Annotated in this window: 37 protein-coding genes and 6 pseudogenes; 29 read left to right on the top strand and 14 right to left on the bottom strand. The window is 65.7% G+C overall.

What is annotated here, in order from left to right:
• Positions 1-195 precede the first annotated feature (195 nt).
• A pseudogene (locus tag QM682_RS16210) lies at positions 196-438 on the top strand (IS21 family transposase); the annotation flags it as partial.
• 36 nt (positions 439-474) lie between these two features.
• Here QM682_RS16210 and QM682_RS16205 read toward each other — a convergent pair.
• Positions 475-897: pseudogene (locus QM682_RS16205) on the bottom strand (FAD-dependent oxidoreductase); the annotation flags it as partial.
• A gap of 276 nt (positions 898-1173) precedes the next feature.
• Between QM682_RS16205 and QM682_RS16200 the strand changes: the two are divergent.
• Genes QM682_RS16200 through QM682_RS16190 form a run of 3 tightly spaced genes read left to right on the top strand, consistent with a single transcriptional unit; the run spans position 1174 to position 9433 of the window.
• Positions 1174-6618, top strand: coding sequence for a glutamate synthase-related protein (locus QM682_RS16200; RefSeq protein WP_415131574.1), 5445 nt, complete (start codon positions 1174-1176; stop codon positions 6616-6618).
• 4 nt (positions 6619-6622) lie between these two features.
• The gene (locus tag QM682_RS16195; RefSeq protein ID WP_415131572.1) at positions 6623-8374 is read left to right on the top strand and encodes a sulfite reductase flavoprotein subunit alpha; all 1752 of its coding nucleotides are present in this window, start codon (positions 6623-6625) and stop codon (positions 8372-8374) included.
• 30 nt (positions 8375-8404) lie between these two features.
• Positions 8405-9433: a hypothetical protein gene (locus tag QM682_RS16190; RefSeq protein ID WP_415131570.1), complete on the top strand. Its 1029-nt coding sequence runs from the start codon at positions 8405-8407 to the stop codon at positions 9431-9433.
• A gap of 158 nt (positions 9434-9591) precedes the next feature.
• Here the strand turns inward: QM682_RS16190 and QM682_RS16185 are convergent, their stop codons facing one another.
• From QM682_RS16185 to QM682_RS16160, 6 genes are all read right to left on the bottom strand, one after another.
• A complete protein-coding gene (locus QM682_RS16185; protein WP_415131568.1) occupies positions 9592-10356 on the bottom strand; it encodes an ABC transporter ATP-binding protein in 765 nt (254 codons plus the stop codon).
• Positions 10353-11354 (bottom strand): ABC transporter substrate-binding protein, encoded by a 1002-nt coding sequence (locus QM682_RS16180; protein ID WP_415131566.1) that lies wholly within the window; start codon positions 11352-11354, stop codon positions 10353-10355. Before QM682_RS16180 ends, QM682_RS16185 begins: the two co-directional genes overlap by 4 nt.
• A gap of 18 nt (positions 11355-11372) precedes the next feature.
• Positions 11373-12293, bottom strand: coding sequence for an ABC transporter permease (locus tag QM682_RS16175; protein WP_415131564.1), 921 nt, complete (start codon positions 12291-12293; stop codon positions 11373-11375).
• A 61-nt stretch (positions 12294-12354) separates the two neighbouring features.
• Positions 12355-14790, bottom strand: coding sequence for a membrane-bound PQQ-dependent dehydrogenase, glucose/quinate/shikimate family (locus tag QM682_RS16170; RefSeq protein ID WP_415131562.1), 2436 nt, complete (start codon positions 14788-14790; stop codon positions 12355-12357).
• 387 nt (positions 14791-15177) lie between these two features.
• Positions 15178-15333, bottom strand: coding sequence for a hypothetical protein (locus QM682_RS16165; RefSeq protein WP_415131560.1), 156 nt, complete (start codon positions 15331-15333; stop codon positions 15178-15180).
• A gap of 5 nt (positions 15334-15338) precedes the next feature.
• The gene (locus tag QM682_RS16160) at positions 15339-15437 is read right to left on the bottom strand and encodes a hypothetical protein (RefSeq protein ID WP_415131558.1); all 99 of its coding nucleotides are present in this window, start codon (positions 15435-15437) and stop codon (positions 15339-15341) included.
• A 14-nt stretch (positions 15438-15451) separates the two neighbouring features.
• Here QM682_RS16160 and QM682_RS16155 point away from each other — a divergent pair.
• A pseudogene (locus QM682_RS16155) lies at positions 15452-15592 on the top strand (IS3 family transposase); the annotation flags it as partial.
• A 100-nt stretch (positions 15593-15692) separates the two neighbouring features.
• The gene (locus QM682_RS16150) at positions 15693-15890 is read left to right on the top strand and encodes a hypothetical protein (protein ID WP_415131556.1); all 198 of its coding nucleotides are present in this window, start codon (positions 15693-15695) and stop codon (positions 15888-15890) included.
• Between the two features lie 8 nt (positions 15891-15898).
• Here QM682_RS16150 and QM682_RS16145 read toward each other — a convergent pair whose 3' ends face one another.
• Complete coding sequence (locus QM682_RS16145) at positions 15899-16486, bottom strand: hypothetical protein (protein ID WP_415131554.1); 588 nt, start codon at positions 16484-16486, stop codon at positions 15899-15901.
• A 66-nt stretch (positions 16487-16552) separates the two neighbouring features.
• Here QM682_RS16145 and QM682_RS16140 point away from each other — a divergent pair, with 66 nt between their 5' ends.
• The 4 genes from QM682_RS16140 to QM682_RS16125 all read left to right on the top strand — a co-directional run bounded on the left by QM682_RS16140 (position 16553) and on the right by QM682_RS16125 (position 18714).
• Positions 16553-16858 carry a hypothetical protein gene (locus tag QM682_RS16140; protein WP_415131552.1) on the top strand — a complete coding sequence of 102 codons (306 nt, stop codon included), beginning with the start codon at positions 16553-16555 and terminating at the stop codon, positions 16856-16858.
• The gene (locus tag QM682_RS16135) at positions 16855-17286 is read left to right on the top strand and encodes a PIN domain-containing protein (protein WP_415131550.1); all 432 of its coding nucleotides are present in this window, start codon (positions 16855-16857) and stop codon (positions 17284-17286) included. Before QM682_RS16140 ends, QM682_RS16135 begins: the two co-directional genes overlap by 4 nt.
• Before the next feature lie 75 nt (positions 17287-17361).
• Positions 17362-18339: a zinc-binding dehydrogenase gene (locus QM682_RS16130; protein ID WP_415131548.1), complete on the top strand. Its 978-nt coding sequence runs from the start codon at positions 17362-17364 to the stop codon at positions 18337-18339.
• Positions 18340-18357: 18 nt separating this feature from the next.
• Positions 18358-18714 carry a DUF1304 domain-containing protein gene (locus QM682_RS16125; protein ID WP_415131546.1) on the top strand — a complete coding sequence of 119 codons (357 nt, stop codon included), beginning with the start codon at positions 18358-18360 and terminating at the stop codon, positions 18712-18714.
• A 23-nt stretch (positions 18715-18737) separates the two neighbouring features.
• Here the strand turns inward: QM682_RS16125 and QM682_RS16120 are convergent.
• A pseudogene (locus QM682_RS16120) lies at positions 18738-18851 on the bottom strand (DUF2274 domain-containing protein); the annotation flags it as partial.
• 121 nt (positions 18852-18972) lie between these two features.
• Here QM682_RS16120 and QM682_RS16115 point away from each other — a divergent pair.
• The 11 genes from QM682_RS16115 to paaZ all read left to right on the top strand — a co-directional run bounded on the left by QM682_RS16115 (position 18973) and on the right by paaZ (position 28373).
• A complete protein-coding gene (locus tag QM682_RS16115) occupies positions 18973-19107 on the top strand; it encodes a helix-turn-helix domain-containing protein (protein WP_415131544.1) in 135 nt (44 codons plus the stop codon).
• A complete protein-coding gene (locus QM682_RS16110) occupies positions 19049-19390 on the top strand; it encodes a transposase (protein WP_415131542.1) in 342 nt (113 codons plus the stop codon). Before QM682_RS16115 ends, QM682_RS16110 begins: the two co-directional genes overlap by 59 nt.
• Positions 19391-19454: 64 nt before the next feature.
• Positions 19455-20372: a PaaX family transcriptional regulator C-terminal domain-containing protein gene (locus QM682_RS16105; RefSeq protein WP_415131540.1), complete on the top strand. Its 918-nt coding sequence runs from the start codon at positions 19455-19457 to the stop codon at positions 20370-20372.
• A gap of 68 nt (positions 20373-20440) precedes the next feature.
• Positions 20441-21646, top strand: coding sequence for a 3-oxoadipyl-CoA thiolase (gene pcaF / locus QM682_RS16100; RefSeq protein ID WP_415131538.1), 1206 nt, complete (start codon positions 20441-20443; stop codon positions 21644-21646).
• A 13-nt stretch (positions 21647-21659) separates the two neighbouring features.
• The gene (paaA, locus tag QM682_RS16095) at positions 21660-22652 is read left to right on the top strand and encodes a 1,2-phenylacetyl-CoA epoxidase subunit PaaA (protein ID WP_415131536.1); all 993 of its coding nucleotides are present in this window, start codon (positions 21660-21662) and stop codon (positions 22650-22652) included.
• A 60-nt stretch (positions 22653-22712) separates the two neighbouring features.
• Positions 22713-22997 (top strand): 1,2-phenylacetyl-CoA epoxidase subunit PaaB, encoded by a 285-nt coding sequence (gene paaB, locus QM682_RS16090; protein WP_415131534.1) that lies wholly within the window; start codon positions 22713-22715, stop codon positions 22995-22997.
• Entirely contained in the window at positions 22997-23851 is an 855-nt protein-coding gene (gene paaC, locus QM682_RS16085; protein ID WP_415131532.1) for a 1,2-phenylacetyl-CoA epoxidase subunit PaaC, read from the top strand. The genes paaB and paaC overlap by 1 nt, the downstream gene beginning before the upstream one ends.
• A 4-nt stretch (positions 23852-23855) precedes the next feature.
• The gene (paaD, locus tag QM682_RS16080; protein ID WP_415131530.1) at positions 23856-24377 is read left to right on the top strand and encodes a 1,2-phenylacetyl-CoA epoxidase subunit PaaD; all 522 of its coding nucleotides are present in this window, start codon (positions 23856-23858) and stop codon (positions 24375-24377) included.
• Positions 24378-24408: 31 nt separating this feature from the next.
• Positions 24409-25485, top strand: coding sequence for a 1,2-phenylacetyl-CoA epoxidase subunit PaaE (gene paaE, locus QM682_RS16075; RefSeq protein WP_415131528.1), 1077 nt, complete (start codon positions 24409-24411; stop codon positions 25483-25485).
• Positions 25486-25500: 15 nt separating this feature from the next.
• Positions 25501-26253 (top strand): Phenylacetic acid catabolic protein, encoded by a 753-nt coding sequence (locus QM682_RS16070; RefSeq protein WP_415131526.1) that lies wholly within the window; start codon positions 25501-25503, stop codon positions 26251-26253.
• A gap of 56 nt (positions 26254-26309) precedes the next feature.
• On the top strand, positions 26310-28373 hold the full coding sequence (gene paaZ, locus QM682_RS16065; protein ID WP_415131524.1) for a phenylacetic acid degradation bifunctional protein PaaZ: 2064 nt from the start codon (positions 26310-26312) through the stop codon (positions 28371-28373).
• 207 nt (positions 28374-28580) lie between these two features.
• On the opposite strand, the gene QM682_RS16060 is transcribed toward paaZ, so the two are convergent.
• Genes QM682_RS16060 through paaG form a run of 4 tightly spaced genes read right to left on the bottom strand, consistent with a single transcriptional unit; the run spans position 28581 to position 31877 of the window.
• Positions 28581-29300 carry a TetR/AcrR family transcriptional regulator gene (locus QM682_RS16060; protein WP_415131522.1) on the bottom strand — a complete coding sequence of 240 codons (720 nt, stop codon included), beginning with the start codon at positions 29298-29300 and terminating at the stop codon, positions 28581-28583.
• Entirely contained in the window at positions 29297-30607 is a 1311-nt protein-coding gene (paaK, locus tag QM682_RS16055) for a phenylacetate--CoA ligase PaaK (protein ID WP_415131520.1), read from the bottom strand. Before paaK ends, QM682_RS16060 begins: the two co-directional genes overlap by 4 nt.
• Before the next feature lie 32 nt (positions 30608-30639).
• Positions 30640-31065, bottom strand: coding sequence for a hydroxyphenylacetyl-CoA thioesterase PaaI (gene paaI / locus QM682_RS16050; RefSeq protein WP_415131576.1), 426 nt, complete (start codon positions 31063-31065; stop codon positions 30640-30642).
• A gap of 23 nt (positions 31066-31088) precedes the next feature.
• Positions 31089-31877 carry a 2-(1,2-epoxy-1,2-dihydrophenyl)acetyl-CoA isomerase PaaG gene (paaG, locus tag QM682_RS16045; protein WP_415131518.1) on the bottom strand — a complete coding sequence of 263 codons (789 nt, stop codon included), beginning with the start codon at positions 31875-31877 and terminating at the stop codon, positions 31089-31091.
• Between the two features lie 103 nt (positions 31878-31980).
• Between paaG and paaN the strand changes: the two genes are divergently transcribed.
• The 7 genes from paaN to QM682_RS16010 all read left to right on the top strand — a co-directional run bounded on the left by paaN (position 31981) and on the right by QM682_RS16010 (position 40132).
• The gene (gene paaN, locus QM682_RS16040) at positions 31981-33627 is read left to right on the top strand and encodes a phenylacetic acid degradation protein PaaN (protein WP_415131516.1); all 1647 of its coding nucleotides are present in this window, start codon (positions 31981-31983) and stop codon (positions 33625-33627) included.
• A gap of 30 nt (positions 33628-33657) precedes the next feature.
• Positions 33658-34803 carry an ABC transporter substrate-binding protein gene (locus QM682_RS16035; RefSeq protein WP_415131514.1) on the top strand — a complete coding sequence of 382 codons (1146 nt, stop codon included), beginning with the start codon at positions 33658-33660 and terminating at the stop codon, positions 34801-34803.
• Between the two features lie 69 nt (positions 34804-34872).
• Positions 34873-35745 carry a branched-chain amino acid ABC transporter permease gene (locus QM682_RS16030; protein ID WP_415131512.1) on the top strand — a complete coding sequence of 291 codons (873 nt, stop codon included), beginning with the start codon at positions 34873-34875 and terminating at the stop codon, positions 35743-35745.
• A gap of 2 nt (positions 35746-35747) precedes the next feature.
• A complete protein-coding gene (locus QM682_RS16025) occupies positions 35748-36704 on the top strand; it encodes a branched-chain amino acid ABC transporter permease (protein ID WP_415131510.1) in 957 nt (318 codons plus the stop codon).
• Entirely contained in the window at positions 36701-37492 is a 792-nt protein-coding gene (locus QM682_RS16020) for an ABC transporter ATP-binding protein (RefSeq protein ID WP_415131508.1), read from the top strand. Before QM682_RS16025 ends, QM682_RS16020 begins: the two co-directional genes overlap by 4 nt.
• A complete protein-coding gene (locus QM682_RS16015; RefSeq protein ID WP_415131506.1) occupies positions 37479-38180 on the top strand; it encodes an ABC transporter ATP-binding protein in 702 nt (233 codons plus the stop codon). Before QM682_RS16020 ends, QM682_RS16015 begins: the two co-directional genes overlap by 14 nt.
• A 2-nt stretch (positions 38181-38182) precedes the next feature.
• Complete coding sequence (locus tag QM682_RS16010) at positions 38183-40132, top strand: 3-hydroxyacyl-CoA dehydrogenase NAD-binding domain-containing protein (protein ID WP_415131504.1); 1950 nt, start codon at positions 38183-38185, stop codon at positions 40130-40132.
• A gap of 47 nt (positions 40133-40179) precedes the next feature.
• Here QM682_RS16010 and QM682_RS16005 read toward each other — a convergent pair.
• Positions 40180-40314, bottom strand: a pseudogene (locus QM682_RS16005) (transposase domain-containing protein); the annotation flags it as partial.
• Between the two features lie 4 nt (positions 40315-40318).
• Between QM682_RS16005 and QM682_RS16000 the strand changes: the two are divergent.
• A pseudogene (locus tag QM682_RS16000) lies at positions 40319-40800 on the top strand (IS5/IS1182 family transposase); the annotation flags it as partial.

The raw sequence follows: 40800 nt of genomic DNA, 5'->3' as shown, positions 1-40800 counted from the left end.
CTCAACACCGCAGGGACCGCCAGGCGATCTCTTCTGAGAGCGGCGGTGCGAAATTCGTCCACGATAGCGGCGGCATGATGTGGCTGCGGGCGGTTTAAAAGTCGTCCATTTTTTCCTTTCTGCGGTTGCAGGGAGGGCGCGGGGATCTACAGCGTGGAGCTATATCTGAGAGTTCGCCAGGCTTGTGCGGAGAGCATGAGCCAGCGGGAAGCGGCGTGTGTATTCAACGCCTCGCGGGACAGGGTTCGGAAGATGATGTCGTCTTCGGTTCCGCCAGGCTACCGGCGCACGGCCGAGGTCCGGCGCCCGAAGCTCGATCCTTTCATTCCGATTATCAAGGGCTGGCCAAAGGCGGACCGGACCATGCCGCGCAAGCAGCGGCATACGGCGAAGCGGGTGTTTGACCGGCTTCGCGAGGAATGCGGGTTTGTTGGCGGTTAGCGAGGGGCGGCGGCCGGTGTAATTCTCGCGGCCAAGCGAGATGAAGGCGTTGGGGCCGATGGTCATCTCACCGTCGATCCGTTTGATGAAATGCACCCCGAGGAAGGGGTGGCGCGGATCGGGCACCGGGTAGATCAGGCCCTTCACATGATCGCGGAAGGCAGGGTCGATGGTGTAATACTGGCTGAAGAAGGGCAGGATCCGCGGGTCATCCTCATCCCCGGAGGCCTGGGCGAGCCGGTCGGATTGCAGCCCGGCACAAGCAATCACCATCGGCCCGTCCGCGCCATGCACGGCCACACCTGCGGGCCCTCGGCAAGGTGGCTGACTGGTTGCGCGACGGCCGGATCTGAGACCCGGCCGAGGGCGGCCGCCCGTGGTCGAAGCACTGCCGGAAGCCCCCGGAGGCAGATCGGTGGAGGCAGAGAGAGGGTCCGATTGACGAGCGCGGGGCATAAATGTCCGATTCGGACCTTTACTTTGTTCAGCGACCCGCAGATCCCCGGAAAATTCCTCTTGCCGCCTGAATTTATGTCAGTATACACGACCCATATGCGATTCCAGAGATGGAAGCGCCTAGCATTCACGACCCGCAAGCAAGTCGCAGGTCATCCCCTCCAGCCGGATCGGCTCCCCGATCCTTGCCAGACACGTCCGGAGATGTCGCCCATCCGGAACGGTTTGACAGGGACTTCGGGGGATCTCGACCAGTCTGGCAGGGGGAAGACGCTCATGAACCGGAAAGCAGCGCCAAGCGGCCTTTACGACCGCGACGAGGACAAGAGCAGCTGTGGCGTCGGGTTCCTGACCCGCAAGGACGGCCTTCAGACCCATGAGATCCTGACCCTCGGCCATGAGGCGCTTTGCGCCGTGCCGCATCGGGGCGGCATGTCTGCCGAAGGCGTGGGCGATGGCGCGGGCGTTTCCGTCGACCTGTCGCTCGGCTTCTTCTCGGCGCTGACCGGGCAGGAGCTGGAGGCGGGGGCTTTCGGCGTCGGCAACTTCTTCCTGCCGGATGATGCCGCCCTGCACGGGGTGGCCGAAGGGATCGTCACCTCCGCCCTTGCCGATCAGGGGCTGGCGGTGCTGTTGCTGCGCGACGTGCCGGTGGACATCTCGGTGCTGCGCCCGGCGGCGGTGCGCTGCCAGCAGGGCATCCGCCAATGGATCTTTGCCGCGCCCGAAGGGATGCGCGGCGCGGCGCTCGATCTGCGCATCCACCGCGCGCTGCTGACGATCGAGGCGCGGGCCTATACCGACCCGGCGCTCGCGGGGCTTTATCCGCTGTCGCTTTCGGCACGGATGCAGGTGCTCAAGGGGCGGCTGAACTCGGACGAGATCGTGCCCTATTTCCGCGATCTGACCGACCCGTCGCATGGCGTGCATACGATGTATTTCCATACGCGGTTTTCGACCAACACCGACCCGCATCCGTCGATGGCGCAGCCCTTCCGCTTCATGGCGCATAATGGCGAGCTGAACACCGACAAGAAGAACCGCCTGTCAGAGGCTGCGGTGGCGCAGGCCAGGAACAGCACGATTGTCCGGCCCAAGGGCCAGTCCGACAGCTGCCGGCTGGACCAGACGCTTCAGGCCCGCGTGGTCGAGGACGGGCTGGATCTGGTCACTGCCGTGGTGTCGATGATGCCCCCGGCATGGGAGAATGACGATACACTCTCGCCGCAGGTCCGGGCGATGCTGGAATACTTCTCGCTTTACGAGGAAAAGAACGACGGTCCCGCCGCGCTGATCTTCGGCGATGGCCAGATCATCGGGGCGCGGCTTGACCGGCTGGGGCTGCGGCCGCTGCGCACGGTGGAAACCGCCGAATACCTCGCCGTGATGTCCGAGGCGGGGCAGATCGCCTTTCCGCCGAAAAGCGTGCTGGCCCGCGGGCGCATCGAAGCGGGCGGCATGCTGTATTACGACCATGCCGCCGACCGCATCTGGCGCACGACCGAGGCGCTGGAGATGCTGGCCGCGCGGCGCGACTATCCGGCGCTGCTGTCGGCGGCGCGGATACGCCTGTCGGATCTGCCGGAAATCCCGGCAGAGCGGCAGGGCAGCCCGCTGCGCTATGCCGGCGACATGAACCGTCATGCCCGCTATGTGGCCTACAGTCACAATCAGGAAAGCTTTCGCTTCCTGATGGACCCGATGCTGGCCACCGGGGCCGAGAAGGTCACCGCCATGGGTTATGGCAATGCGATCAACGCCCTGTCGGACAACGAAGGCGGCATCGCCAAATATTTCAGCCAACGGTTCGCGCAGGTGACGAACCCGCCGCTCGATTCGATCCGCGAGGCGGACGGGATGACCCTGCGCGTGGCGCTTGGGGCCAAGCCCAATCTCGGCGCGCAGCCCGCGCCGCAGATCGTGGTGAACAGCCCGATCCTGACCCATCTCGACATGCTGAAGCTGCGGGAACAGGCGGCAACCCCAGTGCGCCGCTTCGACATGCTGTATGAGCCGGTCTTTGGCGATCCGGCGGCCAACCGGGCGGCGCTGATCGGCGCCATCGACGGCATCGCCGCCGCCATCGCCGCCTTCGCCGGGGCCGAGGGCGGCATCGCCGTGCTGTCCGACCGCCATGTCGGCAGTGCCCGCGCCGCGATCCCGATGACGCTGATCGTTTCTGCCATCAACCAGAAGCTCATCGAAGAGGGGCTGCGGCTGCGCGTCTCGCTGATCGTCGAGACAGGGCAGATCTCCTCCAGCCACCATATCGCCTGCGCGCTCGGCTTCGGGGCGGCGGCGGTCTATCCCCTGGGCGTGCAGTTCCGCGCCGAGGAGAAATATGGTGCCGAGGCCGACAAGGCGTTCAAGAAATTCGCCAAGGCGGCCGAAAAGGCGCTGATGAAGACCATGGGCAAGGTCGGCCTCTGCACCGTCGAAAGCTATTCGGGCGGCGAGTTCTTCGAGCCCAACTTCCTTGACACCAATGACCCGGTGTTCCGCCGCTATTTTCCCAATGTGAAAACGCCGGTGGGCGGCGTCACCTTCGATGTGGTGGCGCAGGCGGTGGCCGACTGGCACCAGCGCGCGCTGGCGGTAAAGGGCGAGGATGACATTCCCCTGCTTGGCCTCTTCAAGGAGCGGGCCGAGGGCGCGGGCCACAGCTATGGCACCACCGCCGTGCGCGGCTTCGTCGACATGACGGAAGAGGCGATCACCTTCCCCGCTACGGGTGAAGATACCGATCCCCTGCGCCTGATGACGCTGAACCGGCTGGAGGATGCTTTCGGCATCTCGGACGAGGGTTATACCAATACATCCTTCGACCGGCTGACGCCCGAAGCCATCGACAGCTTCCGCATCACCCCCGGCTATCGCGATTTCTCGCGCATGATGGCCGATGAACGCGCCCGCCGCCCCGCCGCGCTGCGCGATGTGCTGGCCTTTCCCGCCGATGTCACCCGCGCCACCGCGCCCGAGGACTTCCGGCGCGAGATGCGGCGTTTCAACCGCAAGGGCAACAACAGCTTTCTGGTCCGGGGCGTGACCTGCGACGATCTGGGGGCCGGACGGTTCCGTCTGGGCCTGACCGGGACACCGGACCTTGCCCGGCTGGACGCGCTGTCGCAAAGCCTGCTGCAAAGGTTCGGGGCGGAAATCACCGGCCACTGGCTGCAAGGCGCCGCCTTGATGATCGAGGCCGGGGGACAGGCGCAAAGCTGGCTGTCGCGGCTGCGCGCCGCGCCCGACAGCATACCTTTGGCCGATGTCCAACCCGCGCATCAGATCACGCCGATGCTCGCCTCCGGCGCGATGAGCCACGGCGCGCTGGTCGCCACCGCGCATGAGGCGGTGGCCCATGGCACCAACATGGTCGGCGGCATGTCGAACTGCGGCGAGGGGGGCGAACATTTCACCCGCTACGGCACGATCCGGGCCAGCCGCATCAAGCAATTCGCCAGCGGGCGCTTCGGCGTCTGGGCCGGCTATCTGGCCGATCCGATGCTGGAGGAAATCGAGATCAAGATCGGCCAGGGCGCCAAACCCGGCGAGGGTGGCCAGCTGCCCGCGCCCAAGGTCACGGTGGAAATCGCCGCCGCGCGGGGCGGCACGCCGGGGGTGGAGCTAGTCTCGCCGCCGCCGCATCACGACACCTATTCCATCGAAGACCTCGCCCAGTTGATCCATGATGCCAAATCGGCCCGCGTGCGGGTGGTGGTGAAACTGGTCTCGTCCGAGGGGATCGGCACGATTGCGGTGGGCGTCGCCAAGGCGGGTGCCGATGTGATCAACGTCGCCGGCAATTCCGGCGGCACCGGGGCAGCCTCTGTCACCTCGCTGAAATACACGGGCCGTGCGGCGGAAATCGGCATTGCCGAGGTGCATCAGGCGCTTAGCGCCAATGGGTTGCGCGATCTGGTGACCCTGCGTTGTTCCGGCGCGCATCAGACCGGCTCGGACGTGGTGAAATCCGCACTGCTGGGCGGCGACAGTTTCGAATTCGGCACGACCGCGCTGATGATGCTGAAATGCGTGATGGCCAAGAACTGCAACGTCAAATGCCCCGCGGGTCTGACCACCAACCCCGAGGCCTTTGACGGCGATCCGCGCGCCCTTGCGCAATACCTTCTGAACATCGCCCATGAAGTGCGCGAGATACTTGCCACCCTTGGCCTGCCCAGCCTGCAAGCCGCGCGCGGGCGTGCAGAGTTCCTGCATCTGCTGGACCACCCGGCCTCGGTCGGGCAGCTGGACCTGCGGGCGATGCTGGCCGAGGTGCCGCTGCTCCATATCGCCGATCCGGTGCGGATGCCGCGCGACTTTGCGCTGGACGACGCCTTTATCGACCTGTTGCGCCCGGCGCTGGAGGGCGGGGCGATGCAGGTCGATCTGGGCGGCAACCTGCATCTGAACAACCGCAACAAATCGGTCGGCGGCCAACTGGCGGTTGATATTGAGCGGATGCTGAACCACGATGGCCTTGCCCCCGCCGCCAGCCTGACCGATGATCGCGGCCGCCGCTTCCTGCGCCCCGGCACGGTGCGGATCGCGACGCAAGGCTCCGCCGGGCAAAGCTATGGCGCCTTCTGCAATGACGGCATGGTCATGGTCCACACCGGCACCTGCAACGATGGCGTAGGCAAGGGCCAGTGCGGCGGCGAACTGGTGGTGCGCAGCCCCGGCGGCGGGTCTGACGGGGCCGAGGGCAATGTGCTGATCGGCAACTTCGCCCTGTTCGGCGCGACCGGCGGGCGGCTTTTCGTCGAAGGTCAGGCGGGCGACCGCTTTGCCGTCCGCAACTCCGGCGCGACGGCGGTGGTCGAGGGCGTCGGGGATTTCGGCGTCGAATACATGACCAATGGCGCGGTGCTGAACCTCGGTAGCTTCGGCAAGGGCTTTGCCAATGGCATGTCGGGCGGCTTTGCCTATCAATACGATCCCTATGACCAGCTGTCGCACAAGGCGAGCCACGATTCCGTGCGGATCGGGCGGCTGGATGGCGGCGAGGAAAGCGTGATCCACGCCCTTGCGGTGCGGCAACTTCTGGAATGGCATCACATTGCGACCGGATCGGCCAAGGCCGAATGGCTTTTGTCCAACTGGGCGCAGGAACAGGGGCATTTCGCCTGGGCTCTGCCCCGCGCCCTGCTGCAATATCAGGATGCCGATGAAATCCTGAAGGCCAGGCCGCGCAAGGATCTGGTCGAAGAACTGTCGCAGGCCCTTGTCACCCATCAGATCCGCAAGCTGAAAAAATCCTGGCGGCGCGGCATCCCGGTGCTGCGCGGCCGGGTGCCGGATTATGGCGAGACCGATACCGAAGAGATGTTCGCGCTGGTCAACCAGTGGACGGTGCTGGAGGCCGCGCAGGCCTTGGCCCGCACGCGCATCAAAGCCCCTGATGACAGTGCCCAGGCCCGCAAGGCCGCCCGCAACCTGATCCTGACCGAGGACTTCGCCCTGATGACGCGGCTTGCCAAACATGCCCGCACGGCGGTGTCGGATTATTCCGACCCCGAACTTGCGGCCTTTGTCGCGCACAAGCGGCTGGCAGATTACAAAGAGGCGCTGAGCTTGCGCAACATCCTGTCGATGGACAGCCCCGGCACCTATGGCTGGATCCTCGATCAGGACCGCAAGAACCGCCGCATCCTTGGCGCGATCCCGTCTTTCGAGGCGCTTTTCGCCCGCACCTCCCTTGCCGATATGACCGGAGCCTGACGCCATGCGCATTCCCTATATCCCCGAGGACGCCCCCTTCACCGGCGATCAGCGCGCCTGGCTTTCCGGCTTTCTGGCGGGCCTGCATTCGCGGCAGGCCATGGGCATGACCACGACAGCCGCCCCGGCGGCCGAGGCAAGGCCGAAAACCCTGCTGAACGTGCTGTTCGGCACCCAGACCGGCAATTCCGAGATGCTGGCCGAAGAGGTCGCGACCCGCGCCCGCGCCATGGGGTTCGAGGCGCGCGTGCTGCCGATGGACGATGTGACGCCCGAGGCGTTGGCCGCCATGCGCCGCGCGATCCTGATCTGTTCGACCTATGGCGAGGGCGAGATGCCCGACAGTGCCGCCCTGTTCTGGGAGGCGCTTTCCGCCACCACCGCCCCCCGGCTGGAAGGGCTGCATTATGCCGTTCTGGCGCTTGGCGACACCGGCTATGACGGCTTCTGTCAGGCGGGCAAACTGCTGGACATAAGGCTCGCGCAGCTCGGGGCACAGCGGATCGCCGAACGGATCGACTGCGATGTCGATTACGAGGCTGCCGCCCATGGCTGGATCGCCACGACCTTGCCTCTGGTCGGCGACAGGCAGGGCGAGGCCGGGCCGGAAACGGCGACCACCGTTGCCCCCGGCCCCGGAAAACCCGGCTACAGCCGCAAGGCGCCCTATGCGGCGCGGCTGGCCGTGAACCGGCGGCTGTCGGGCGAACGGTCCGCCAAGGAAATCCGTCACTACGAATTCGACCTCGGCGGCTCCGGGCTGGCCTATGAGGCCGGGGATGCCCTGGGGGTGGTGCCGGTGAACGATCCGGCTCTGGTCACCGCAATCCTCGACCATACCGGGGCCGGGGCAGAAACCCTGGTCGCCGGACAGGACCGGCCGCTTGGCGCGCTTTTGTCCGACGCGTTCGAGATCGTCACCCCCTCGCGCGAGATGGTGGCCGCAATCGGCGCGCGGGCGGAGGATGAGGAGCTGTCGCATGTTCTGGCCGGCGGCGACCGCGAGGCGCTGGACGCCTGGCTTTGGGACCGTGATCTTCTGGACCTGCTGCGCATGCTACCGAAAGGCGACATGGATGCGGACACGCTGACAGGTCTGCTGAAACCCCTGCAACACCGGGCCTATTCGATCTCGTCCAGCCCGAACGAAGCCCCAGGGTCGGTGCATCTGACCGTGGCCTCGATGCGGTGGAACGCGCAGGGCCGCGCGCATGGCGGTGTCTGCTCGACCTTCCTGGCCGATCGCGCCGGGGAAAGCGCGGGCATTTTCGTGCAGCCGAACAAAAGCTTCCGCCCGCCAGCCGATGACGATGCACCGATGATCATGGTCGGCCCCGGCACCGGCATCGCCCCGTTCCGCGCCTTCCTGCAAGAACGCCGCGTCCGCGGGGCCAAGGGCCAGAACTGGCTGTTCTTTGGCGACCAGCACCGTGAAAGCGATTTCATCTATGACGGCGAATTGTCGGAAATGGCGGCGCAGGGGATCTTGACCCGGCTCGACCTTGCCTTTTCCCGCGATCAGGCCCAGAAGGTCTATGTCCAGACGCGGATGCGGGAAAACGGCAAGGCGCTGTTCTCCTGGCTGGAGGAGGGCGGATGTTTCTATGTCTGCGGCGATGCGACACGCATGGCCCGCGATGTGGATGCCGCGCTTCACGAAATCATCGCCACCCATGCGGGCATCAGCCCCGAGGCCGCGACAGAATATGTCAACGGCCTGAAACGCGCGAAACGCTATCTGCGCGATGTCTACTGACGGCAGGGCCACGAACCTGGTGGTATCGTCATGATCGTCCTGCACCCTTCGCCCCTGCCAGCCAGAACCCGGTCGCCCCGGATCGGGCCGGAACAGGCCGACCCGCCCCGCACCCTGACCGCGCTGCTCGCAAGCGAACAGGCCGCCGGGGCGGCGGTGCAAGCCATTGCCGCCGATGCCGAAACGCTGGGGATGGTTTTGCCGATGTTCGACAGGGTCTCGGCCACGACGGCCGGACCGCATGCCCTGCTCAGCGAACGGGGCGGCTATGCGCCCGTCCGGCTGGCCGGCCAGCGCCAGCCGCCGATGCACAAACGGATTTTCCTGCGACTGGCTTCCGGGCGGGGGGAACGTGTGGTGATGACAGCCGCCGATCCTGCCCGTCGCAGGCCTGCCGGACTGCATCTTTTCGCAGCCGATGGCCAGCTTTGCCACCGGACCGAGATATCTGCACCAGAAGATCTGCTTGTGCTCGCCGGTCTGTGTGCGGAACTTGCCGACGGGCCTGTCGCGGCGCTGCCGCCCGGCGGGGTGCCCCCTGCCGCGGAACCGTCGCGCGCGCCTGTCTCCATCCCGCTGATCCGCCACACCCGGTCCGAGTGGCCGGGCATGACCGAGGCGATGCATCTGGACGAAATCCTGCTGGATGGCGGCGTGGGCCGGGCGGCATGCTTGCGCCATCTGGGGAATGCTTTCGCCCGGCCTGTGCCGCCCGGACGCCTCACCCCGTTTCTACACCATCTGGCCGGGCATCGCGTCGCCTTCCGCCGCATCGTGACCCGCCCCGGCTGCCTGCAATCGCATAGCGGCGCGGCAGAACTTGTTCCGACCGGCAACGACCTGCTGCTGCTGCGTTCGAAGGCCAGCCTGTTCGCGCTCGACAATACGGCGATCACCGCCTGTTGGCTGACGTGGTGGGATCTGGATGGTGATCCCCGCGCCGTGGTCGAGGTCTATGGCGGCGATGGCCTCTGCCTTGCGCTGCTGACCGGCCGGGCGGAATCGGCACAGGAAGCCGAACTCTGGACCCGTCTTGCCGGATTGCTTGCCGCGCGTTGAACCGGCATCCTGTAGCAGTAGCGTCAAGCCCATGGCACTCCCCTGCGGCAGCGCCAGCACAAAACGGCTTTCGGCGGGATAGCGGATGATATGCGGGGTGATGCCTGCGCCCAGTCGCAGAACTCATCGGCGAGGATCACACCTCGGCCCCGCGTTCGCTACCCGGACAGCGCCAGGGACACCCCGCGCAGGTGGGCCTCGATCTCTGCAACCATCCTGCTGAACCCGGGATGCAGGCGACGCTTGTGCCCTCTGCTGCCCAGACTGCCGGGGTCGACTTCCGCAAAAGACCCAGGCCCGCCCCTCATCAGCAGGATCTCGTCGGCCAGCACCAGCGCCTCGTCGATGGAATGGGTCACGAACAGCACGGCGCGGGCGGGTTCATCGGCCAGCAGGCGCAAAACCTCGTCCTGCATCTCTGCCCGGGCCAGCGCGTCCAGGCTGGCAAAGGGTTCGTCCATCAGCAAAAGCGGTGCCCCGGTCGCGAGGATCCGCGCAAGGGCAAGGCGTTGCTGCTGGCCGCCGGACAGCTCCTCGGGCCAGTCCTGCGCCCGGTCGGCAAGGCCCACCCGTGCCAGAAGTGCTGCGATCCGTTCGGCCCGCGCCAAGGCGGAAAGATGCGGCAGGACCAGCCCCAGGTTGTCGCTGACCCGTCGCCAAGGCAGCAGACGGGGTTCCTGAAACAGCAGCGCGGTGCTGCGGCCCGGCCGGGGCGGCTGCCCCGCCACCCGGATCCGGCCCGCCCGCGGCGCCAGAAGCCCCGCGACCAGCCGCAGAAGCGTGGTCTTGCCACAACCGGAAGGGCCGAGGATCACCGTGATCCGTCCGGGCGCGAGCTGTAGCGAGGCCTGATCCAGAACCCGTCGCCCCTCCCACGCATGGGAAAGGCCCTCGACATCAACCAATGGCGCGGGAAGGCTCATCTGCTGACCGGATCGCCCAGATCCGAGGTGCCGATTGCCGCCAGAACCCGGTCCATCGGCGCCAGATCGAGCCATTTCGCCGGGTCGACCAGATATTCGGAATTCTGCTCCAGCCCGCGGCCATACCAGCTTTGGGCGAACAGCATCTCGGATTTCTGCACGCCGCCATTCACCGTCCAGATCCCGCTGAAATAGGGCGAAATGGCCGTCAGCGTCTCAGAGGCGACATCGGGACGGGCCTTCTTCAGCGCCTCGGCCCAAAGCGCCGGATCGGCGGCATAGTCACGCGCGGCCAGCGTCAGCGCGGTCAGCACCTTGTCAAGATCATCGGCCCGCGTGGTCAGGGTCACGCGCTGCACGACATTGACCTTGGACACGACGGGGGCGGCAGCGAAGTAATCCTCGACCCCGATCAGGATGTGCAGATCGTCGCGTTCCGGCAGCGACAGGAAGGCGCCGATCGACAGCGTGGTCGCATCGACGCGCCCCGCCATCAGCGCCTGCCCGCGCGCGGCGGGCTGGCCCAGCGGCACCTGCGTCAGGGCCTCGACACTGACCCCGCGCGCCGCCAGAACCGCAGCCGAAAGCGTCTGGTCAAGGCTGCCGGGCTGGCCGATGCCGAAGCTGTGGCCGGCGAGCCCCTCCAGCGTCACATCCTTGCGCGCCGCGATCACGTAAGGCAGCGACTTGGCCGAGGAATGGACGGCAACCACCTCATCCGCGCCCTCGCGGTGCAGGTTCAAAAGCGCCTCGAGCGAGATGTTCGCCATATCACCCGCGCCCGAGCGCAGCGCCGCCACCGCCATAGGCGTCTGTTTGACGGGGATGATCTCGACCTCGACGCCCGCGCGGTCGAAATAACCCTCGCTCTGCGCCAGCCAGAGGATCGAATTCGGCACCAGCGGCACCTCTTCCTCGGTCACGATCAGGCGGAAGGGATCGGCAAGAACGGGGCCAGCCAGAAACAAGGCAACGGCGGCAAGGATCGGCAGACGCATGGCAAAGGTCCGGTCACATCAGGAATTCGGGAACAGCCGGCGGCGTGCCGGCGGCGGGGTCAGGGCGCGCTCGATCAGCGACAGCGCGCCGGTGGTGGCGGTGCCGATCAGGGCGAAGGTCAGCACGATGACCAGATAGGGGCCCATCCGAAAGCTGTTGCCGAAGGAAATCAGCAAGGCGCCTAGGCCCGTCATCGCCATGTAGATATCGGCGATCACTGCGGTGACAAGGCCGGTCGTGGCCCCCAGCCGCAGCCCCGCCATGATCGGATGGAAGGCCGCGGGCAGCAGGATGTAGCGCAGCCTCGCCCATGGCGACAGATCGAACGCCCGCGCCATTTCGGCCAGTTGCGGGCTGGCGCCACGGAACCCGGTGTAGCTGTTGATCAGGATCGGCATCACCGCGCCAAGCATGACGATCAGCATCTTCGCCCCGTCGCCAAGCCCCGCCCAAAGGATCACGAGAGGCATCAGGGCGATCAGCGGCGTCGCGGCCAGAGCATTGACGAAAGGGTTGAGGCTGCGGCCCAGCAGGGGCAGCGCGCCCATCGCCAGCCCAAGCGGAATGCCGATCAGTGCGGCCATCGCAAGGCCACCGAAATAGACCCGCAACGTTTCGCCAAGCGCACGCAGATAGTCCTGTCGGGGCGCGGTCAGCAGATCGGCCAGCGCATGCGAAACCTCGCCCGGAGTGGCGAAAAAGCCGCGCGGCAGCGCCTGGGCCAGCAGCGACCACAGCCAGAACAGTGCGGCCAGCAACGCAAGGCGCAGCCACAGATGCGCCGGGCGACCGGCGATCCAGCGGGCGGCCTCAGCCAGCCCCAGACCGATATCCGCGATTCCGGCGCGCAGTTCCGACAGCCGCGCGGGCCCGACCGGCTCTGCGCGGGTCGGCGGGGCGGATCGGGACGGATTCTCGGGGGGAGTGGGAGGCGTCATCATCCCTCTCTTCGCTCAGATCAGAATGGTCCGGGGCCGGAAGAGCCGGCCCCGGATTGGCTTAGTTCGCGTCGGGCAGCGCATAGGCGATGATATAATCGCCCCGCGCCGCCGACTGACGGCCGCCGCCCGCCGATATGACGACATATTGCTTGCCGGTTTTTGGCGACTTGTAGCTCATCGGGCCGCCCTGGCTGCCGACAGGCAGCGCGCCTTTCCAGACTTCCTTGCCGGTCGCGGCATCCCAGGCCCGCAGGTAGAAGTCCTGCGTGCCCGCGAGGAACACGAGGCCACCTTGCGTCGCCAGCGAGCCGCCCAGCGTCGGCAGGCCGACCGGAAGCGGCAGGCCCATCTTCAGCCCCAGCGGGCCGGTCTCTTCGACCGTGCCGACCGGCACCTGCCAGGCGATCTTCTGGGTCTTCAGGTCGATTGCCGTCAATGTGCCGAAGGGCGGCGCCTGACAGGGCACGCCAAGGGCCGAGAGGAAGCGGTTCTTCACCACGGCATAGGGGGTGCCGCCCAGCGGAACCTCACCCATCGCGGCATTCGGCGCCTCGCCCCCGTTCGAGAGCTTGGCGCGCTGTGCCTGCGGGAACATCTGGATCCAGAGGCCAAGCCGCATGTCGTTGACGAACAGCAGGTCGTTGTTCGGATCGACCGACACACCACCCCAATTCATCCCGCCGAGCGAGCCGGGGAAGCTGAGCGACAGATCCGTATCCGGGGCGGTGAACAGCCCATCGTAACGCATCGAGCGGAAGCTGATGCGGCACAGAAGCTGGTCGAAAGGCGTGGCGCCCCACATGTCGGATTCGGTCAGCGTCTGCGCCCCGATCTGCGGCATGCCGACCGAGAAGGGCTGGGTTTTCGCATAGGGCTCGTCAGGGATCGTCGCGGCTTTCACCGCACGCTCCTCGACCGCGGTCAGCGGCTGGCCGGTCTTGCGGTCCAGCACGAAGATCTGCCCCGCCTTGGTCGCGAATACCAGCGCCGGAACCGATGCGCCATCCTTGGGGAAGTCGATCAACGTCGGCGCCATCGGAATGTCGAAATCCCAAAGGTCGTTGTGGACGGTCTGATAGACCCATTTCTCATGGCCGGTGGTCGCATCCAGCGCCAGGATCGAGGCGCCGTATTTGTGATCCGCCGCCGTGCGGGTGCCGCCGTAAAGGTCGACCGAGGGCGAGCCAATCGGCAGGAACACCGTGTTCGAGGCCGGATCCCAGGTCGTGCCGGCCCAGACGTTGGCCGAGGACCGCGAATAGATCTCGCCCGGGGCCAGAACCTTGTTTGGATCCTCCGAGCCGGTATCAAAAGCCCAGCGAAGCGCGCCGGTGACCACGTCGAAGCCACGGATCACACCGCCGGGCATATCGACCTGCACGTTGTCGGCCACCCGGCCGCCGATCACGACGGTGGTGCCGGCAACAGTCGGGGCCGAGGTCAGTGTGTAAAAGGCCTTGTTGGCGACATCGCCGATGCCTTCCTTCAGATCGACAACGCCATTGGTGCCGAACTCGGGGCAGAAGGCGCCGGTATCGGCGTTGATCGCAAAGAGCCGCGCATCGATGGAGTTCATCAGGATGCGGCGCTCGCAGGTCGCGCCCGCCGGCAGCGAGACTGGGGTGACCGGGGTCGAGCCTGCATCGGCGGGCTGCACCAGAGGTGCGGTCACGTCGAAATAGGCCAGACCACGGCAACGCTCCCAGACGCCGCCAACAGTGGCGTTGATATCCGTGCGCCAGAGCTGCTCGCCGGTATCGGCGTCAAGCGCGATGACGTTGTTTTTCGGCGTGCAGACGAACAGCTTGTCGCCCACTTGCAGCGGCGTCAGCTGATCCTCGGCTCCTGCCCCGGTCGAGATCGGAATGTCGCCGGTCCGGAAGGTCCAGGCGACCTGAAGCTTGTCCACGTTGCCGGTGTTGATCTGGTCAAGCGCGGCAAAGCGGTTGCTCTCGACCCCGTTGCCGTAATGGGCCCAGTCCTTTTGCTCGGTCGCGGGCGTTACCGGCACATGGGTCGCGACGGGGGCTGTGGCCGCCACTTCGGGATGGATCTGGAACATCGAGGCAATGCCGGCAGCCCCGGCCAGTGCCAGAACCGCCCCGCCGGCCAGCGACAAGGCCGTCCGCGCGGGCTTGCCCACAGCGCGGTTCAGGATCGGAAGGGTGGCCATGACCACCGCCGCGCCGATCGTCATCGCCAGAAGGCGCGAGATCAGGCCCCAATACTGGAAGCCCACATCCCAGAACGACCAGAGGATCGTGCCGGCAAAGGCCAGCAGGAACAGCCAGGCGCCCGAGGGCTTGCCGCGCAGGATCTGGATCGCCGCCACAAGCAGCACCAGCCCGGCGGTCACGAAATACCAGCTGCCGCCAAGGGTGATCAGCCGGACCCCGCCGATCACGAAGAACATGCCTGCGGCTGCAATTACGGCACCCAGTAGCCATGTCCAGAGTTTTGCCACCGTGCCGGGTGGCTTTGGATCTGTCGTCATCGCATTTCCTTTGACCTGTTGCGGGGTGGCGTATCTTTCTGCTGCTGCCGCGAGTTGTCTGTATCTACATTCCATGGCGGAACGTGTCCATCGCGGCACGGGGATGCACCACGAAACCCGAAGCCTGCCGCCATACGGGTGTTCCCATGCCTTCATCCGGCAGAGGCATGCCAGTTTTCCAGGCCCGGACCGCCATTGCACGCCAAAGCGCCCGGCCGCCCGGCCCCCGCCGGGTTCCCGGCAGGGATCTGAGTATGGGGGCCGAGCTGCCAAAGGGCGGTCCGGGTCGGGGCTTGTGGCGCATTAACCTCACAATTGTTTGAAAAGTCAGTAAAATCCTGGATTTTTACGCCACGCATGCGGGAAAACCGCCACCGAGGCGATACCCTAATAGACAAGGCATTCTACCCCGCCGAAGTTCCAATACCAGCCGGTGCCCTTGGCGCTCATCTGCGCGAGGGCCGCGACAGCCATCAGGCCGATGGAAACAAAGGAGGCATATTGCACCGCGACCCCCGCCAGCAGGGCGAGGCCGACCGTCATCTCCATCACCCCGGCAAGGATCGCAAAAAAAACTCAGGCGCGGGAAAGCCGGCTGCCGTAAAGAACCCCACCGTGCCGGAGAACCCGGTGATCTTGCTCAGCACATGGGCAGATAGAAAAGCCGACGCAAAAGCGCACCAGCGTCATCGGTTGCGGGGCTCTGAGGTTCGGCTGTTCGAGCTACCACTACAAATCCCGCCTCACTGATCCGGCAGAGTTGAAACGACGGATCAAGGAGATCTGCGAAACGCGTGTGCGCCAGCGCGGGATCAGTTTCCGTCTCGCTGGAAGGCATGCATACCGCCGCGGGAGAGGCCGCCGATTTCAACCGGGAACATGTCCAGGGCGAAGGAAGGGACATGGCCGGGCTTGTCCCAGACTTCACCGAGGGCGCGACGCATGGCTATTCCCCCGCCGGCATGCGGGCACTGGTCGATGCCGGCTATCAGAAGAATCTCATCCCGTCCTGGCTCGGCCGCGAAAGTGCTGGTCGTGACGCGCCGCCGGCGCGGATCGGCGGGCACGTTTTCACGGGCCAGGTGAAAGAGGACGGATAGGGCGGAATTCAGACATTCCACCTGCTGCGATACTCCGCCGTCCCAGGTTGCATTGAGCGTTCCTCGGGAGAGTCGCGGGTGAACAACACTAGGTCATCTTGATCCACCATTGCGCTGGTCAGGCCGATTCCGTCGTCATCGATCCTGGGCGGCGGAAAGCATGAGACCACCGCACCGAACGCGGCAAAACCCGCGAAGACCAGGAACGCGACGTTCATCGCAATACCAGCGAACAGGAACAGCACCGCGACAGCAAGGAACGTTCCGGCCAGACCGGGCCGGGCGACCGGCAGGCCGAGCGTGACCCTTTTTGCGGGGTGACCCGTAACCGCGCCCACGGGGCGTATCGCGCCGGGCAGCCGAGGGATCCGATTTGTTTCAGTCCGCGCCGTCATGGGTCGCAGTCTCGCATCAATAGGCAAACGGGTCCAGCGGAGAGCGGCGTTGATGTGGCTTGGCGGCACGGCTCTGTCCAGCGCCATCTGTCGGCTAGCCGCATCCTGAACTCCGTGCTGACGCACTTGCAAGCCCCATGAGTTGGCGGTGCGCTTGCGAAGAGAAGCGTTGCTTCGGGACACGATTGCTCTTCGGGTCATTACCGACATCCCTTGTTTGCAAGGGCTTTATCGGCTATATATCAGGATATAGAATGAAGGCCCGCCATGAGCAATGCCGCACAGAAGAGAGCGATCGAGAATTACCGGGCACGGCTGACGCAGCGCGGTTTCAAGCGTTTCGAAGTTCTTGCGCTGGAATCCGACCGTGAGCTGATCCGGTCGCTTGCCCGTCGACTGGCGGAGGAGGGGCCGGAAGCAGAGCAGGCGCGGGCTGCGGTCAAGGCAGCCCTCGTTGCAGATGAGTCGCCGAAATCCGGTGGCGTCCTGTCCGCGCTCCGCCGGTCGCCCCTGGTCGGTGCCGATCTCGACCTATCTCGCCCGCGCGAGGAAGGGCGCCGGGTCGATCTGTGACGCGCTTTCTTCTTGACACAAACATCATCAGCAATGTCGTCAAGCCGCAGCCCTCCGAAGCGCTGCTGGCCTGGTGGGCGCAGCAGCGCGACGAGGACCTGTTCATCTCTGCCTTGACCATCGCCGAGATCCGGCGTGGCATTCTGGAGAAGCCGCGGGGGAAAAAGCGCGATGCACTCGACGCCTGGTTCTCGGGGCCGGAGGGGCCGCAAGAGCTGTTCGCCGGCCGCATTCTGTCGTTCGACGACAAGGCGGGGCTGATCTGGGCGCGACTGATGGCTGACGGCAAGGCAGCCGGCCGGCCGCGCAGCGCGCTCGACATGACCATTGCGGCCGTTGCCGGCGCAAACGGTTGTGTGGTCGTCACGGACAATGAGAAGGACTTCGCCGGCCTTGAGATCGTCAATCCCCTTAATGGAAGAGGCTGATGCCCCAAGGGCTTGGTTACCCGCAACAACATCGACGTGCGTCTGCATGTCACCGCAGCATAAGGAGTCACAATCATGCGCAGCGCCGTTCACACCATCTTCGGCGAACCGGCCGACGTTCTCTCTTTGGGCGAAAGCGCCGTTCCCGAACCCGGTCCCGGCGAGGTGCGGATCAGGACCATTCTTTCACCGATCCACAACCATGATCTTTGGACCGTGCGCGGCAGCTATGGCTACAAGCCAGAATTGCCCGCAATTGGCGGCTCCGAAGCGGTTGGCACAATCGATGCGCTTGGGGATGGCGTGACCGGGATCGCTATCGGCCAGCGGATCGCCGTCGCGTCGGTCCACGGCACATGGGCGGAATATTTCCTCTCGCCTGCAAGCGGACTGGTTCCGCTCCCGGACTCCATCGCTGATGAAGCGGCGGCGCAACTTGTCGCCATGCCGTTCAGTGCGATTTCCCTTCTGGAGTTTCTCAAGGTCGAAAGCGGCGAATGGGTCATCCAGAACACCGCCAACGGGGCGGTCGGCAAGACCGTGGCGATGCTGGCGGCCACGCGCGGCGTTCATGTCATCAACCTCGTGCGCCGCGATGAGGGCGTGGACGAACTGGCGGCTCTCGGCATCTCCAATGCTGTCTCGACGGCGGTGGAGGGCTGGCAGGACCGGGTGCGCGAGATCACTGGCGGCGCGCCGATCCGCGCGGCCGTCGATTCCATCGGCGGCAAGGCGAGCGGCGAGCTTCTGGCTCTGCTCGGCGAGGATGGGCTGCTCGTGTCCTTCGGCACGATGGCCGGCGAGCCGATGCAACTGTCCTCCGGCGACCTCATCTTCAAGCAGGCGGTCGTTAAAGGCTTCTGGGGTTCCAAGGTCAGCGCCGCCATGCCCGCCGAGACGAAAGCCCGTCTGATTGGTGAACTGATGCGCCTTGTCGCCGGGGGCGAGCTCAAGCTGCCTGTGGAAGCGATCTTTCGACTGGATCAGGTGGCGGAAGCCGTCAGAACCTCGCTGGCTCCCGGCAAAGCCGGAAAAGTGCTGCTGAAGCCTTGAACGAAAAAGGGGAAGCCGATGATCGCCAACATCCTGATCGGCCTTATTGCGGTATTGCACGTCTATATACTCGTGTTGGAGATGTTCCTGTGGGACACTTCGCGAGGCCGACACGCATTCAATCTCACACCCGAGTTCGCGCGGCAGACCAAGGTATTGGCCGCCAATCAAGGACTTTATAACGGCTTTCTGGCGGCGGGACTGGCTGTCGGTCTTCTTCTGGCTGCGGAGGCCGGCTTTGCCTTCAAGCTGTTTTTCCTCGCTTGTGTCGCAGTCGCAGGCATCTTCGGAGCGGCTACGTCGAGCCGCAAGATACTGTTCGTGCAAACCGTTCCCGCTCTCGTGGCGCTAGCCGCACTCTGGACAGGAGTGTGATCGCTTGTCTGGTCAGCCGATGGCCGCCGCGCCTTGGCGAAGCCGCGATCCGTGGCGATGAAATGTTGCAGCATCGGCACGATCAACCTGACGGGACCGGCGGCGGGCTGGCCGCTTACGCGCGCCGGCACCTCGGCATTATCGCCAGATATATAACATAATGCGGATTACTGCGATTTCAGAGGCTGCTGGGTGGGTTCTATTTTGAACCGCGACAAGCCATATTTTTCAGACTGTTGCAATTCGAGGAGCCCCCTCTTGGCATCGCATCTGACCTTTGATGAACGCCGGATCATTGCCAATCTGCTGCAACGCAAGGTCAGCGTGGCGCAGATTGGCTTCCACACACCGGCCGAGGTCTTCGGCGCACAGTTGGCAGAGATCAACGCATGAGCGTAACGTCTGCTATGCCGGACGCATGCTGCTGTCTTCGCTGCCGCCCGCCAAAACGCTTTTGGCCGACAAGGGCCATGATGCCGACTGGTTCCGGGACGCCCTGGCCGAGCGCAACATGCAGGCCCGCATCCCCGCAAGATCAAACAGAAAAATCCAGATACCCCACGATAGGATGCTCTACCGAAAGCGTCACAAGATCGAAATCATGTTCGGACGCCTGAAGGACTGGCGCAGCCAGTATGTGTGTCGGCGGCGATACATCTGCTTGCGCGATGATTGACAGAGCGGCCGATTCTGGAGCCCATGTGGCTGGGGTGATGAAAGTGCGGCATGCGGTTGGCGTGATGGAAAACGATCTGCTTGCGAAACTGTCGGGGGGCCTTGAGCCAAGGTCCGCTTCCTTCATCGTCACCGTCTATGGCGACGTGGTGGTGCCGCGCGGCGGGGTGTTGTGGACCGGCTCGCTGATCGAGATCTGCGCGCGGGTCGGCATCAGCGAATCCTTGGTGCGCACTGCCGTGTCGCGGCTGGTGGCCGCCCACCGCCTGCGGGGCGAGCGGGCGGGGCGGCGCAGCTATTACCGGCTGGACGCCTCGGCTCGGCAGGAATTCGACGAGGCGGCGGCGCTGCTTTATGCGCCGGATCTGCCGGCGCGGGGCTGGCAGATCCTTCATGCCCCATGCCTGACGTGGGATCAGGCGCGCGCCCTGCGCCTTGGCCGCATGGGCGGACAGGTGTTCATCCGCCCCGACCGCGGGCAAGAGGCCCCCCTGGGCGCGGTGCTGTTCCATGCCTCGGATCCGGTCGAAATCGCCGAGGTGGCGCAATACTGGGATCTGTCGGCACTGCAATCGCGCTATCTGGACATGCTGCGCCGCTTCGGCGGTATCGAGCGGATCGTGGGCCGCGTCTCGGACGAGACCGCGCTGATCCTTCGGCTGCTGCTGGTCGAGGACTTTCGCCATGCTCTGCTGCGCGATCCGCTCTTGCCGCCGCAGGTCTTGCCGCCGGATTGGAAGGGGACGGCGGCGCGCGATCTGTTCCGGCGTCTCTATGGTGCGCTGACCCCCGCCGCCGAACGCTATATTGCCGCGCGGCTTGAGGGGGTGGACGGTTTTCTGCCCGCCCGCACCGCTCAGTCCGATGGACTCTTGATAGGTATATTCAGGAATATCAATCCGATGGAACGGCCCGAGGCATGGGTTGAAACATCACAAAAATATAAAGATTTCTCTTTATCCGTGACGCTTTCCGCGCTATAAACTGACCGAACGGTCGGTGAATTGGGAGAATCGCCACCGTCAGCCAACAGGTTACGGGAGGCCACCGAATGCCGGAAGCACTCATCTGCGACGCAGTCAGGACGCCGATCGGGCGCTATGGCGGGGCGCTGGCCTCGGTCCGCGCCGACGATCTGGCGGCTCTGCCCCTGAAGGCGTTGATGGCGCGCAATCCGGGCGTGGACTGGTCGGCGGTCGATGACCTGATCTATGGCTGCGCCAATCAGGCGGGCGAGGATAACCGCAACGTGGGCCGCATGGCGGTGTTGCTGGCCGGAATGCCGGTGGGCGTGCCGGGGACCACGGTGAACCGGCTCTGCGGCTCGGGCATGGATGCCATCGGCATGGCGGCCCGTGCGATCAAGGCGGGCGATTGCGATTTCGTCATCGCCGGCGGGGTGGAAAGCATGACCCGCGCGCCCTTCGTGATGCCCAAGGCGGAAGGCGCGTTTTCCCGCGCCAATGCCGTTTACGACACCACCATCGGCTGGCGCTTCGTGAACCCGAAGATGAAGGCGCGGTTCGGCATCGATTCCATGCCGCAGACCGCCGACAATGTGGCCGCCGATTTCGGCATCAGCCGCGCGGATCAGGATGCCTTCGCCGCCCGCAGCCAGGCCCGCTGGGAAGCCGCGCAGAAGGCCGGGGTCTTCGCCGATGAGATCGTGCCGGTGACGATCCCGCAGAAGAAGGGCGATCCCGTCGTCTTCGACACGGATGAACATCCGCGCCCCGGCACCACGGCCGAGACGCTGGCGAAGCTTCGCGGCGTGAACGGGCCGGATCTGTCGGTCACGGCGGGCAATGCCTCGGGCGTGAACGACGGCGCGGCGGCGCTGGCGGTCCTGTCGGAAAAGGCGGCGCTGGCGCAGGGGCTGACGCCGAAAGCGCGCGTCGTCGCGATGGCCGCCGCCGGGGTCGAGCCGCGCATCATGGGCATCGGCCCGGCACCGGCGGCGAAAAAGGTTCTGGCGCGCGCGGGCCTTTCCATCGACCAGATGGATGTGATCGAGTTGAACGAGGCGTTCGCCAGCCAGGGCCTGGCGACGCTGCGGGATCTGGGCCTGGCGGACGACGCGCCGCATGTGAACCCGAACGGCGGCGCCATCGCGCTTGGCCATCCTCTGGGCATGTCGGGCGCCCGGCTTGTCACGACCGCGATGTATCAGTTGCACCGCGTCGGCGGGCGCTATGCGCTCTGCACCATGTGCATCGGCGTGGGACAGGGCATCGCGATCATCATCGAACGCGTGTGAAAGGAAGCCAGTCATGTATGCCCAGCTTGTGAAATCCGAAGGCGCGAAATCCCGCGATGAGATGACCCCCCAAGAGATCGCCTTTCAGGAGCGGATCGACCGGGGAGAGAAGATCGAGCCGAAGGAGTGGATGCCCGAGGGCTATCGCAAGACGCTGATCCGCCAGATCGGCCAGCACGCCCATTCCGAGATCGTCGGCCAGTTGCCCGAGGGCAACTGGATCACCCGCGCCCCCACGCTGGAACGCAAGGCGATCCTGCTGGCCAAGGTGCAGGACGAGGCGGGGCACGGGCTGTATCTTTATTCCGCCGCCGAGACGCTGGGCATCAGCCGCGACGAGCTGATGGAGCGGCTGCACAATGGCAAGATGAAATATTCGTCGATCTTCAACTATCCGACGCTGACCTGGGCCGACATGGGCGCGGTGGGCTGGCTGGTCGACGGCGCGGCGATCATGAATCAGGTGCCGCTGCAACGGACCAGCTACGGGCCTTATTCCCGCGCGATGATCCGCATCTGCAAGGAGGAATCGTTCCATCAGCGCCAGGGCTACGCCATCATGATGAAGATGGCCTCGGGCACGCCCGCCCAGAAACGCATGGCGCAGGACGCGCTGAACCGGCTGTGGTATCCGTCGCTGATGATGTTCGGTCCGTCCGACAAGGACTCGGTCCATTCCGCGCAGTCGATGGCCTGGCGGATCAAGATGAACACCAATGACGAGTTGCGCCAGAAATTCGTCGATCAGACCGTGCCGCAGGCGCATTATCTGGGCCTGACCGTGCCCGACCCGAACCTGAAATGGAACGAGGAAAAGGGCGGCCACGATTTCAGCGAGCCGGACTGGTCGGAATTCTTCGATGTGATCGCCGGGAACGGACCGTGCAACCGCGACCGGCTGGGCGCCCGCGTCAAGGCGTGGGAGGATGGCGCCTGGTTCCGCGAGGGGCTTGTCGCCCATGCCGAAAAGGCAGCAGCGCGCCGCACGGCCATCGCGGCAGAGTAAGCCCATATCGCCAGGATACGCGCCCGCGCGCGCAACCGAGTTTCAGGGAGAGAGAGAACCATGTCCAAGGAATGGCCGCTCTGGGAAATATTCATCCGGGGCCAGCACGGGCTGAACCACCGCCATGTCGGCAGCCTGCATGCGCCCGATGCCGAAATGGCGATCATGAACGCCCGCGACGTTTATACCCGCCGCAACGAGGGCGTGTCGATCTGGGCGGTCAGGTCGGTGGACATCACCGCCTCCAGCCCATCGGACAAGGGACCGCTGTTCGAGCCCTCGAACAGCAAGGTCTATCGCCATCCGACCTTCTTCGACATTCCTGAAGAAGTGGGGCATATGTGATGCCGTCGCTGCCCGACATCATGACCCCCGAGGCGGCGGAACTGGCCCGGCGCGAGGCTGCGGCCCACCCTGCCCGCCCGGACGTGCCGCGCCCCGATGCGGGGCAGGAGGCGCTGTTCGAATCCCTGCTGCGCATCGGCGACAGCACGCTGATTCTTGGCCACCGCATCTCCGAATGGTGCGGCCATTCCCCGGCGCTGGAAGAGGATATCGCGCTGGCCAACGTGGCTCTGGACCTGATCGGCCAGACGCAACTGTGGCTGGGCCTTGCCGCCCAGGTCGAGGGCGCGGGCCGCTCGTCCGACGATCTGGCCTATCTGCGCGATGCCTGGGATTTCCGCAACCTGCTGATCGTGGAACGCCCCAACGGCGATTTCGGCCAGACGCTGATGCGCCAGTTCCTGTTCGACGCCTGGCATCTGGAGCTGCTGAAGCGGCTCTCGCAATCCTCGGATCCGCGCGTGGCCGAAATCGCGGCCAAGGCGGCCAAGGAGGTGGCCTATCACCTCGAACGGTCCTCGGATCTGGTGATCCGGCTGGGCGACGGCAGCGAGGAAAGCCACCGCCGGATGCAGGACGCGCTTGACGCGCTGTGGTCCTATACCGGCGAGATGTTCGTGTCCGACGACAAGGACCGCGCCGTCGCGGCCCAAGGTATCGCGCCCGATCCGGCCAGCCTGCGCACGCCGTGGGAGGCCACCATCCGCCATGTGCTGACCGAGGCCACGCTGGAAATCCCCGACAGCGGCTTCGCCCACAAGGGCGGCAGGCAGGGTGTCCATACCGAGCATCTGGGCTTTATCCTTGCCGAGATGCAGTTCCTGCAACGGGCCTATCCCGGCGCAAGCTGGTAGCGGCATGGACACCGCGACCCGACCCGCCGTCGAACAGGTCTGGGACTGGCTTTCCGATGTTCCCGACCCGGAAATTCCGGTGATCAGCCTGACCGACCTGGGCATCATCCGCGATGTCGCATGGCAGGGCGATACGCTGGTCGTGACGGTGACGCCCACCTATTCGGGCTGCCCCGCGACCGGCATCATCAACCTGGATATCGAGACCGCGCTGCGCGGCCGCGGGATCGGGAAGCTGCGGCTGGAACGGCAGATCTCCCCGCCCTGGACGACCGACTGGATCAGCGCGGAGGGGCGGGAAAAGCTGCGCGACTACGGCATCGCGCCACCCATCGACGGCACGGCGGCGGACGGTGTTCTTGCCGGGAGGATCGGCCGGCTGATGGGATCCAACCTGACCATCGCCTGCCCGCGCTGCGGCTCGACCCATACCGAAAAGGTCAGCCAGTTCGGTTCGACCCCCTGCAAGGCCAGTTGGCGCTGCAAGGACTGTCTGGAGCCATTCGATTATTTCAAATGCATCTGAGGATGCAGCCAGGATCAGGAAAGACACCCCGATGGCACGCTTTCATCCCCTGAAGGTCACCGATGTGCGGCGCGAGACGCGCGATGCGGTCGTCGTGACGCTTGCCCCGCGCGACGAAGACGCCGCGCTCTTCGATTTCACCCAAGGCCAGTATCTGACCTTCCGCCGCGATTTCGACGGCGAGGAACTGCGCCGGTCCTATTCCATCTGTGCGGGCAAGGGCGAGGGCGCGCTGCGCGTCGGCATCAAGCGCGTCGATGGGGGCGCGTTCAGCACCTGGGCGAACGAGCACCTTTCGGCCGGGGACGAGATCGACGCCATGCCCCCGATGGGCAAGTTCCATACCGCCGTCGAGCCCGATGCGGAAAAGCAGTATCTGGGCTTTGCGGGCGGGTCGGGGATCACGCCGGTCCTGTCCATCATCAAGACCGTTCTGGCGCAGGAACCGAAATCGCGGTTCACGCTGATTTATTCCAACCGCCAGATCAACACGATCATGTTCCGCGAAGAGCTTGATGATCTGAAGAATCTCTATCTGGGCCGCTTCTCGGTCATTCATGTGCTGGAACAGGAAGGGCAGGAAATCGACCTGTTCACCGGCCGCGTGGACGGCGAGAAGCTGGGGCAGTTGTTCCGGCACTGGATCGATCCCGCCGCCATCGACATCGCCTTCATCTGCGGCCCCGAACCGATGATGCTGGCCATCGCCGCATCGCTGCGCGACCACGGGCTGAGCGACGAGCAGATCAAGTTCGAGCTTTTCGCCAGCAGCCAGCCGGGCCGCGCCAAGGCCAAGGCCGTCTCGCGCGAGGCGATCAAGGCGGGCGAAGGCGTCGCCGCCACCGTCACGCTGGACGGCGCCACCCGCAGCTTCGAGATGCCGCGCCGGGGCGAGACCATCCTGGACGCCGCGCTGGCGAACAACATGGACGCGCCCTATTCCTGCAAGGCCGGGGTCTGCTCGACCTGTCGCTGCAAGGTGCTGGAGGGCGAGGCGGAAATGGCGATCAATCACGCGCTTGAGGACTACGAAGTCCGCGCCGGCTATGTGCTGTCCTGCCAAGCCTATCCGCTGAGCGACCGCCTGGTCGTGACCTATGACGAATGAGGGAGGGGGAAGGCCATGTCCGACACCATGAACATCGAGGATTATCTGGCGCAGGGCGGCGTGCTGACGGCGCCCGGCAACGTTCCCTCCCGCTATCGCGGCGAGCTTTTGCGGCTGATGTCGTCCTTCGTCGACAGCGAGCTTGCGGCCTCGGCCGGGTTCGCGAATTCGATCAACTTCGCGCCCGCGATCAAGGAACGCATCGCCGCCAGCCGGATCACGCTGGAAAAGGCCGACCATGCCGAGCGCGTGCTGAACGTCATGGGCGATTTCGGCACCGACAAGCGCCGCTATCAGTCGCAGCACGACTGGGCCGCGCGGGTGGATCGCCACGCCGATCTGGGCGCCGCGCGGCAGGCGGGCGACATGCGGCTGTCGGTGTTCCACTATCCGATCACCGGCTGGACCGACGCGGTGGTGATGAACGTCCTGCAAGGTCTGGCGACCGGGGTGCAGATGTCCGAACTGACACGCGTTTCCTATGCGCCGCTGGCCGAGGTCTTCCGCGAGATCGCCCCGCGCGAGGCGCGCCACGCCGAACTGGGCCTTGAGGGGCTGGGGCGGATCGCAGCGACCGATGCGGGTAAGACGGAAATCCGCGGGGCGCTGGCCTATTGGACGCCGCGCGTGGCCGCCGGTTTCGGTATCGCCGGATCGGCGCGCTATGACACGCAGAGGAAATTCGGCCTGCGTCACAGCCCGAACGAGGATCTGCTGGCCCGGTGGCAGGGGCTGGTCACGGATCACCTGGCTGCGCTCGGCCTCTAACCCGATGGCGCGGGCCGGTGCCCGCCCCTCCCGGACATCATGAAGAAGGAAACGCCATGACCGTCGCACCGCGCCGTCTTGAAAGCTATGTCTGTGGAACCTGGACCCCAGGCGCCAAAGAGGGGCAGGTTCTGCTGGACGCCGCCACCGGGGCACCAGTCGCCAGCATTGACGCGACCGGCCTGGATTTCGCCGCCGTACTGGATCACGGGCGCGAGATCGCGGGGCCGAAGCTGCGTGCGATGTCATTCCACGACCGCGCGGGGATGCTGAAGGCGCTTGGCCTTGCCCTGATGGCGCAGAAGGAAGAATTCTACGCCGAGAGCCTGCATACCGGCGCGACGCGCGGCGACGCTTGGGTCGATATCGAGGGCGGCATCGGCACCATGCTGACATTCGCCTCGAAAGGGCGGCGGGAACTTCCGAATACCCGCGTGCTGACGGATGGCGATGTCGAAGTGCTGTCCAAGGACAACAGCTTCAGTGCCCAGCATATCCTGACGCCGCTACATGGCGTCGCGGTGCATATCAACGCGTTCAACTTTCCGATCTGGGGGATGCTGGAAAAGATCGCGCCGACGCTGCTGGCCGGGATGCCCTGCGTGGTGAAGCCCGCCAGCCAGACCGCCTATCTGACCGAGCTTTGTGTGCGCCGCATCGTCGAAACCGGCATCCTGCCCGAAGGCGCGCTGCAACTGATCTGCGGATCGGTGGGCGATCTGCTGGATCATGTGACCGAACAGGATGCGGTAACCTTCACAGGCTCGGCCTGGACGGGGCGCAAGCTGAAGGCGCATCCCGCCATCATCACCAATTCCGTCCGCTTCACGATGGAGGCCGACAGCCTGAACGCCTCGATCCTGGGCCCCGATGCGGTGGCGGGAACACCCGAATTCGATCTGTTCGTGCGCGAGGTCGCGCGCGAGATGACGGTGAAGGCCGGGCAGAAATGCACCGCGATCCGCCGGGTCATCGCGCCGCGCGGGCAGGTTCAGGCGCTGATCGCCGCATTGGGCGAACGGCTGGGCAAGACCGCCGTGGGCCTGCCGGGGGATGAGGGCACGCGCATGGGGCCGCTGGCCAGCCTGGATCAGCGCGACGAGGTGCGCGCGCGGATCCGCGACCTGCAAGCGGGGGCCGAGATCGTGGCGGGCGATCCCGATACCGTCAGCCTCGCCTCGGGCGATGCGGGCAGCGGGGCTTTCCTGAACCCGGTGCTGCTATATGCCGACAGACCCTTCGACGCGCCCGCGATCCATGATGTCGAAGCGTTCGGGCCGGTCTCGACCGTCATGGCCTATGACGATCTGGACGAGGCCGTGGCGCTGGCCGCCAAGGGCAAGGGGTCGCTGGTTTCCTCGGTCTTTACCGATGATCCGCAGGTGGCGGAACGTGTCGTGCTGGGTGTCGCGCCCTTCCACGGCCGGGTGCTGATCGGTAATCGCGCTTCGGCCAGAACCTCGACGGGGCACGGCTCGCCGCTGGCCGGCCTGGTCCATGGCGGCCCCGGACGCGCGGGCGGCGGCGAAGAGATGGGCGGTATCCGGGGGGTCAAACACTATATGCAGCGCACCGCCGTCCAGGGCGCGCCACGGCTTCTGTCCGCCGTCACCGGCCGCTGGATCGAGGGCGCGGATGCGCAGCAGGGCATCCATCCGTTCCGCAAGTCGCTGGCCGAGCTGAAGATCGGCGATCAGCTTGTGACCGCCGCCCGCATCGTCACGAAAGAGGATGTGGAACATTTCGCCCATTTCACCGGGGACACCTTCTACGCCCATATGGACGAGGCGGCGGCAAAGGCGAACCCGTTCTTCGACGACCGCGTGGCGCATGGCTATTTGGTCGCCTCGTTCGCGGCGGGCCTGTTCGTCGAGCCCAATCCCGGCCCGGTGCTGGCCAATTACGGCGTGGACGAGCTGCGCTTCCTGACGCCGGTGTATTTCGGCGATACTTTGCAGGTGCGCCTGACCTGCAAGGAGATCAACCCCCGCGCCAATGCCGCGCATGGCGAGGTTCGCTGGGATGCCCGCGTGACCAACCAGAAGGGCGAGGTCGTCGCCCAATACGACGTGCTGACCATGGTGGCCAAGGAATGGCCGCTGCCCAAGGATGCCCGCTGAGCCGCATCCATGCCTGGGAGGCCATCGCTCCGGCGATCGCCACCGCCGCCTTCGTCCACCCCGAGGCAGTGGTGATCGGCCCGAACTGCATCGTCGCCGCGATGGCCTTCGAGGCGCGGGGCAAACCGATCCCGGCCATGCCCGATCCCGACCGGCGCCGGGCGAAGACCCCGTGCTACGATCCGCGAGTGCTGGAACGGCGGCGCGTCAGCGAACGGCCCCGATCCCACCCAGCAGCAGGTTCGTCACCATGTCGGCATAATCCTCCCGGGTAAGATACCTGTTGTCCTTGAACCACATGTAGGCCCAGTTCAGCATCCCGAACAGCGACATGGTCACCGGCGTCAGCAGCGGCCGGTCTGGTTTGTCCAAATCTGGATTGATCTCGCGCAGGACGGCCGTGAAGCGCTGCACGATACGCCGTTCAAGGGCCTTGATCTCATCCCTCTGCGCCTCGGGCAGGGCGGTGGCGGCGTTCAGCTGCACCTTGTGCCGGTCGTCGGCCCCGCGATAGTTTTCCAACACCGCCCCGATCAATCGGTGCAGGCGCTTTTGCGGCGGCAGAAAGGAATCCTCGGCAGCTTCGATCGCGGCATCCAATTCTTGCAGATGGGTGAAGATGATCGCGAAGATCAGGGCGTCCTTGCTGGGATAGTAATGATAAAGCAATGCTTTGGAGATTTGCCCGTGGGCGGCGATCTGCGACATCGACGCCTTTTCCATACCCTGCTCGGCGAAGACCTGGGTTGCGGTCTGCAATATGCCGCGGCGCTTTTCTTCAAAATCGACTGCCCGGGTCCGAGCCATTTCAAACCTCTTTTCTCGTTCGCCCGGCAGAAGATCGGAAGACGCTGGGGGCGTTTCGGCCCCTTTGCCTTTAGCGGGTTCGTTGCAGCTTGTCACGGCTACGCCGCGTTGCAGCGTCATTCTTTGGGGCGGTTGTCGATGACGCGCTTGGCCTTGCCTTCGGATCGCGCGATGGATCCGGGATCCTTGACCTCGATCTTTGTCGAAACGCCGACCACGCTCTTGATGTGATGGGCCAGTTCCTTGGCCGATTTCGCACGGGCGGAATCGGCCGTCATCTCGGGGGTGGCTTCGACATGGACCGTCATGTTGTCCATCCGGCCCGACCGGCTCAACTCGATCTGGAAATGCGGCGCAAGTCCCTGACATTTCAGGATCTGCTCTTCGATCTGCGTGGGAAAGACGTTGACGCCGCGCAGAATGATCATGTCGTCGCTGCGCCCGGTGATCTTCTGGATCCGGCGCATGGTCCGGGCAGTGCCGGGCAGGATGCGGGTCAGGTCGCGGGTGCGGTAGCGCACCATCGGCAGGGCTTCCTTGGTCAGCGTGGTGAAGACCAGTTCCCCCATTTCGCCGTCGGGCAAAACTTCGCCGGTCGCCGGGTCGATGATCTCGGGATAGAAGTGATCCTCCCAGACATGCAGCCCGTCCTTGGTCTCGACGCATTCCATGGCGACGCCAGGCCCCATGATTTCAGACAGGCCATAGATATCGACGGCATGCATGTTGAACGCCGCCTCGATTTCCTCGCGCATGGCGTTGGTCCAGGGTTCGGCGCCGAAGATGCCGATCTCCAGCGAGCTTTCGCGCGGGTCGAGGCCCTGGCGGCGGAATTCGTCCAGGATCGACAGCATGTAGCTGGGCGTCACCATGATGATGCGGGGCTTGAAGTCGTTGATCAGCGTCACCTGCCGTTCGGTCATGCCGCCCGACATGGGGATGACGGTGCAACCCAGCCGCTCGGCACCGTAATGGGCGCCGATGCCGCCGGTGAACAGGCCATAGCCGTAAGAGTTGTGCAGCATGTCGCCCGGACGCCCGCCCCCTGCCCGGATCGAGCGCGCGATCAGGTTGGCCCAGTGATCGATGTCGGCCTGGGTATATCCCACCACGGTCGGCTTGCCGGTGGTGCCGGAGGAACCGTGGATGCGCACCAGCCGGGACTGCGGCACGGCGAACATGCCGAAGGGATAGGTGTCGCGCAGATCCTGCTTCACCGTGAAGGGAAACTTCGCGATGTCCTTCAGCGACTTCAGATCCTCGGGATGGACATCGGCCTCGATGAAACGCCTGCGGTAGAAGGGAGAATTCTCGAATGCATGGCGCAGCGAGCGTTTCATGCGATGGAACTGAAGCGCCTCGATTTCATCGCGCGAAGCGGTTTCGATGGGATCCAGGTCTTTGCGGTTCGGCGACAGGTCTTGCATGGTTTCCTCCCTTGCAAAAGCGGTATCCGGCGTCAGGCCGGCAGGTGGGTTCCCTTGACGGTGCGGCAATGGCCACGGAATTCGGCCACATGTTGCCCGTCTTGATTGGTGATGCGGATGTCATAGATGCCGGAGCGGCCGCGCCGCGACACCTCTTGTGCCCGCGCCGTCAGCCGGTCGCCGATGCGTCCGGGGATCAGGTAGGTGACCGAGCAATGCTGCGCGACGGCCATCTGGTTGTAGCTGTTGCAGGCGAAGGCGAAGGCGCTGTCGGCCAGCGTGAAGATATAGCCGCCGTGACAATTGCCGTGGCCGTTCGACATGGCGCCGGTGACGGTCATCGACAGCGTGGCCTGCCCCGGCGCGATATGGTCAAGGCTCATGTCCAGTCGCTGGCTGGCGGAATCGTCGTTCCACATCGCGCGGGCCGAGGCTTCGGCCAGTTCCTGCGGGGTCATCTCGCCTGCGGGTTTCATCGCGTTCATCGCCCCGTGAAATTGGCTGTGCGCTTTTCAAGGAAGGCGGTGACACCCTCGGCATAGTCGGCGCTGCGCCCGGCCTGCCGCTGGCAGTCGCGCTCCAGATCCAGTTGCGCGTCCAGATCGTTGGTCGCGGCCGCCTGTATCAGCCGCTTGGTCAGGCCAAGCCCCAGCGTCGGCCCGCAAGCCAGCGAAACGGCCAGCGCCTCGGCCTTGTCCATCAGTGCATCGTCGTCCACGGCCTTCCAGATCAGGCCCCAATCGGCGGCCTTTTCTGCCATCAGCGGCTCGGCCGTCATGGTCAGCGCCTTGGCGCGCGGCTCGCCCAGGATACGGGTCAGGCTGAAGGTGCCGCCCGCATCGGGGATCAGCCCGATCTTCGAGAATGCCTGAATGAATTTCGCCGATTTCGCCGCCAGAACGATGTCGCAGGCAAAGGCGATATTGGCGCCCGCCCCGGCGGCTACGCCGTTGACGGCGCAAACCACGGGCTTTTCCAGCGCCCGGATCAGCTTCAATGTCGGGTTGTAGAAGGTTTCCAGCGTATGCCCCAGATCGGGAGCGGGACCGCCCTTGCGCGGATCGCGGTCCCCCAGATCCTGCCCGGCGCAGAAACCGCGCCCGGCGCCGGTCAGCAACACGGCGCGCACTTGGGCATCGTCATGGGCGCGCCGGATCGCGGCGCGCAGGGCCATGTGCATGTCTTCGTTGAAGGAATTGAGCTTGTCTGGCCGGTTCAAGGTCAGCCGCAGCACGCCGCGCGTCAACGCGGTTAGCACCGTCTCTGTCATGTCAGGACTCCCATACCCCGAACTGTTTCGGGGCTCCTCGAAGATTTGTGTTGCATAAACCGACCGGCCGGTCAATGTTAATCTCAAGTCCAGGGAGGATACCATGACAGAGCTCTTCGACCGTCACCGGCCGATGCTTGACGCTGCCGTCACGGCGCTGCGGACGCGAGGATTCTGGACACCGTTCCCTGAAATTCCTAGCGGAAAAATCTATGGGGAATCAGCGCGGGACGACGGGGCCACCGCCTTCCAGGCATTGCAGGGGGCGGCGTTCGACATGCCCGATCATCCGGGGTCGGCGCGGCTTGGGGCCGAGCTTTCCCCCTATGGGCCGGAATTGCGAATCACCTACCCCGCCGCCGATACCGATGCGCTGGTCGCCGCGGCCGAAGCGGCGCGCCCGGCACTGGCGGCAGCGGGCGCCAAGGCGCGGGTCGGCGCCTGCATCGAGGCGCTGGTCCGTCTGAACCGCGCCAGCTTTCTGATGGCCAATGCGGTGATGCATACGACCGGGCAGGCGTTCGCGATGGCATTCCAGGCGGGCGGGCCGCATGCGCAGGATCGCGGGCTTGAGGCGGTGGCGTTGGCCTGGGACGAGATGACCCGCTTTGCCGACAGCGCCCGATGGGAAAAGCCGCAGGGCAAGGCGGCCCCCATCGTGCTGGAAAAACACTGGGCGATCGTGCCGGTGGGGATTTCGCTGGCCATCGGCTGCAATACCTTCCCGACGTGGAACAGCTATTCCGGCATCTTCGCCAGCCTTGCCACGGGCAACCCCGTGATCGTCAAGCCGCATCCCGCCGCGATCCTGCCGCTGGCGCTGACGGTGCGGGTGCTGCGCGAGGTGCTGGCCGAGGCCGGCTTGCCCGCCGATGCCGTGCTGCTGGCCGTGGATCGGCCCGGAGCCGAGATCACCAGGGATCTGGCCACGCGCCCCGAGGTGAGGCTGATCGATTATACCGGCTCGAACGCCTTCGGGGACTGGCTGCGCGACAACGCCCGGCAGGCGCGGCTTTTCACCGAAGAGGCGGGCGTGAACACCGTCACCGTCGCGGCGACGGACGATTTCGCTGGAATGTGCGCCAACCTGGCCTTTTCGCTGTCGCTTTATTCCGGGCAGATGTGCACCGCGCCGCAAAACATCTATGTGCCGGAGGGCGGGATCGACACCGACCAGGGCCACAAAAGCCTTGACGAGGTGGCGGCGGGCATCACCGCCGCCGTGGACGACCTGCTGGCCGATCCGACGCGCGCCGCCGGGGTGCTGGGCGCCATCGCGAACCCGGCGACGCTGGCGCGCGTCGAACGGGCGCGGGGCTTCGGGCGGATCCTGCGCGAATCCGCCAGCCTGCCCCAGGGCCGCACCGCCTCTCCGCTGATCCTTGGGGCGAGGGATGGCGATCCGGCCTGCGAGACGGAATGCTTCGGCCCCATCGCCTTCGTCGTCGCCGTCAGGAATGCCGATACCGGCATTGCACGGGCGGCGGACCTGGCGCGGCGCAAGGGCGCGATCACCGCCGCGCTTTACGACACCGACGATGCGCGCATCGCCCGCGCGGCGGCGGCCTTTGCGGCGGCGGGGGCGAACCTGTCGGTCAACCTGACCGGGAACATCTTCGTCAACCAGTCGGCGGCCTTCAGCGATTTCCACGTCACCGGGGCCAACCCCGCCGGCAATGCCAGCCTGACCGATACGGCCTTCGTCGCGTCCCGCTTTCGCCGGGCGATGTGGCGCAGGCCCGTCAACTGATCCGAATATGTCTCTGGGAGGAGCAAGCATATGAAAACGATCCTGACCACCACCGTTCCCGCCGCGCTGATCGCGCTTGGCCTGACGGGGGCGGCCCATGCCGAGCTGCGTCTCGGCGCGTCGATCTCGGCCACCGGCCCGGCGGCCTTCCTGGGCGATCCCGAGGCCAAGACGTTGGAAATGCTGGTCGAGGAACTGAACGCCAAGGGCGGCATCAACGGCGAGAAGGTCGAACTGGTGCTGTATGACGATGGCGGCGACGCCAACAAGGCCCGCACCTTCGCCACACGGCTGATCGAGGATGACGAGGTTCATGCGATCATCGGCGGCACCACCACGGGCCCGTCGATGTCGATCCTGGCCGTGACCGAGGACGAAGGGATCCCCTTCATCTCGCTGGCCGGGGCCATCGACATCATCCAGCCGGTCAAGCCCTATACCTTCAAGACCCCGCATACCGACCGCATGGCCTGCCAGAAGATCTTCGAGAACATGCGAAAGAACGACATCACCCGGATCGGCATGATCTCGGGAACGGACGGCTTCGGCGCCTCGATGCAGGCGCAGTGCAAGAAGGTGGTTGGCGATTACGGCATCGAGATCGCGGCGGACGAGACCTACGACCCCCGCGACGTGGACATGACGGCGCAACTGACCAAGATCAACGGCACCGAAGGGGTGCAGGCGGTGCTGAACCCCGGCTTCGGGCAAGGTCCGTCGATCGTGACGCGCAACTATCGCCAGCTTGGCATCGCGCTTCCGCTGTATCAGTCGCATGGCGTCGCCTCGGACGGGTTCATCGAACTTGCGGGCAAGGAGGCGGCCGAGGGCGTGCGCCTGCCGGGCACCGCGCTGCTGATCGCCGACCTTCTCGCGGAGGACGATCCGCAAAAGCCCGCCGTCACGGCCTATAAGACGGCGTATGAGGGCAAGTTCAACCAGCCGGTCGGGACGTTCGGCGGCTATGCCCATGACGCCTTCGCGCTGATCGTCGATGCGGTGACGCGCGCGGGCTCGACCGAGCCCGAGGCGATCCGCGACGCGCTGGAGGCGACCAAGGGCCTGGCCGGGACCACCGGCGTCTATACCATGTCGCCCGAGGATCACCTGGGCCTCGACCTTTCGGCCTTCCGCATGCTGGAGGTCCGGGACGGCAAGTGGACCGTCATCGAATGAGGTCGCGCGGCCCCTTCCGGGGCCGTTTCCGCCCGGCCTGCCGGGTGAACCCAGCCAGAGAGCCTCGGCATGTCTGAACTTCTGCAATTCCTGTTTTCAGGGCTGACGGTGGGCGCGGTCTATGCGCTTGTCGCACTCGGCTTCACGATCATCTACAACGCGTCGGACGTGGTGAATTTCGCGCAGGGCGAATTCGTCATGCTGGGCGGCATGATCACCTGGTTCGCCCATGCGGCGGGTCTGCCCCTGCCGCTGGCGGCGCTGATCGCCATCGTCGTCACGGCGGCGCTTGGCGTCGCGATCAACAAGCTGGCGATCGAGCCCGCGCGCGGCGCCCCGGTCGTCACGCTGATCATCATCACCATCGGCGCCTCGGTCTTTATCCAGGGCGCGGCGCAACTGGCCTTCGACAAGCAGATCCACAGCTTCCCGGCCTTCTCGGGCGATACGCCGCTGCGCGTGATGGGCGCGACGATCCAGCCGCAAAGCCTGTGGGTGATCGGCGGCGCGCTGGTGGTCTTCACCGGGCTGTGGATCTTCTTCACCCGCACGCTGCTGGGACGGGCGGTGCTGGCCACGTCGAACAACCGGCTGGCGGCGCAGCTTGTGGGGATCAACACGAATTTCGTGATGACGCTGTCCTTCGCGCTGTCAGCCGGGATCGGCGCGCTGGCCGGGGTGCTGGCGACGCCGATCACGCTGACCGCCTATAACGTCGGCATCGGCTTCGCGCTGAAGGGTTTCGCCGGCGCGATGCTGGGGGGCATGGGCAACCCCAAGGGCGCGCTTGCGGGCGGCTTCCTGATCGGGCTGATCGAGGCGCTGACGGCGGGCTACCTGTCCTCGACCTACAAGGAGGCCGCGGCCTTCGTCGTGATCCTGCTGGTGCTGTTCTTCATGCCGCAGGGCCTGTTCGGCCGCAAATCGACAGAGCGGGTGTGACCATGAAACTGTCGCCCAAATCCGCCACTCTTCTGGTGCTGGCCGCGCTGATCGCGATCACGCCCTTCTTCTTTCCCTCGGGCTATTACTACCGCGTCGGTGCGATGATCTTCGTGAACGGGCTGGCGGTCATCGGTATCGTGATCCTGACTGGCTATGCCGGGCAGATCAGCCTTGGCCATGCCGGTTTCGCCGGGGTCGGCGGCTATGCCTGCGCATTGGCGCCCGTGCATCTGGGCTTGCATCCGTCGCTGGCGGTGGTGCTGGGCGCCGTGATCTCGGGCGTTCTGGCATATCTTGTGGGGCGGCCGATCCTGCGCCTCAAGGGCTATTACCTCGCGGTCGCCACGCTTGGCTTCGGCATCCTGGTGTCGATGGTGCTGAACAACGAACGCGCCCTGACCGGCGGCCCGGACGGGATGGAGGTGCCCGACCTTGGCCTGCGCGGGGCGCTGAAGGGATGGGGCCTCGATCTGTCAAACGGCGAGTTCTGGTATTTCTTCTGCGGCATCGCGCTGCTGATCGGCGCCTGGATCGCGCTGAACCTGTATCAAAGCCCCACCGGCCGCGCCCTGCGCGGGCTGCACGGATCCGAGATCGCGGCGGGCACGGTCGGCATCGACGTGGCCCGGATGAAATTGAAGGCATTCGTGATTTCGGCCGTCTATGCCTCGGTCGCGGGGTCGCTGGTGGCGCTTCAGAACAAGTTCATCACCCCCGATGTCGCGGGCTTCATGCACTCGATCGAGATGGTGACGATGGCGGTTCTGGGCGGCGCGGGTTCGGTCCTTGGCGCGATCTTCGGCGCGGGCATCCTGACGCTGCTGCCGCAGGCGCTGACCTTCCTTGCGGAATACGAACAGCTCGTCCTCGGCCTTGTGATGATGCTGGTGATGATCTTCCTGCGGGAGGGGCTTTTGCCCTCGATCCTGCGCAAGCTGAGAGGGAGGGGCGAATGACGACGCTGCTTTCGGTCGAAGGGCTGGGCATCACCTTCGGCGGCCTCAAGGCCGTCAACGATGTCAGCTTCAAGGTCCAGCCGGGCGAGATCGTCTCGGTCATCGGTCCCAATGGCGCGGGCAAGACGACGCTGTTCAACATGATCTCGGGCGTCTACCGGCCCGGCTCGGGCCGCGTCGTGCTGAAGGACGAAAACGTGACCGGCATGGCGCCCTTCCTGCTGGCCCGGCGGGGCATGTCGCGCACCTTCCAGAACCTGCAAATCTTCCAGAACATGACGGTGCTGGAAAACGCCATCTCGGGGTTTCATTTGCAGGAACGTGGCCCGGTGCTGGCCGATCTGCTGAACCTGCCGTCATCGCGCGCCCGCGCCCGCCTGGCCGAGGAAGGCGCGCGCAGGCTGCTGGAACGTGTCGGGCTGGAACGCGCGGCGGATCGAGAGGCGGGCAACCTGTCCTATGGTTCGCTCAAGCGGCTTGAGATCGCCCGCGCGCTGGCCATGCGGCCCAGCGTATTGCTGCTGGACGAACCCGCCGCCGGCTGCAACGCGGTGGAAACCGAGGAAATCGACCATCTGATCTCCGAGGTCGCCGCCTCGGGCGTCGCGATCCTACTGGTGGAACACGACATGAAGATGGTCATGCGCATCTCCAATCATATCGTCGTGCTGGATCATGGCGAGAAGATCGCCGAGGGCGCCCCCGCCGTGGTCAGCCAGGATCCGGCGGTCATCGCGGCCTATCTGGGGGCCGATGCCGGCGCGGAGGTGGAACATGCTGACGGTTGAGGGACTGCGCTCGCGCTATGGGCGCATCGAGGTGCTGCACGGCATCGACCTGCATGTCGATTCCGGTGAGATCGTCACCGTGGTCGGCGCGAACGGCGCGGGCAAGACGACACTGCTGCGCTGCCTTTCGGGGGTGCAGCCGGTCTCGGCCGGGACCATCACCTTCAGGGGCGAGCCGCTGACCCCGGTGCCCGCCTTTCGCCGCCTTGCGCGCGGGCTGGCGCAATCGCCCGAGGGGCGCCAGATCTTTACCAACCTGACGGTCGAGGAAAACCTGCGGCTGGGCGCCTATCTGTTCAGCGACGACCGGGTGGAAAAGGACATGGAGGACGCCTTCCAGATGTTCCCGATCCTGAAGCAGAAGCGCGCCCTGGCGGCGGGCGGGCTGTCGGGCGGCCAGCAACAGATGCTGGCGATGGCGCGCGCGCTGATGGGGCGGCCGTCCTGCCTGCTGCTGGACGAACCCTCGATGGGCCTTGCGCCAATCATCGTGCAGCAGATCTTCGATGTTGTCAGCGGGCTGAAATCGCTGGGCGTGACCGTGCTGCTGGTCGAACAGAACGCCTTCGGCGCGCTGAAGATCGCCGACCGGGGATATGTCATGGAAACCGGCCAGATCACCATGACCGGCCCGGCGGCCGAACTGATCGCCGACCCGCGCATCCGCGAAGCCTATCTGGGGATATGAACATGCCAGTCGTCACCGTTGCCCGCGAGGGAGAAATCGCCATCGTCACCGTGGACAACCCGCCGGTCAATGCGCTTGGTCAGGCGCTGCGACAGGGGCTGTGGGATGCCGTCGGCACGCTGGACGCCGACCCGGCGGTCGCGGCCGTGGTGCTGATCTGCGCCGGGCGCACCTTCATCGCCGGGGCCGATGTGACGGAATTCGGCAAGCCGCCGCTGCCGCCGCATCTGCCCGATCTGGTGAACCGGATCGAGGCTGCCGCAAAGCCGTGGATCGCGGCGATCCACGGCTCGGCCCTGGGTGGCGGTTTCGAGTTGGCGATGGGCTGCCGGTTCCGCCTGGCCGCGCCCGATGCCTCGGTCGGCCTGCCCGAAGTCACTCTGGGCATCGTGCCGGGCGCATCCGGCACGGTGCGCGCGCCGCGTCTGGCGGGCATCGCGGCGGCGGTCGATCTGATCACCACGGGGCGCCCCCTGCGCGCGGCCAAGGCGCGCGAAGCCGGGCTGATCGACGCCGTGATCGAAGGCGGGCTGCGCGAAGGCGCGACGGCCTTCGCCCGCCAGGCACTGGCCCGGCCCCTGCCCGAACCCGTCTCGGCCCGCCCCGTCGTCGCGCCCGATGCCGGTTTCTGGGACCAGGCCGAAACATCCGTCGCGAAAGCCGCCAAGGGCGCCGCCGCGCCGCTCCGCGCGCTGGCCTGCCTGCGCAAGGCGGCCGAGGCGCCCTTCGCCGAGGCGATGGCGTATGAGCGTCGGACCTTCCTGGACCTGCGCGGCTCGGAACAGGCGGCGGCGCTGCGCCATGTGTTCTTCGCCGAACGCGCCGCGCCCCGTCCGGCGGCGCTGCGCGATGTCGATCCGCTGACCCTGCGCCGCGTCGCCGTGATCGGCGGCGGCACGATGGGCGCGGGCATCATCGCCGCCCTGCGCGAGGCCGGCCTGCCCGTCATCCTGATCGAGCGCGACGAAGAAGCCGTCACGCGCGGCCTGGACAATGTGGCAAAGGCATTCTCCGGTGCCGTCAAGCGCGGCAAGCTGTCCCAGGCCCAGGCCGTCGCCATGGTCGACGGGGTGATGGGCACGACGGATTATTCCACGCTGGCCGATGTGGATCTGGTGATTGAGGCGGTGTTCGAGGAAATCGGCGTCAAGCGCGCGGTGTTCGAGCAACTCGCCGCGGTCTGCCGGCGCGATGCGGTGCTGGCGACGAACACCTCTTATCTGGACCCGCGGCTGATCGCCCAGGGGCTGCCCAATCCCGACCGCTTCATCGGGCTGCATTTCTTCAGCCCCGCCAACGTGATGAAGCTTCTGGAAATCGTGCCGGCGCCCGAGACATCGGACCGCACGCTGGCCACCGGCTTCGCCTTGTCGCGGCTGCTAAAGAAGATCCCCGTGCGCGCGGGGATCTGCGAAGGGTTCATCGGCAATCGCATCCTGAAACGCTATCGCGCGGGCGCCGAAGGGCTGGTTCGCGGCGGCGTGGCGATTGCCGATGTGGATGCGGCCATGCGCGGATACGGCTTCGCGATGGGTCCGTTCGAGGCGCAGGATCTTGGCGGCCTCGACATCGCCTATCTGCAACGCGAGGGCGCGCGGGCGGCGGGACAGGACGTGCCCGAGATGCTGGGCGACATCCTCGTGCGGGCGGGACGCAAGGGCCAGAAGACCGGCGGCGGCTGGTATGATTATACGCCGGGCGACCACAAGCCGCAGCCTTCGCTGGCGGTGACCGATCTACTGGCTACCGAAATCCGCTCTGGCCCCGAAATAAGCCAAGACGAAATTGCCTCCATGCTGGTAGGCGAGATGGCGGCCGAAGGACTGTCGATCCTGTCCGAAGGCATCGCCGGATCGCCCGCGGACATCGACCTGGTGGAAATCCACGGTTACGGTTTCCCACGGTGGCGCGGTGGTCCGATGTTCGCGATGCGCATGCCAGATCGTCCGTAAGCTGATTCTGATCTGCTGGCGGCTGTTGGAATTGGCCCATATCCTCAGATCGTGGCGATGGCCGTCTCCCGATCCTCGAACGCCAGTTCGAACTGGTCTGGATCGCTCGTCTCGGATCGCCGCCCAAAGGCCGCCTGCTTGAACGCCGCAGCCCGCTTCCCCAGCCGTTCGCTTCGGGTGTCCGCGCATGCCTTCATGCTCTCGGACGAGGCGGTTGCCGTCCGTTAAAGGGGAAACCCCCTGCTATCAGCATTTCACCGGCAAGACCTTCTTTCAGCACCGTTTTCCGGTCGACCCCTCATCGTTGGCGCATTGGCGCCAAAGGATCGGTGAAGGGGTGGGCTTTCGACCAAAACGATCAAGGCAGGTAGCACCTCGGAGACAATCACGGACAAGGCCCTGAAACGGGTGGCGGTTGATCCCACCGTGATGGAGAAAAACATCGCCCATCCGACGGACCCCGGCTTTACGAACGGGCCCGCCCCTGCTGGCCGGCCTGGCGGAGAAGGCCGGGATCGCGTTGCCCCGCGTCTGGCGATCCAGGTCGGGCGCCACGCCCACGCCCGCCAGTTCAAGCGCATGCGCAAGGCGCTGCGCCAACTCAGGGGCCATGTCGGCCGGGTGCGCCACGATCTGCGTCGACACTTGCAGGACATTCCCGAGGGCAC

The organism is Paracoccus sp. (in: a-proteobacteria), from assembly GCF_047605025.1.
GTDB lineage: Bacteria > Pseudomonadota > Alphaproteobacteria > Rhodobacterales > Rhodobacteraceae > Paracoccus.
Note: the sequence above shows the minus strand (reverse complement) of the source record. Positions and strands in the feature narration are given on the sequence as shown.

Bases quoted from the DNA above. Each gene is read 5' to 3' on its own strand.
- QM682_RS16030 (WP_415131512.1), top strand. From the start codon at position 34,873: ATGTCTGAACTTCTGCAATTCCTGTTTTCAGGGCTGACGGTGGGCGCG.
- pcaF (WP_415131538.1), top strand. From the start codon at position 20,441: ATGCCGGAAGCACTCATCTGCGACGCAGTCAGGACGCCGATCGGGCGC.
- QM682_RS16035 (WP_415131514.1), top strand. From the start codon at position 33,658: ATGAAAACGATCCTGACCACCACCGTTCCCGCCGCGCTGATCGCGCTT.
- QM682_RS16140 (WP_415131552.1), top strand. From the start codon at position 16,553: ATGAGCAATGCCGCACAGAAGAGAGCGATCGAGAATTACCGGGCACGG.
- QM682_RS16060 (WP_415131522.1), bottom strand. From the start codon at position 29,300: ATGACGCTGCAACGCGGCGTAGCCGTGACAAGCTGCAACGAACCCGCT.
- QM682_RS16130 (WP_415131548.1), top strand. From the start codon at position 17,362: ATGCGCAGCGCCGTTCACACCATCTTCGGCGAACCGGCCGACGTTCTC.
- paaE (WP_415131528.1), top strand. From the start codon at position 24,409: ATGGCACGCTTTCATCCCCTGAAGGTCACCGATGTGCGGCGCGAGACG.
- paaN (WP_415131516.1), top strand. From the start codon at position 31,981: ATGACAGAGCTCTTCGACCGTCACCGGCCGATGCTTGACGCTGCCGTC.
- paaZ (WP_415131524.1), top strand. From the start codon at position 26,310: ATGACCGTCGCACCGCGCCGTCTTGAAAGCTATGTCTGTGGAACCTGG.
- QM682_RS16170 (WP_415131562.1), bottom strand. From the start codon at position 14,790: ATGACGACAGATCCAAAGCCACCCGGCACGGTGGCAAAACTCTGGACA.
- QM682_RS16010 (WP_415131504.1), top strand. From the start codon at position 38,183: ATGCCAGTCGTCACCGTTGCCCGCGAGGGAGAAATCGCCATCGTCACC.
- QM682_RS16195 (WP_415131572.1), top strand. From the start codon at position 6,623: ATGCGCATTCCCTATATCCCCGAGGACGCCCCCTTCACCGGCGATCAG.
- paaI (WP_415131576.1), bottom strand. From the start codon at position 31,065: ATGACCCCGCAGGAACTGGCCGAAGCCTCGGCCCGCGCGATGTGGAAC.
- QM682_RS16125 (WP_415131546.1), top strand. From the start codon at position 18,358: ATGATCGCCAACATCCTGATCGGCCTTATTGCGGTATTGCACGTCTAT.
- QM682_RS16180 (WP_415131566.1), bottom strand. From the start codon at position 11,354: ATGCGTCTGCCGATCCTTGCCGCCGTTGCCTTGTTTCTGGCTGGCCCC.
- QM682_RS16165 (WP_415131560.1), bottom strand. From the start codon at position 15,333: ATGACGGTCGGCCTCGCCCTGCTGGCGGGGGTCGCGGTGCAATATGCC.
- QM682_RS16175 (WP_415131564.1), bottom strand. From the start codon at position 12,293: ATGACGCCTCCCACTCCCCCCGAGAATCCGTCCCGATCCGCCCCGCCG.
- paaB (WP_415131534.1), top strand. From the start codon at position 22,713: ATGTCCAAGGAATGGCCGCTCTGGGAAATATTCATCCGGGGCCAGCAC.
- QM682_RS16025 (WP_415131510.1), top strand. From the start codon at position 35,748: ATGAAACTGTCGCCCAAATCCGCCACTCTTCTGGTGCTGGCCGCGCTG.
- QM682_RS16070 (WP_415131526.1), top strand. From the start codon at position 25,501: ATGTCCGACACCATGAACATCGAGGATTATCTGGCGCAGGGCGGCGTG.
- paaG (WP_415131518.1), bottom strand. From the start codon at position 31,877: ATGACAGAGACGGTGCTAACCGCGTTGACGCGCGGCGTGCTGCGGCTG.
- QM682_RS16190 (WP_415131570.1), top strand. From the start codon at position 8,405: ATGATCGTCCTGCACCCTTCGCCCCTGCCAGCCAGAACCCGGTCGCCC.
- paaD (WP_415131530.1), top strand. From the start codon at position 23,856: ATGGACACCGCGACCCGACCCGCCGTCGAACAGGTCTGGGACTGGCTT.
- QM682_RS16145 (WP_415131554.1), bottom strand. From the start codon at position 16,486: ATGACCCGAAGAGCAATCGTGTCCCGAAGCAACGCTTCTCTTCGCAAG.
- QM682_RS16185 (WP_415131568.1), bottom strand. From the start codon at position 10,356: ATGAGCCTTCCCGCGCCATTGGTTGATGTCGAGGGCCTTTCCCATGCG.
- QM682_RS16105 (WP_415131540.1), top strand. From the start codon at position 19,455: ATGGAAAACGATCTGCTTGCGAAACTGTCGGGGGGCCTTGAGCCAAGG.
- QM682_RS16200 (WP_415131574.1), top strand. From the start codon at position 1,174: ATGAACCGGAAAGCAGCGCCAAGCGGCCTTTACGACCGCGACGAGGAC.
- paaK (WP_415131520.1), bottom strand. From the start codon at position 30,607: ATGCAAGACCTGTCGCCGAACCGCAAAGACCTGGATCCCATCGAAACC.
- QM682_RS16020 (WP_415131508.1), top strand. From the start codon at position 36,701: ATGACGACGCTGCTTTCGGTCGAAGGGCTGGGCATCACCTTCGGCGGC.
- QM682_RS16150 (WP_415131556.1), top strand. From the start codon at position 15,693: ATGGCCGGGCTTGTCCCAGACTTCACCGAGGGCGCGACGCATGGCTAT.
- paaA (WP_415131536.1), top strand. From the start codon at position 21,660: ATGTATGCCCAGCTTGTGAAATCCGAAGGCGCGAAATCCCGCGATGAG.
- QM682_RS16015 (WP_415131506.1), top strand. From the start codon at position 37,479: ATGCTGACGGTTGAGGGACTGCGCTCGCGCTATGGGCGCATCGAGGTG.
- paaC (WP_415131532.1), top strand. From the start codon at position 22,997: ATGCCGTCGCTGCCCGACATCATGACCCCCGAGGCGGCGGAACTGGCC.